Here is a 48311-nt window from a genome sequence, read left to right on the forward strand (position 1 = left end):
GACTTGCATGTGTTAGGCCTGCCGCCAGCGTTCAATCTGAGCCATGATCAAACTCTTCAATTTAAAAGTTTGATGCTCAATGAATTAAACTTCGTAATGAATTACGTATGTTCACTCGTTGAGACTTGGTATTCATTTAGTGTCCGAGGACATTAAGAATCCATGTCACTTTGAGTGCCCACACAGATTGTCTGATAAATTGTTAAAGAGCAGTGCCGCTACGTTTTCGCTGCGGCGCGGGGTGTGCATATTACGCTTTCCCGCTTCAGAGTCAAGCGTTTATTTTGCTTTTCTCTGCTGACCCGGCGGCTTGCGTGCCGTTGTTCCGTGTCAGTGGAGGCGCATTATAGGGAGTTCTTCTGAAGTGACAAGCACTAAATACAAAAAACTTTTCGTTCGCTCACTTTTCAAACTCAACGCTTATTTAACCCGCGAATCGTCCGTTAAACGTGCAATTTCACGGGCAAAACTGGCCACTTGATCCCAGTCGGTATAAACCACTTCTTTACGCGTATCCGTTTCCCCGCCCGTCATCTTCATGATCAGGCGGATCATAAAGCGGTCATACCAGCGGTAACGCGGGTAACGCAGCGCGCCCGCAAAGACAGAACAGATATCTGGCTGCCATGGCGAGCTCAGCAAAAACTTACGCGTATAGCTGTTAGTCTGCGGTGTACGCTTCTCTGCTTTACGGGCAACCAGGTTGACCGAGTAAAACGCGCCGGGCAGCTTAGCGAGCTCCGCCGTATGCTTTTTCACAAAGCGATCCAGCGCCGGATGGAAATGACCGTAACGAATTGAAGCGCCAATGACCACACGGTCGTAATCCTGCCAGGCAATCTGTTCAGTGCGATTCAGGTTCACCACATCAGAATAAATGCCCAGCTCTTTGAGTTCAGAAGCCAGATATGAAGCAATCTCACGCGTTTGCCCATCACGCGTTGAGAAAAGAATTAACGTTTTCACCAATGTCTCCTTACTCACGCCAGAATGTTGGGGTAAACAGCACCAGCAGCGTAAAGACCTCAAGACGACCAAACAGCATATTGGCGATTAAGATCCACTTTGCCACCGGGTTCATACTGGCGAAATTATCCGCCACGACACCCAGCCCCGGCCCCAGGTTGTTTAACGTTGCCACCACAGAGGCGAAGGCAGAGAAATCATCCACGCCCGTGGCGATAATCGCCAGCATACTGACAATAAAGACCAGCGCATAAGCGGAGAAGAATCCCCACACCGCTTCGAGGATACGCTCCGGCAGTGCACGATTGCCCAGCTTGATGCTGTAAACCGCATTCGGGTGGACGAGACGTTTAAGTTCACGGTTCCCCTGCTTGAACAGCAGCAGAATACGGATCACCTTCAGGCCGCCGCCCGTCGACCCGGCACAGCCGCCGATAAACGCAGAGCACAACAGCAGCACCGGCAGGAACAGCGGCCAACGCGCAATACTGTCCGTGGTGAAACCGGCGGTTGTCGCCATCGATACCACCTGGAAGAAGGCCTGGTTCAGGGTCGTGACCGCCGAGTTATAGACATCGTGGAACCATAGTACCAGGGTACAGATGATCACCAGGGTCAACTGGACGCCAATAAACATCCGGAATTCCGGGTCGCGCCAGTACACCTTCAGGCTCCGGCCGCTAAGCAACGAGAAGTGTAGACCGTAGTTACAGCCTGAGATCAGCAAAAAGATGGCAATGATGGTATTGATCGTCGGGCTGTCGAAGTACCCAACGCTGGCATCGTGGGTGGAGAACCCGCCGATAGCGATAGTGGCAAAGCTGTGCCCGATGGCATCAAACGCAGGCATCCCGGCAAACCACAGCGCCAGCGCGCAGGCCACCGTCAGCAGGACATAAATAAGCCAAAGGGTTTTCGCCGTCTCCGCAATACGCGGGCGCATCTTGTTATCTTTCAACGGGCCAGGCATTTCAGCCCGGTAAAGCTGCATCCCCCCGACGCCCAGAATCGGCAGGATAGCCACCGCCAGCACGATGATCCCCATACCGCCGAACCACTGGAGCATCTGCCGGTAAAAGAGAATTGCATGCGGGAGTGAATCCAGCCCCACAAGCGTGGTGGCCCCGGTGGTCGTTAATCCGGAGAACGATTCAAAAAACGCATCCGTGACGGTGAGATTCGGTTGTTCAGAGAAGATAAACGGCAGCGCACCCACGCTTCCCAGTACCGTCCAGAACAGGACCACGATCAGAAAACCCTCCCGGGATTTCAGTTCACCTTTCTCACGGCGGTTTGGCCACCACAGCAGGGAGCCAATCGTCAGCGCGACAAAAAAGGTTTGCGTAAATGCACGCCCCGCGCCGTCCCGGTAGATGAGCGCCACCAGTCCGGGAATGATCATTGTCCCGGAGAAAAGTATGACCAGCAATCCAACGATTCGGGTAATGGCACGAAAATGCATCTCTGCCGCTTCCTTAGGTATTCAAAATTGTGAGGTGGGGATTATTCTTCAATCGGCAGTAATTGCAATGAACCGCGACTAAAATCAGCGAGTTTTGCTGAAAAAGCAGCCAGTTCCGCCTGAGGAAGCGCCACGCGTAATTGCACCATTGCCTGATAATCACTGTGTGCGATGACGCCGTTAAACTGTTTAAGCAGTGCTTCGATACCCGATAGCTGGGCGTAATCGCATAACAAAGTATATTCCGTAAGTGGCGTTTTGCGGGTTGTTATCAGCAGATTAAGCGCCTGCTGGACACCCCCTCCGTAGGCCTTAACCAGCCCTCCGGTGCCTAACAAAATGCCCCCGTAGTAGCGGACCACGACGGCGGTGATTTCACCCACGCCGCTGCCCATCAACTGGGATAGCATCGGTTTTCCGGCCGTACCCGCCGGTTCACCGTCGTCAGAAAACCCGAGCTGCTGTGAGTCGTCTGGCGGCCCTGCGACCCACGCCACACAGTGATGGCGGGCATCGGGGTGCTGCGCGCGGACGGACTCGACGAACGCCTTCGCCGCCTCCACGCCGTCAGTATGCGCCAACAGCGTGATAAAGCGGCTTTTCTTGATTTCCTCAACAAAGGTGACCGGCTCGGCCGGTATCAGCCAGCTTTCCATCAGGCCAGCTTCAGATCTCGCGTCATGTTCTCGATGCTGTTCTCGTGAATAACCACGTTATCTTCGATACGAATGCCGCCATACGGCTTCAGCGCTTCAATTTTCTCCCAGTTGAAGTGCTTGCTGAACTGCCCTTCGCGCCACGGCGCCAGCAGGGATTCAATAAAGTAGATGCCCGGCTCAATGGTCAATACCATACGCGGCGCCAGAACGCGGGTGCAGCGCAGATAAGGATATTTAGACGGTGCCGCCAGGTGCGTACCGGTATCATCCTGCATAAAGCCAGCGACGTCATGAACCTGTAAACCCAGCGGGTGGCCGATACCGTGCGGCATAAATGGCCCGGTCAGATCGTTCTCAACCATCGCCTCTTCGCTCATGTCTTTGACAATCTGATGCTTACGCAGCAGTTTAGCGATGCGCTGATGGAACTGGATGTGATAATCCACGTAGCTGGTTCCGGCCTTCATGGTGCCAATCAGCGCCAGCTGTTCGTCGTTCACGTCTTTGATCAATTGCGCAAAATCAGTATCCGCATTCGCCGCCCAGGTACGGGTCAGGTCTGCCGCATAGCCATTGTACTCAGCCCCCGCGTCCAGCAGGAAGCTGCGCATCTCAGCCGGAACCTGATGATCCAGTTTGGTGTAGTGCAGAACCGAGGCATGTTCATTCAGCGCCACGATGTTGCTGTACGGCACGTCGGTATCGCGGTGGCCGGTCGCCGTCAGGTAGGCCTGATTGATATCGAACTCGCTCATACCGGACTGGAACGCTTCGTGCGCCGCACGGTGGCCATTCACCGCCGTTTTTTGCGCTTCACGCATGCAGTAAAGTTCGTAGTCGGTCTTGTAGGCGCGATAGTAGTGCAGATAATCCAGCACGCCTTTCGGGTTGAGTTTATCTGCCGGAATATCCAGACCCAGCGCACGCTCAGGAACCGGACCAATGTAGCCGATGTTCCCACGCGCCGCTGGCAACTGGCTGCCAATGCCGTCTGCTTTTGGCAGCGCAATCACGTCAATTTCTTCGGTCCAGAATGAGGTCGGCAGCGGCTCCACGTTGTGCCAGTAATCGACCGGCAGGTAGAACCACAGTTTCGGCTTGTTCACGCCATCCACCAGCAGCCAGCAATTTGGAACCTGCGTGACAGGCACCCAGGCTTTAAACTGCGGGTTAACCTTGAAGGGATAAGCGTGGTCATCAAGAAAAGTATTCATCAGCTCGCCGGAGTGGATCAGCAGGGCATCCAGCTTGAAGCGGGCCAGTACATCGCGGGTACGTTCCTGTAGGGTAACGATATGATTTTTATAAAGCGAAGCCAGTGAGTCCATCATTCTTCCTTTCGTTTTTTTGACCTCAAGTCATCGCATCTTAGCACACCTCACTCCGGCTGCGTGATTTCCACCGACCGTGATCAGCGCAGCAATTTCTTAATGACTAATTTGCATTTTATTAACATAAATTCCACACTCCGTTTCATCTGGTATGACCAGATCCAATTGCTGGATTCAGGAGACCGACATGCTCTACAAAGGCGACACCCTGTACGTAGACTGGCTGGAAGATGGCATTGCCGAACTGGTGTTCGATGCCCCCGGCTCAGTGAACAAGCTTGATACCGCGACGGTGGCCAGTCTTGGCCAGGCGCTGGATGTACTTGAAAAGCAATCAGATTTGAAAGGGCTGCTGCTGCGCTCCAACAAAGCGGCCTTTATCGTTGGCGCGGATATCACCGAATTCCTGTCGCTGTTCCTGGTGCCCAAAGAACAGCTGAGCCAATGGCTGCACTTTGCGAACAGCGTCTTTAATCGTCTGGAAGATCTGCCTGTCCCGACCCTTTCTGCCGTTAACGGTTACGCGCTGGGCGGCGGCTGCGAATGCGTGTTAGCCACTGATTACCGTCTGGCGACCCCAGACCTGCGCATCGGCCTGCCGGAAACCAAACTGGGCATTATGCCGGGCTTTGGTGGCTCGGTGCGTATGCCGCGCATGTTGGGTGCCGACAGCGCGCTGGAAATCATTGCCGCAGGTAAAGATGTCGGCGCGGAACAGGCGCAGAAAATCGGTCTGGTGGACGGCGTGGTTAAGCCTGAAAAACTGATTGAAGGCGCTGTAGCCATTCTGCGTCAGGCGATTAACGGCGATCTCGACTGGAAAGCCAAACGTCAGCCAAAGCTGGAGCCGTTGAAGCTCAGCAAAATTGAAGCCACCATGAGCTTCACCATCGCCAAGGGCATGGTGATGCAGACGGCGGGTAAACACTACCCGGCGCCGATCACGGCGGTGAAAACCATTGAAGCGGCAGCCCGTCTGGGCCGTGATGAAGCCCTGAAGCTGGAAAACCAGAGCTTTGTCCCGCTGGCGCACACCAACGAAGCCCGCGCGCTGGTTGGTATCTTCCTTAACGATCAGTTCGTGAAGGGCAAAGCCAAACAACTCACCAAAAACGTTGAAACGCCAAAACACGCGGCGGTACTCGGCGCGGGCATTATGGGTGGCGGCATCGCCTACCAGTCTGCATGGAAAGGCGTGCCGGTAGTGATGAAAGACATCAACGAGAAATCCCTGACGCTGGGCATGACCGAAGCGGCCAAGCTGCTGAATAAACAGCTTGAGCGCGGCAAAATTGACGGTCTGAAGCTTGCAGGCGTGATCTCCACCATCCAGCCAACGCTGGAATACAGCGGCTTTGAGCGCGTGGACGTGGTGGTTGAAGCGGTCGTTGAGAATCCGAAAGTCAAAAAAGCAGTGCTGGCCGAAACGGAAGAGAAGGTGCGTCCTGAGACCGTACTGGCCTCCAACACCTCCACTATTCCTATCAGCGAGCTGGCAAGCGTGCTGAAGCGTCCGGAAAACTTCTGCGGGATGCACTTCTTTAACCCGGTGCATCGCATGCCGCTGGTCGAAGTGATCCGTGGGGTAAAAACCTCCGACGAAACCATCGCCAAAGTGGTGGCGTGGGCGAGCAAGATGGGCAAAACGCCAATCGTCGTTAACGACTGCCCGGGCTTCTTCGTTAACCGCGTGCTGTTCCCGTACTTCGCCGGTTTCAGCCAGCTGCTGCGCGACGGCGCAGACTTCCGCAAAATCGACAAAGTGATGGAAAAACAGTTCGGCTGGCCGATGGGCCCGGCGTACCTGCTGGACGTTGTCGGCATCGACACTGCCCATCACGCGCAGGCGGTGATGGCGGCGGGCTTCCCGCAGCGCATGCAGAAAGATTATCGCGACGCCATTGACGCCCTGTTCGACGCCAACCGCTTTGGGCAGAAAAACGGTCTGGGCTTCTGGCGCTATAAAGAAGACAGCAAAGGCAAACCGAAGAAAGAAGAAGATCCGGCGGTGGATGGCCTGCTGGCCGACGTCAGTCAGCCAAAACGCGACTTCACTGACGATGAGATCATCGCCCGGATGATGATCCCGATGATCAACGAAGTGGTGCGTTGCCTCGAAGAAGGCATTATCGCCAGCCCGGCAGAAGCGGATATGGCGCTGGTGTACGGCCTCGGCTTCCCTCCGTTCCACGGCGGCGCGTTCCGTTGGCTGGATACGCTCGGCAGCGCTCGCTATCTCGATATGGCTCAGCAATATCAGCACCTCGGTCCGCTTTATGAGGTGCCGGAAGGTCTGCGTAACAAAGCGCGCCATAACGAACCCTACTATCCAGCAGTTGAGCCAGCCCGTCCGGTTGGCACGCCGAAAACGGCTTAAGGAGTCACAATGGAAAAGGTTGTCATTGTTGATGCGATTCGCACCCCGATGGGCCGTTCAAAAGGCGGTGCATTCCGTAATGTGCGTGCGGAAGATCTCTCGGCGCACCTGATGCGTAGCCTGCTGGCGCGTAACCCGGCGCTGGACCCTGCTGCGCTGGACGATATTTACTGGGGCTGCGTCCAGCAGACGCTGGAGCAGGGTTTCAACATCGCCCGTAACGCGTCTCTGCTGGCGGAGATCCCGCATTCGGTTCCGGCGGTCACCGTCAACCGTCTTTGCGGTTCGTCGATGCAGGCGCTGCACGACGCGGCACGGATGATCATGACCGGCGATGCGCAGGCCTGTCTGGTGGGCGGCGTGGAGCACATGGGCCACGTGCCGATGAGCCACGGGGTCGATTTCCATCCAGGCATGAGCCGTAACGTGGCGAAAGCCGCCGGTATGATGGGCCTGACCGCCGAGATGCTCTCCCGTCTGCACGGCATCAGCCGTGAAATGCAGGATGCCTTTGCCGCGCGCTCGCATGCCCGCGCCTGGGCCGCCACGCAGTCTGGTGCCTTTAAGAATGAGATCATCCCAACGGGCGGTCACGACGCAGACGGCGTACTGAAGCAGTTCAGCTACGACGAAGTTATCCGTCCTGAAACCACTGTTGAAGCGCTTTCTACCCTGCGTCCGGCGTTTGATCCGGTCACCGGTACGGTCACGGCGGGCACCTCGTCTGCCCTGTCCGACGGTGCCGCCGCCATGTTAGTGATGAGCGAAAGCCGCGCCCGCGAATTAGGCCTGACGCCACGCGCCCGCGTGCGTTCGATGGCAGTCGTGGGCTGCGATCCTTCCATCATGGGTTACGGTCCGGTCCCGGCGTCAAAACTGGCGCTGAAAAAAGCGGGGCTGAGCGCAAGTGATATCGACCTCTTTGAGATGAACGAAGCGTTCGCCGCGCAGATCCTGCCGTGCATTAAAGATCTGGGGCTGATGGATCAGATCGACGAGAAGATTAACCTCAATGGCGGCGCGATCGCCCTCGGTCACCCGCTGGGCTGCTCCGGGGCGCGTATCAGCACCACGCTGATCAACCTGATGGAACGCAAAGATGCCCAGTTCGGACTGGCGACGATGTGTATCGGCTTGGGTCAGGGGATCGCGACGGTGTTTGAGAGAGTGTAAATGTAAATAAGGAAAAGTATCTTAAAGCCAATGACGTCAGAACAAGGCGGCAAGCGAGCGAATCCCGATGAGCTTACATTAGTAAGTGATTCGGGTGAACGAGCGCAGCCAACGCAGTTATGGCGCCATTGGCGAAGAGAGACAGTTTAGTTGCCGTTCTTCCCGCCTGTCAGGGGCGGGTTTTTTACATTATTGCAGCAGCGAAATATCCGCCACGCGCAGGAACAGCTCACGCAGTTTCTCAAGCATCGAGAGACGGTTAATACGCAGCTCTTTATCTTCCACGTTCACCATCACCTTCTCGAAGAAGGCATCGATGACGTCACGTAGCTCCGCCAGCTCCACCAGTGCTTCCTGGTAGCGACCTTCCGCGAAATACGGCTCCAGCTTGTCGCGCAGCACCACAACCTGCATCGCCAGAGAAATCTCTTCCGGCTCTTTCAGGGTTGCAGCGTTTACGCGTTCGTTCAGCGTCTCGTCGGATTTCGCGAGGATGTTGGATACACGCTTGTTGGCCGCGGCCAGCGCAGACGCCGCTTCCAGCGTACGGAAGTGGGATACCGCCTTCATACGCGCATCGAAATCTGCCGGACGGGTCGGACGACGCGCCAGCACCGCCTGAATGGTATCAACGGAGTAACCTTCGTCCTGATACCACGCACGGAAACGACCGAGCATAAAGTCGATAACATCATCCACAACCTTCGCGTTGGTCAGCTTATCGCCGTACAGACGGACCGCTTCTTCGGTCAGCGTTTGCAGATCGAGATTGAGGTTCTTCTCTACGATGATGCGCAGCACGCCCAGCGCAGCACGACGCAGCGCAAACGGGTCTTTGTCGCCTTTCGGATGCTGACCGATACCGAAGATACCCGCCAGGGTGTCCATCTTATCGGCAATCGCCACGGCGCAGGCAACCGGGTTAGACGGCAGATCGTCACCGGCAAAGCGCGGCTGATACTGCTCGTTCAGGGCCACAGCCACGTCTTCCGCTTCGCCGTCATGACGCGCGTAGTGCATGCCCATCACGCCCTGGGTGTCGGTAAATTCGAACACCATGTTGGTCATCAGGTCGCACTTGGAGAGCAGGCCCGCGCGGGTAGCGTGGTTAACGTCGGCGCCAATTTCACGGGCAATCCAGCCGGACAGCTCCGCGATACGGTCAGTCTTGTCGCGCAGCGTACCCAGCTGCTGCTGGAACAGTACGGTTTGCAGACGCGGCAGGTTATCTTCCAGACGTTTTTTACGGTCGGTGTTGAAGAAGAACTCGGCGTCTGCCAGACGTGGACGCACCACTTTCTCGTTACCGGAGATAATCTGGCTCGGATCTTTCGATTCGATGTTCGCGACGAAGATGAAGTTTGGCAGCAGCTGGCCGTCGTTGGCGTAAACCGGGAAGTACTTTTGGTCACCCTTCATGGTGTACACCAGCGCTTCAGCCGGAACGGCCAGGAATTTCTCTTCGAATTTCGCGGTCAGCACAACCGGCCATTCGACCAGAGAGGTCACTTCTTCCAGCAGGCTATCGCTCAGATCGGCATTACCGCCAATTTTGCGCGCCGCTTCTTCGGCGTCAGCTTTGATTTTGGCTTTACGCTGTTCGTAGTCAGCAATGACCTTACCGCGCTCCAGCAGGATCTGCGGGTACTGATCAGCATTGTCGATGGTGAACTCCGGCTCGCCCATAAAGCGGTGGCCGCGGATCACGCGATCGGACGCCACGCCCAGAATGGTCGCCGGAATAACGGTATCGCCCAGCAGCAGGGTCACGGTGTGAACCGGACGCACAAAGTGAACGTCAGACGCGCCCCAGCGCATCAGCTTAGGAATCGGCAGCTTAGCCAGCGAGGTCGCAATCATATCTGGCAGCAGCGCTTCCGCGCTTTCGCCTTTCACATGGGCACGATACAGCAGCCATTCACCTTTGTCGGTGGTCAGACGTTCGGCCTGATCGACGGTGATACCGCAGCCGCGCGCCCAGCCTTCAGCCGCTTTGCTCGGCTTGCCTTCCGCGTCGAACGCCTGGGCAATGGCCGGGCCACGTTTTTCAACTTCGCGATCCGGCTGAGACGCCGCCAGATTTGCCACTTTCAGCGCCAGACGACGCGGTGCAGCAAACCACTCAATTTTACCGTGCGCCAGGCCAGCGTTATCCAGCTCAGCAGTGACGTTCGCAGCGAAAGATTCAGCCAGGCTGCGCAGGGCTTTTGGTGGCAGCTCTTCAGTGCCGATTTCCACCAGGAAAGTTTTCTCAGACATGGCCGCCTCTTATTTGTTTCGGTTGCACATCGGGAAGCCAAGGGCTTCACGGGACGCGTAGTAAGCTTCAGCAACGGCTTTGGTCAGGGTACGAATACGCAGAATGTAGCGCTGACGTTCAGTCACGGAGATCGCTTTGCGGGCATCCAGCAGGTTGAAGCTGTGGGCAGCCTTCAGAATACGCTCGTAGGCAGGCAGAGGCAGCGGAGTCTCCAGCGCCAGCAGCTGCTGGGCTTCTTTCTCGTACTGCTCAAAGCAGGTGAACAGGAAGTCCACGTCCGCGTATTCGAAGTTATAGGTGGATTGCTCCACTTCGTTCTGATGGAACACGTCGCCGTAGGTGGTTTTACCCAGCGGGCCGTCACTCCAGACCAGGTCGTAAACGCTGTCTACGCCCTGAATGTACATGGCCAGACGTTCCAGACCATAGGTGATTTCGCCGGTGATCGGTTTACATTCCAGACCGCCAACCTGCTGGAAGTAGGTGAACTGGGTCACTTCCATGCCGTTCAGCCACACTTCCCAACCCAGACCCCAGGCACCCAGCGTTGGGTTTTCCCAGTTATCTTCCACGAAACGAATGTCGTGAATGGTCGGATCCATACCCAGCTCTTTCAGTGACCCGAGGTACAGTTCCTGAATGTTGTCGGGTGATGGCTTAATCACCACCTGGAACTGATAGTAGTGCTGCAAACGGTTCGGGTTTTCGCCGTAACGGCCATCGGTCGGACGACGGGATGGCTGCACATAGGCGGTCGCCATTGGCTCTGGCCCTAACGCGCGCAGGCTGGTCATCGGGTGTGAGGTGCCTGCGCCAACTTCCATGTCCAAAGGTTGAACAATGGTGCAGCCCTGACGAGCCCAGTAATCCTGTAAGGTCAGGATCAGGCCCTGGAAGGTCTTGGTATCAAACTTTTGCATAGTATTTCGTGCTGGATACGTGTGGTTTTAAATGGAAGGGATCAGTATACCCGCTGGCTGCAAGATATACAGTACGAAACGGGGTTGTTTAGGGAAAATTGGGGAATAAGCCCTACAGCCAGAACCTGCGAAGGCTCTGGTTGCTGCTTATACGAGCAATTTAGCGCATTGAGAGATGTAAAAACTGGCCGTCTGCATCAAAAGAGCAGACAAAGCCCTCTTTACGCGCCGTATAGCCTTTCAGTTCATAGCTGCCCTGAAAGCGCTCGAAGCCGTTAATATGAATTTTCTGTGCTTCGGAATTATAGCGGTGAGCCGCCTGATCCCTGCACAGCTGTTCCATATTCAGGGAACGCTCCGGGCTCATTTTCCCCTGCTGCGCTTTTTGGACTGGAGCCTCCTGAGAAGCACTGCACCCAGCTAATAAAAGCAGCAGAAAGAGTGACGCCCCACGCTTCATCATCATTTTTATTACCGCCCTGGTCAGTGGCTGTTATTTTTAGTAGCAACACGTTTATAGATTAATGTTCAACATTCTGCGAATCTCGCCAGCTCCCGACAAGACAGCCTGGCTAAACTCAGAATTTTCCAAGGGAAAAGTTTTACGCAATCGCAGTCACACTTTCTTTATCAGGAATACAGAGGAACTGATGCAGTCAAAAATTAACTGGATTGATAACCTGCGGGGAATAGCCTGTCTGATGGTGGTGATGATCCACACTACGACCTGGTATGTCACGAACGCGCACAGTATCAGCCCTGTTAACTGGGATGTCGCCAATATTCTGAACTCAGCCTCACGCGTGAGCGTCCCGCTGTTCTTTATGATTTCCGGTTTTCTCTTTTTTGGCGAGCGTAGCGCGCAGCCGAGACATTTCATCCGTATTGTCTCCTGTTTGCTGTTTTACAGCGCCATTTCGCTGCTCTATATCATCCTGTTCACTTCAATTAATGCTGAACGTTCCCTGCTCAATTTGTTGCAAAAACCGGTGTTCTATCATCTGTGGTTTTTCTTCGCGATAATGGTTATCTATCTGGTTTCGCCGTTAATTCAGGTAAAAAACGTTAGCGGTAAAATGCTGCTGGCCTTGATGGTAATAATCGGGATCGTGGCAAACCCGAATACCGTCTCACAGAAAATTGATGGCTTTGAATGGCTGCCCGTTAACCTCTATATCAACGGCGATACGTTTTATTACGTGCTGTACGGCATGCTGGGGCGCGCCATCGGCATGATGGAGACGCAAAAGAGAGGAATAAACTGGCTTTGCGCGGCAGCATTTATCGCCGGTGTGTTTATTATCTCTCGAGGGACGCTGCACGAGCTGCAATGGCGCGGAAACTTTGCCGATACCTGGTATCTCTACTGCGGGCCGATGGTCTTTATCTGCGCGGTTTCGCTGCTGACCCTGTTTAAAAACACCCTGAATGCCCGCCCGCTTCCGGTGCTGGGGTTTATCTCTCGCCACTCGCTGGGCATTTACGGTTTTCACGCGCTGGTGATCCACGCCCTGCGCACCCGCGGCGTTGAGCTTAAAAGCTGGCCGGTGCTGGATATTGTCTGGATATTTACCGTTACGCTGGTTGTCAGCCTGCTGCTCTCAATGCTGCTGCAACGCATCGATACACGCAGGTTTGTGAGCTAACCCGGTTGAAGGCTGGCAGGCCGGGTAAGCGTTAGCGCCACCCGGCTCCTGTTTATGACATTAGCGGTAAAAGCTGCTGATAGATTTTGCGGAAAACGTCTCGTCTTTCAGCGTAGCGAGCATGATTTTTCGCATCAGGACGATGCTGCTGTTCAAGCGGCAGTTGGGGCAAAAGCTGGGGCAGTGGTTTATCCCGGTTCAGCGCAATTTGCGCCAGCCGTGCCGCACCGAGCGCCGGACCAACATCTCCCCCAGTACGATAGTCCAGCTGCAACCCGCTGATATCGGAAAGCATCTGCCGCCAGTAGCTGCTTCGTGCCCCGCCGCCAATTAACGTAATGCTGGATGGCGTCAGGCCACAGTCATGCACGACATCCATGCCGTCCGCCAACGCATAACCGACCCCTTCAAGCACCGCGCGCGCCAGCTCTGCCGGGCCGTGCTGATGGGTAAGGCCGAAGAAGACCCCTTTCGCTTCCGGGTTGTTATGCGGCGTCCGCTCGCCGGAAAGGTACGGTAAAAACCAGACCGCACCGGCAGTATCATCCGCCTGCTGTGCCGCTGTGATAAGCGCCGGGACGTCCGCCATTCCGGTCAGCTTTGCCGCCCAGTCGAGGCAGGATGCCGCGCTCAGCATCACCGACATCAAATGCCATTTACCCGGCAACGCGTGGCAGAAGCTGTGTACGGCGCTTTCAGGGTTACTACGATAGCCGTCACTGACCGCAAAATAGACACCGGAAGTGCCGAGCGAGAGCATGGCCTGTCCTGTCTCCACCATCCCCACGCCGACCGCACCCGCCGCATTATCGCCGCCGCCGGCAACGACAGGTACGGCTGGCATATTCCAGCGTTCAGCAACAGAAGGCTGCAAAGCGCCCGTGATAACACTGCCTTCAAACAGCGCAGGCATATGATCGCGCGTCAGCTGGCAGGCATCCAGCATCGCTTCGCTCCAGTCCCGTTTCGCCACGTCGAGCCACATCGTGCCCGCGGCGTCAGACATGTCGCTGGCAAAATCCCCCGTCATGCGAAAACGCAGGTAGTCTTTCGGCAACAGAACCTTCGCCACCTGACGAAAAATCTCAGGCTCATGGCGCTGCACCCACAGGAGTTTTGGCGCGGTAAAACCGGGCATCATCAGGTTGCCCGTAATCTCGCGGGACGCAGGCACACGCTCCTCAAGGATCGCGCACTCTTCCGCACAGCGGCCATCGTTCCAGAGAATAGCCGGGCGCAGAACGCGATGCTGGCTATCCAGCAGCGTGGCGCCATGCATTTGCCCGGCAATGCCCAGCGCTTTCACGTCGCGCAGGCTGTGCTGCTCACCTAAGGCTTTCATCGCGCGGTCCGTCGCCTGCCACCACTGCTCCGGATCTTGTTCCGACCAAAGTGGCTGCGGGCGTGAAACCTGCAACTTTTCAGTCTGCGTGGCTAACACATCGCCCTGCTCGCTTAACAGGATGGCTTTCACCCCCGACGTGCCAAGATCGATCCCGATATACATGTGGTGACTCCTTTGACAGAAATGCCCGGCGGCGCTGCGCTTACCGGGCCTGGATGCTGTTATTTATCGAACAGGTAGTGATTGACCAGGTTTTCCAGCAGTTCCTGATGGCCGCTCTGATGCTGCGGTGCCAACTGATGCTGTTCAGCGTACTTCGCGATCTCCGCAAGCGATAACTGACCTTTCAAAATTTGCTGGCCCAGCTCACTGTTCCAGCCGCTGTAGCGCTTCGCCACGCGCTTATCCAGCTCACCGTCTTCAATCATACGGGCCGCCACCTTCAGCGCCAGCGCCATGGTGTCCATCGCGCCAATATGCCCGTAGAACAGATCGTATTTGTCGGTGCTCTGGCGACGCACTTTGGCGTCGAAGTTCAGGCCGCCGGTGGTGAAACCGCCCGCTTTGATGATTTCGTACATCACCAGCGCATTCTCTTCGACGCTGTTCGGGAACTGGTCGGTATCCCAGCCCAGCTGTGGATCGCCGCGGTTCGCATCCACCGATCCGAAGATGCCCAGCGCAATCGCAGAGGCGATTTCGTGATGGAACGAGTGGCCCGCCAGCGTGGCGTGGTTAGCCTCAATGTTCACTTTGATCTCTTTTTCCAGACCAAACTGCTTCAGGAAGCCATACACGGTGGCGACATCGTAGTCGTACTGATGCTTGGTTGGCTCCTGTGGTTTTGGCTCAATCAGCAGCGTACCGCGGAAGCCGATTTTGTGCTTGTGGTCCACCACCATCTGCATAAAGCGGCCAATCTGCTCGCGCTCCTGGCGCAGGTCAGTATTCAGCAGCGTTTCATAGCCTTCACGACCGCCCCAGAGAACGTAGTTCTCACCGCCCAGCTGATGCGTGGCGTTCATCGCAGTCACGACCTGGGTTGCCGCCCAGCTGAAGACTTCCGGGTCCGGGTTGGTTGCCGCGCCCGCGCCATAGCGAGGGTTGGTAAAGCAGTTAGCCGTACCCCAGAGCAGCTTCACGCCGCTTTGCTGCTGTTTTTCAGCCAGCACGTCGACCATCTGCGCAAAATTGTTCAGATACTCTTTCAGCGACGCCCCTTCCGGCGACACGTCCACATCGTGGAAACAGTAGTACGGCACGTTCAGCTTATGGAAGAACTCGAACGCGACGTCGGCTTTACGCTTCGCCAGCTCAATGGCCTCGCCCGGCTGTTGCCATGGACGGTCAAAAGAGCCCACGCCGAACATATCGGCACCGTTCCAGCAGAAGGTGTGCCAGTAGCAGGCGGCAAAGCGCAAGTGATCTTCCATGCGCTTACCCAGCACCAGCTCATCCGGGTTGTAGTGACGAAATGCTAAAGGATTGGTCGTTTTCGTGCCTTCGAAACGAACGCGATCGAGTTGGTCGAAATAAGCTTGCATATTGAGCTCCATAATCAGGGTATGCGGCGTGGTCTTGCTTCTGGAGTAATAGTGAATAGACATTGGAGGTTGCTCAATTACGTTATTTCACACTGCTATTGAGAGAATGCGCAATTGTGCGCTGGCTCGCAAAATAATGTGCAGACAAACTATTTTTCGGCACGCATTCCAGAATCAAATGTAATTAATAGGTTACGCTTTTTAAAATCCGATCGCGGTCATAAATTCAGAAATAAACCAAATATCGTAATGAGAAGATAAAAATCTGTAATTGCCAGCAGGCCTTTCCACGTTAAAAATTTGCTGCGTCTCAGCAGTGAATGTTTCTTTTATCTCAGCTACACATACCCCTACAAAAAGGCCTAATAATTATGAAGATAAAGAACCTGACCCTAACGCTCTGCACTACTCTCCTGCTTGCAAGCTTTGCCGGCCACGCCAAAGAGGTCAAAATCGGCATGGCGATTGATGACTTACGCCTGGAGCGCTGGCAAAAAGATCGCGATATCTTTGTTAAAAAAGCGGAATCTCTCGGTGCGGAGGTGTTCGTTCAGTCCGCTAACGGCAACGAAGAGACGCAAATGTCGCAAATTGAGAATATGATCAACCGTGGCGTCGATGTGCTGGTCATTATCCCGTATAACGGCCAGGTATTAAGCAACGTGGTGAAAGAAGCAAAACAGGAAGGCATAAAAGTCCTGGCTTATGACCGCATGATTAATAATGCGGATATTGATTATTATATTTCGTTCGACAATGAAAAGGTGGGTGAATTACAGGCTAAAAGCTTGATCGCAAAAGTGCCTCAAGGGAATTATTTCCTGATGGGCGGCTCGCCTGTGGATAACAACGCCAAACTGTTCCGTCAGGGACAAATGAAAGTGCTGAAGCCGTATATCGACGAGGGCAAAATTAAAGTCGTCGGCGACCAGTGGGCTGACGGCTGGTTACCGGAAAACGCGCTGAAAATTATGGAAAACGCGTTGACCGCAAATAACAACAAAATCGATGCAGTGGTGGCCTCTAACGACGCCACTGCGGGGGGCGCCATTCAGGCGCTGAGCGCGCAGGGTCTGGCCGGGAAAGTCGCTATTTCCGGACAGGACGCCGACCTTGCGGGTGTAAAACGCATTATCGCGGGTACCCAGACTATGACGGTCTATAAGCCCATTACCGAGCTTGCCAATACGGCCGCCGAAATTGCCGTTGAGCTGGGCAATGGCCAGCAACCTAAAGTAGACGCGACGTTAAATAACGGCCTGAAAGACGTGCCAGCTCGCCTGCTTACCCCTATCGAAGTCAACAAAGAGAATATTGACGCCACGGTGGTGAAAGACGGTTTCCATAAGAAGAGTGAACTGTAATCCAGCGCAGCCCCTGCCCGGCGGGGGCGCATCGACCTGCCCTGTTCATCTGTCGGGCTATGCGGAGCAGTTATGTCTTATTTACTTGAAATGAAAAGCATCACCAAAGCCTTCGGGGCGGTGAAAGCGGTCGACAACGTAAGCCTGCGGCTGAACCCCGGCGAAGTGATGTCGCTGTGCGGCGAAAACGGCTCGGGGAAATCCACGCTGATGAAGGTGCTGTGCGGGATCTATCCGCACGGCAGCTACGAGGGCGAAATCGTCTTTGCCGGTGAGGTGCTTCAGGCCACGCACATTCGTGATACCGAACGTAAAGGCATCGCTATCATTCACCAGGAGCTGGCACTGGTGAAGCACCTTACCGTGCTGGAAAATATCTTTCTTGGGGCCGAACTCTCGCGCCACGGCGTACTGGATTACGACACCATGACGCTGCGCTGCGAAAAACTGCTGGCCCAGGTGAGTCTCGCTATCTCACCGGATACGCGCGTGGGCGACTTAGGTTTGGGCCAGCAGCAGCTGGTGGAGATCGCCAAGGCGCTAAATAAACAGGTACGCCTGCTGATCCTCGACGAGCCAACCGCCTCGCTCACCGAACAGGAAACCGCCGTTCTGCTCAATATCATCCGCGATCTGCAAAACCACGGTATCGCCTGCATCTATATTTCGCACAAGCTCAATGAGGTGAAAGCTATTTCCGACACCATCTGCGTCATCCGCGACGGGCAGCACATTGGCACGCGTGAAGCAGAAGGCATGAGCGAAGATGACATCATCACCATGATGGTGGGTCGCGAACTCACCGCACTGTATCCCAACGAACCACACACCATAGGCGAAGAACTCCTGCGCGTGGAAAACCTGACGGCGTGGCATCCCGTTAACCGCCACATCAAGCGCGTGGATAACCTCTCCTTCTCGCTGCACCGCGGCGAAATTCTCGGTATTGCGGGTTTAGTGGGTGCCGGAAGAACCGAGGCCGTGCAGTGTCTGTTTGGCGTCTGGCCGGGGCGCTGGGAAGGCAAAATTTATATCGACGGTCAGCCGGTAAAAATTGACAACTGCCAGCAGGCCATTGCCAAAGGTATTGCCATGGTGCCCGAAGACCGCAAAAAAGACGGCATCGTGCCGGTCATGGCGGTGGGAAAAAATATCACGCTGGCGGCGCTCAGCCAGTTTTCCGGCGCGCTGAGCAGCCTGGATGATGCCGCAGAACAGCAGTGTATTCTTCAGTCACTTGCCAGGCTCAAGGTGAAAACCTCCTCGCCGGAACTGGCGATAGGTCGCCTGAGCGGCGGCAACCAGCAGAAAGCGATTCTGGCGCGCTGCCTGTTGCTTAATCCGCGCATTTTAATTCTGGACGAACCCACGCGCGGGATCGATATCGGCGCGAAGTATGAAATCTACAAGCTGATCAACCAGCTTGTGCAGCAAGGGATTGCCGTCATTGTTATCTCGTCCGAATTGCCTGAAGTGCTGGGGCTGAGCGACCGCGTGCTGGTCATGCATGAAGGGAAACTCAAAGCCAACCTGAACAACCAGAACCTGACGCAAGAGCAGGTGATGGAAGCTGCCTTAAGGAGCGAACGCCATGTCGAAAAGCAACCCGTCTGATATCAAAGTCGCTGTTCGGACGCCCGGTGCGTTCGCAGGACTTAAATCGCTGAATCTGCAAGTTTTTGTAATGATTGCCGCCATTATCGTCATCATGTTGTTCTTTACCTGGATGACCGATGGCTCCTATTTGAGCGCACGTAACGTCTCTAACCTGCTGCGTCAGACCGCCATCACCGGGATCCTGGCGGTGGGGATGGTCTTTGTGATTATCTCAGCGGAAATTGACCTGTCGGTAGGGTCGATGATGGGTCTGCTCGGCGGCGTGGCGGCAATTTTTGACGTCTGGCTCGGCTGGCCGCTGCCGCTGACGATTGCGGTCACGCTGGTACTGGGTCTGCTGCTGGGTGCGTGGAACGGCTGGTGGGTGGCCTACCGTAAAGTCCCGTCGTTTATTGTCACCTTAGCAGGGATGCTGGCCTTCCGCGGTATTCTGATTGGGATCACCAACGGCACTACCGTATCCCCGACCAGCGCCTCGATGTCCCAGATTGGCCAAAGCTACCTCTCTGATGGCGTCGGTTTTACGATCGGCGTGGTTGGGCTGATGGCGTTTGTCGCGTGGCAATGGCGCGGACGCATGCGTCGCCAGGCGCTGGGGCTGGCCTCGCCTGCCTCAACCTCGGTTGTCGGCCGTCAGGCGCTTACTGCGGTGATTGTGCTGGGGGCCATCTGGCTGCTAAACGATTATCGCGGTGTCCCAACGCCCGTTCTGCTGCTGGCGCTGTTGCTGTTAGGTGGGATGTTTATGGCCACACGTACCGCATTCGGTCGCCGTATTTATGCTATCGGCGGCAATCTTGAAGCCGCGCGTTTATCTGGTATCAACGTCGAGCGCACCAAACTCGCCGTCTTTGCCATCAACGGCCTGATGGTAGCCATCGCGGGGCTGATCCTCAGCTCGCGACTGGGTGCGGGTTCCCCGTCTGCCGGTAATATTGCCGAGCTGGACGCCATCGCCGCCTGCGTGATTGGCGGGACCAGCCTCGCCGGAGGCATTGGCAGCGTGGCGGGTGCGGTGATGGGCGCATTTATTATGGCTTCGCTGGATAACGGGATGAGTATGATGGACGTGCCGACGTTTTGGCAGTATATCGTCAAAGGGGCCATTCTTTTGCTGGCAGTCTGGATGGACTCTGCCACCAAGCGGCGCGCCTGAGAACCGTATCGTGACTAATTTGGGAAAGTGAGCCATGTTTGAAAAGCGTCACCGCATTACGTTGTTATTCAATGCCAACAAAGCCTATGACCGTCAGGTGGTTGAGGGGGTTGGTGAATATTTGCAGGCGTCGCAATCCGAATGGGATATTTTCATCGAAGAAGATTTCCGTACCCGTCTGGAGAACATCAAAGACTGGCTGGGAGACGGGGTTATCGCTGACTTTGACGACCCCGTGATTGAACAGTTGCTGAGTGGCGTCGACGTACCTATCGTGGGCGTTGGCGGCTCTTACCATTCAGCGGAACATTACCCCCCCGTTCACTACATCGCCACGGATAACCATGCCCTGGTTGAGACCGCCTTCCTCCATTTAAAGGAGAAAGGCGTCCATCGTTTTGCGTTTTACGGATTGCCCGCCACCAGCGGAAAGCGCTGGGCGATGGAGCGTGAGTATGCCTTCTGCCAGCTGGTTGCCCAGGAGAAGTATCGCGGCGTCGTTTATCAGGGGCTGGAAACCGCGCCAGAAAACTGGCAGCACGCACAGAATCGCCTGGCTGACTGGCTGCAAACGCTGCCGCCCCAGACAGGGATTATCGCCGTGACGGACGCCCGCGCCCGCCACGTATTACAGGTGTGCGAACATTTGCATATTCCTGTGCCTGAAAAGCTGTGCGTGATTGGTATTGATAACGAAGAGCTTACGCGCTATCTGTCGCGCGTGGCGCTCTCATCCGTGGCGCAGGGTACCCGTCAGATGGGCTATCAGGCCGCAAAGCTGCTGCACCGACTGTTAGACAACGAATCCCTGCCGCTCCAGCGTCTGCTGGTTCCGCCAGTTCGCGTGGTCGAGCGTCGCTCAACTGACTACCGTTCCTTAAACGATCCGGCCGTGATTCAGGCGATGCACTACATTCGCAATCATGCCTGCAAAGGGATTAAGGTCGATCAGGTGCTGGATTCGGTCGGCATTTCACGTTCGAATCTGGAGAAGCGGTTTAAAGAGGAAGTCGGTGAGACGATCCACGCCGTGATCCATGCGGAAAAGCTGGAGAAAGCGCGCAGTCTGCTGATCTCCACCTCGCTGTCGATCAACGAGATTTCACAGATGTGCGGCTACCCGTCGCTTCAGTATTTCTATTCGGTGTTCAGGAAAGAGTATGACACCACGCCGAAGGAGTACCGGGAACGGTACAGTGAAGTCCTGCTCTAGAAAAAAGAACGCCTTCCAGTGGAAGGCGTTTTTTATTACATATGTGCGGCAATCAGACGCTGATTATCCTGGTACATGGAGAACAGGTAGTTGTTGTAGCGCTGTCCCTGGGTGGAATAACCTTTCAGCTTATGGATCATCGCCGTGGCCGTCACTTCCTGATCCGCCTTACGCAGCTGCGCGCGTGACTTACGGAACGAAGAGTAGGCCGGGTGGGTGTTCAGATTCACCACATAGGCATTCACGGAATCTTTCACCGATTCAAACTGTGAATAGCCCTTCACCTTGCCGGGTGCATTAGTACAACGACCTTTTGCGCATTTCATGCCAAACAGATTGTTGTTGTTGCGCGCCAGCTTCGAGGTGCCCCAACCGCTTTCGGCGGCGGCCATTGTCGCGACCATACTGCCTGGAATAATGTCCACACGCTCTAACAGAGTGTTCCACGGCACACGACGCGTGTTCCCGCTCCACTTCACTTTATAGCGTTTGGCGATGTCTTTCAGGCGAGTGCGCTCAGACGGCGACCAGCGGCTATCGTACTGTTTGGCGATCAGCCAGTTACGATCCGCAGTAATCGCGGCATTTTGACTTTTAATGTAAGGCATTACCGTCCGGAGAAACGCTTTTTTCCTTGGTGTCCCGGAAGGGTATTTTCGCAAATCAGGAAGTGAACTACTCTTTGCACTATTGCGAGAATACTCTTGTTTACTGCTAACCTTACTGCTTGTCGTCTTTATTACGTGGGCTTTCTTACTCGTTGTATCCGTGTGCGTCTTTGCAAGCACCTCACCTGAAAATGCCATGGTGAGTAACATGAGTATCGCGGCCCCATATCGTCGAATGGGAGTCGATATCATTAGGTCTCCTGGTCGGATATAAGCATTCCAACACCTTATTTTCTTCAAAATTTGAGAGCGGAATCTCAAATCGTACCAAAAATAGTCTTCAAGAGCACGTCTATAAATAGTCCAATTCCGAAACTATGTCATCCGGAACATGCTCATTAAAGCACCAACACTGGAAAAATGTGCGCGATATCGCAGATAACTGCCTAATTTTGCGCGGGATCACTCATCCCTACGCGTCCTCCTGGCAGAAAGCCTCAGAGGAGGAGTTTTTCCCCTGAGCCGAATGGCACACTGGTCAAAAATGCCGCGACAGGAAAATGGAATGAAACGCACTGCATTAGCTGTTCTGATGTTACCCGCATTCGCGCATGCCGACTGGTCATCGCCGGGATTTGACGCATTCAACGCTGAAGGTACCGGCGTCTTTACCAGCCAGGCAACGCTTGCGAAGGGTACCCGTCCACTGACGTTGAGTCTTGACAACGCGTGCTGGCAGCCGACAAAGGCCATTAAGCTCAACGAGATGCTGTCGCTCAAACCGTGCGAAGGCACGCCACCGCAGTGGCGATTATTCCGTGACGGCGTTTATCAGATGCGTATTGATACGCGCTCTGGAACGCCGACGCTGATGCTGACGGTACAAAGTGCGGCGCCACAGCCTGTCGCAAACGTTACCCGCCAGTGCCCGAAGTGGGACGGCAAACCGCTCACGATCGACGTCGTTAACACGTTCCCGGAAGGCACGGTGGTGCGTGATTTTTACAGCAAACAGACCGCGACCGTTCAAAATGGCAAAGTGACTCTTCAGCCAGCCGCCAACAGCAATGGCCTGCTGCTGCTTGAGCGCGCCGAAACGGACAAACCCGCGCCGTTCAGCTGGCAAAACGCCACCGTCTATTTCGTGCTGACCGATCGCTTCGTGAATGGCGACCCCACCAACGACAACAGCTATGGCCGCCATAAAGATGGTATGCAGGAGATAGGTACTTTCCACGGCGGCGATCTGAAAGGGCTTACCAGCAAACTGGATTACCTTCAGCAACTGGGCGTGAATGCGCTCTGGATAAGCTCCCCGCTGGAGCAGATCCACGGCTGGGTTGGCGGCGGCACCAAAGGGGATTTCCCCCACTACGCGTATCACGGTTATTACACCCAGGACTGGACGAAACTCGACGCCAACATGGGCAACGAAGATGATTTACGCCAGCTTGTCGACGACGCGCACAGGCGCGGTATCCGCGTCCTGTTTGACGTTGTCATGAACCACGCGGGCTATGCGACGCTTGCAGATATGCAGGAATATCAGTTTGGCGCACTCTATTTACAGGGAGATGAGCTGAAAAAAACGCTCGGCGAACGCTGGACTGACTGGAAGCCAGGCGCGGGTCAAAGCTGGCACAGCTTCAACGATTACATCAACTTCAGTGACAAAGCCGCATGGGAAAAATGGTGGGGCAAAAAATGGATCCGTACCGATATCGGTGATTACGACAACCCGGGCTTTGACGACTTGACCATGTCCCTGGCCTTCCTGCCGGATCTGAAAACTGAATCAAAAACCCCGTCAGGTTTGCCGAACTTTTATCAACACAAGCCCGACACCAACGCGAAAGTGATGACGAATTTCACGCCGCGAGATTACCTGACCCACTGGCTTAGCCAGTGGGTACGTGACTACGGCATCGACGGTTTCCGGGTCGATACCGCTAAGCACGTTGAGCCTGAAGCCTGGCAGCAACTGAAAAAACAGGCCAGCCAGGCGCTGGCCGCGTGGAAAGCCGCCAACCCGGACAAAAAACTCGACTATGCGCCGTTCTGGATGACCGGTGAATCCTGGGGCCACGGCGTGATGCAGAGCGATTATTACCGCCACGGCTTCGATGCGATGATCAACTTTGACTATCAGGAGCAGGCGGCGAAAGCAGTGGACTGTCTGGCAGATATGGATTTGACCTGGCAGCAAATGGCAGAAAAGCTGCAAAGTTTTAATGTGCTGAGCTATCTCTCCTCCCACGATACGCGTCTGTTCCGTGAAGGGGGCCAGCGCGCCGCTGAGTTACTGCTGCTGGCGCCGGGAAGCGTGCAGATCTATTACGGCGATGAATCAGAGCGTCCATTTGGCCCGACAGGCTCCGATCCGCTACAGGGAACCCGTTCGGATATGAACTGGCAGGACGTCACAGGTAAACAGGCGTTAACTGTCGCCCACTGGCAGCTTCTGGGGCAGTTCCGCGCCCGTCATCCGGCTGTGGGTGAAGGCAAGCAAACAACGCTGTCAATGAAAGAAGGCTACGGCTTTGTGCGCGAGCACAAGGGCGATAAGGTGATGGTGGTGTGGGCGGGTAATCAGTAGAACAGCCCCCTCACCCTAACCCTCTCCCCAAGGGGCAAGGGGATTGCACGGTGCGGTCTTTCACCCTCGCCCCTTTGGGGAGAGGGCCGGGGTGAGGGGACATTCATCAGAACGATTCACTGCAATAATCCCTCTCCACCATACAAAACAACAAATCCGACCACATCCGCCGATTTGCACCAACACGGTGCTGGCGTTATGGTTACTGCCTTTCATATTAAGCCCGACAGATCACCTGCTATGACGTTTTCACAATTCGGCGACAAATTTACCCGCCATTCAGGCATTACCCGCCTGATGGAGGACCTCAACGACGGGCTGCGCACCCCAGGCGCTATCATGCTTGGCGGCGGAAACCCGGCTCAAATTCCGGAGATGAACACCTACTTCCAGACGCTGCTGGCAGACATGCTGGAAAACGGTAAAGCAACCGATGCGCTATGTAATTACGACGGCCCTCAGGGTAAAACAGAACTACTGACGCTTCTGGCGACAATGCTGCGGGAAGCGCTGGGTTGGGATATCGAACCACAGAACATTGCACTGACAAACGGCAGTCAGAGCGCGTTTTTCTACTTATTCAATCTGTTCGCCGGACGCCGCGCCGACGGCACCACGAAAAAAGTGCTGTTCCCGCTGGCACCGGAGTATATCGGCTATGCCGATGCCGGCCTCGAAGAAGACCTGTTTGTTTCCGCACGTCCGAATATCGAGTTGTTGCCAGAGGGCCAGTTCAAATATCACGTCGATTTTGAACATCTTCATATCGGTGAAGAGACGGGCATGATCTGCGTATCTCGTCCCACCAACCCGACGGGGAACGTGATCACCGACGACGAGCTGATGAAGCTGGATGCGCTGGCGAATCAGCACGGCATCCCGCTGGTGATCGATAACGCCTATGGCGTACCGTTCCCGGGGATCATCTTCAGCGAAGCGCGTCCGCTGTGGAACCCGAACATCATCCTCTGCATGAGCCTCTCCAAGCTGGGCCTGCCGGGCAGCCGCTGCGGCATTATCATTGCTAACGAGAAAATCATCACCGCCATTACCAACATGAACGGCATTATCAGCCTTTCCCCTGGCGGCATCGGCCCGGCGATGATGTGCGAGATGATCAGGCGTAACGACCTGCTGCGCCTGTCAAATGAGGTGATCAAGCCGTTTTACTCTCAGCGCGTTCAGGAAACTATCGCCATCCTTCGCCGCTACTTACCGGAGGAACGCTGCCTGATCCATAAACCGGAAGGGGCAATTTTCCTGTGGCTGTGGTTTAAGGATCTGCCCATTACGACAGAGCTGCTTTATCAGCGTCTGAAAAAGCGTGGCGTGCTGATGGTGCCGGGGGATTACTTCTTCCCGGGACTGGATAAACCGTGGCCGCATACGCACCAGTGCATGCGCATGAACTACGTCCCGGACCCGGAAAAAATCGAAGCGGGTGTGAAAATTCTCGCCGAAGAGATTGAGAACGCCTGGCGCGAGGCCGGTTAATAAAACCTCAGGCCAGATTACGCAGCCGTTCCGCGCGTAGTCTGGCGGGGTCTATGCAGCGCAGCGCGTGGGTGGGACAGGCTTCGACGCAGGCGGGACCGCCCTCGCGATGCATGCACAAATCACATTTCAGCGCCTGAACGCGATCTCCCACAACCCGAACCTGCATTGCCCCGAACGGGCACGCCACCATACAGCTTTTGCAGCCGATACAGCGAGCCTGCTCAACGAGCCAGGCTCCCGCAGCACGGTGAATGGCCCCCGTCGGGCAGACATTCGCGCAGGGCGCATCTTCACACTGGTGGCAGCCCACGGCTGTGGTGAAGGTTCCCCCCTTAACCACGCGGATACGTGACGTAATCGCTTCTGGCGTGGCGCTGCTTTGATGCGACATCATGCACGCCGCCTCACAGGTGCGGCACCCGATACATTTTTCAGGATCCGTCAGAATAAATCGGTTCATCAGTTACGCCTCGCGCACGTTAAACCCCAGTTCTTTCGAGATAGCTTCCGCCGTGTCACGCAGCGGTTTTAACAAGTTTTTCTCGCCCACCTGCTTCATGCGCGACGTCGACAGCGAAATGGAGATGGCATAGGGCACGCGCCCGTGAATATCAAAGACCGGCACGGCGATACATGACACACCCAGCTCGTTCTCTTCTTTATCCATCGCCATACTGTGATCGCGAATTTCCGCCAGCTCATCATACATCGCGCTCAGTTCGGTGATGGTGTTGCGAGTCAAAGGTTGGATCTGTTCCTGGTGGCTTTCCCAGTAGCTCGCCACGTAATCCTGATGACCAAACGCCATATAGATTTTGCCCATCGCAGAACAATAGAGCGGCATATGCTGGCCGATATATGCGCGCGTGCGCAGCATACCGGTTGTCGGCTCAAGCTTATAAATCAGGATCGCGTGATCATCTTCACGGCTGGAGAAGTTGACCGTTTCGCCGGTGGCAATGTTCAGCGCCTCGAGGTGCGGCGCCGCCACGTGAATAATATTGAGCGATGAAAGCGCCTTTTGCCCGACGGCGATAAATTTGGTGGTCAGACGATAGCTCCCTGCCGCCGGCGCCGGCGTCACGTACCCGCACGACTGCAACCCCTGCAATAACCGGTGCACGGTGCTTTTATTCAGCCCCGCCAGTTCTGATAAATGCGCAAGCGGACACCCGTTCGGATAGTTACTGAGGATTTCAATCAGCATCAGGCCGCGAAACAAGCTCTGGCTACCTGCTGGCCTCTCTTTTTCTTGCGTCATTTCGCTCTCTTTTATGCTCATCAAATGGCTCCTGTTTATCGCGCCCTGATGGTAGCGCAAAGTGTGGTTTAGTTCACGATCTCAACAGAAAAAACACAACCATTTGATTTTAATCGATTTTGAAAAGCGTGAATGTCGTTGATCTGACAAAATTTGATCGTTATATTTGAAATCAGATTTCGCATAGTGAAATTTAGCGATAAAAAAGCACTCGCACTTGCCCCTAAAAAAACAGGAGAACAGGGATGAAAGTGACCTTCGAAGAGTTGAAAGCGGCGTTCAATCGGGTTCTGCTCGATCGCGGTGTAAAAGCGGATACCGCAGACGCCTGCGCCGAGATGTTCGCCCGCACCACGGAGTCCGGCGTTTATTCACACGGCGTCAACCGCTTCCCGCGATTTATTCAGCAGCTTGACGCAGGCGACATCATCCCTGACGCCCAGCCGAAACGCGTAACGACATTAGGCGCCATCGAACAGTGGGATGCCCAGCGTTCCATCGGCAACCTGACGGCGAAGAAGATGATGGACCGTGCTACCGAGCTGGCGTCCGATCACGGGATCGGCCTGGTGGCGCTGCGTAACGCTAACCACTGGATGCGCGGCGGCAGCTACGGCTGGCAGGCGGCGGAGAAAGGCTATATCGGCATCTGCTGGACCAACTCTATTGCCGTGATGCCCGCGTGGGGATCAAAAGAATGCTGCATCGGCACAAACCCGCTGATCGTCGCTATCCCGTCGAATCCAATCACCATGGTCGATATGTCGATGTCGATGTTCTCCTACGGCATGCTGGAGGTGAATCGCCTGGCCGGACGCGAATTACCGGTCGACGGCGGCTTTGACGATGAAGGCAATCTGACCAGAGAGCCGGGCGTGATTGAGAAAAACCGTCGCATTCTGCCCATGGGCTACTGGAAAGGTTCCGGCTTGTCGATTGTGCTCGACATGATCGCCACCCTGCTCTCTGACGGCGCGTCCGTCGCGGAAGTGACCCAGGACAACAGCGATGAATACGGCGTATCGCAGATCTTTATCGCCATCGAAGTGGATCGCCTGATCGACGGTCCAACCCGCGATGCCAAACTACAGCGCATCATGGACTTCATCACCACCGCAGAACGCGCTGATGAAAATGTCGCCGTCCGTCTGCCAGGCCATGAGTTCACACGCCTGCTGGAGGAGAATCGCCGCCACGGCATCACGGTTGACGACAGCGTGTGGGCGAAAATCCAGTCTCTGTAAGGAGTGGGTCATGATATTCGGACATATTACACAGCCAAATCCATGTCGCCTGCCGCTGGCGATTGAAAAGGCGCTTAATTTTCTGCGTACCACGGATTTCACCACCCTGGCGCCGGGCGTGATCGAAATTGAAGGCCGCAACATTTTTGCCCAGGTTCTCGACCTCACCACAAAGGAACAGCACGAGAACCGCCCTGAAGTCCATCGCCGCTATCTGGATATCCAGTTTTTGGCCTGGGGCGAAGAAAAAATCGGTATTGCTATTGATACCGGAAATAACAAAATCAGCGAATCATTGCTGGAGCAACGGGATATTATTTTTTATCACGACAGCGAACACGAGTCGCTTATCGAAATGATACCTGGCAGTTACGCCATATTTTTCCCGCAGGATGTTCACCGTCCTGCCTGTATTAAAAACAAGGGATCCGCAATTCGTAAAATTGTGGTGAAAGTGGCCATCAGCGAATTAGATTAATTTTCTGATAAATACAGGAATGCGAAATGACCAACACCGGTTTTATTATTGGTGCGTACCCCTGCGCACCCTCGTTTCACCAGAAAGGGGAGCAGGAAGAACACGCCTTCTGGCGGGAACTTTCCGACACGCCAAATATTCGCGGGCTGGAACAACCTTGCCTTGAAAATCTCCATCCGTTTGGTGATGAATGGCTGTTTCGTCATACGCCGGGCAACTGGCAGATCGTTGTCACAGCCGTTATGGAAACCATGCGCCGCCGCGGCAGCAACGGCGCGTTTGGCCTGGCGTCCGCGGACGAAGAACAACGTAAAGCGTGCATTGAATATTACCGCCATCTGCATCAAAAGATTGATGCCGTTAACACCCGCTTTCCCGGGAAAGTGGTCGCTCTGGAAATGCAGGCCGCACCACAGGCGGGTAATGATTCTGTCGAGCAAGCGACAGAAGCATTCTCCCGCTCGGTAAGGGAAATCGCGAGCTGGGACTGGGGCTGCGATCTGGTGCTGGAACACTGTGATGCGATGAATAGCCCGGCGCCGCGTAAAGGGTTCTTGCCCTTAGAGCAGGTGCTGGAGGTAGTGAGAGAGACCGATATCAGCGTCTGTATCAACTGGGCACGTTCGGCCATCGAAGGTCGCAACACCGCCCTTCCGCTGGAACATGTTCAGGCGGCACTCGCTGCCGGGAAACTGGGGGCGCTGATGTTTTCGGGCACGACCCCTCGCGGTGAGTACGGAGAATGGCAGGATCTGCACGCGCCGTTTTCTTCGTTCTGCGCCGACAGTCTCATGTCCACTGAACATGTAAAAACGCTGTTTACTGCGGCGAGCGCCGCAACATTGAAATTCTCCGGTATTAAATTACTGGAAATAAATGCTAATGCTGACGTCAGCCATCGCATCGCTATTTTGCGCGACGGCATTAGCGCTATGAATAAAGCATCACAATAAAAATAAAGAATACATTTTCCGGTTACCTTCACTGAGATATTAACTATGAATATTTCTTCTAATGCTCTACACGCGGACATTCCGCGCCAGCGCTGGCTAAGGATCATTCCCCCTATTCTTATCGCCTGCATTATTTCCTATATGGACCGCGTAAATATAGCTTTTGCGATGCCCGGCGGTATGGACGAAGAGCTGGGCATTTCCGCCACGATGGCGGGCCTGGCGGGGGGGATCTTTTTTATTGGCTATTTGTTCCTGCAAGTTCCCGGCGGCAAAATTGCCGTGCACGGCAGCGGTAAGAAGTTTATCGGCTGGTCGCTGGTTGCCTGGGCGGTGATCTCGGTTCTGACCGGGCTTGTAACCAACCAGTATCAGCTGCTGGTGCTGCGCTTCTTACTCGGCGTGGCGGAAGGCGGGATGCTGCCCGTTGTGCTCACGATGATCAGTAACTGGTTTCCGGATGCCGAGCGCGGCCGCGCCAACGCGATTGTGATCATGTTCGTGCCCATCGCCGGGATCATCACCGCCCCACTGTCGGGCTGGATTATCACCGCTCTCGACTGGCGCTGGCTGTTCATTATTGAAGGTCTGATGTCCGTTGTTGTGCTGGTGCTGTGGGCGTTCACCGTCTACGACCGGCCGCAGGAAGCGCGCTGGATCTCTGAGGCCGAGAAAAACTACCTGGTACAAACACTGGCGGCAGAGCAGCAGGCCATTGCGGGTAAAGAGGTGAAAAACGCCTCGCTCAGCGCAGTGCTGTCTGACAAAACCATGTGGCAGCTGATCGCCCTCAACTTCTTCTACCAGACCGGCATTTACGGTTACACCCTCTGGCTGCCCACCATTCTGAAAGAACTGACGCACACCAGCATCGGCCAGGTGGGAATGCTCGCCATTCTGCCTTACATCGGCGCCATTGCCGGCATGTTCCTGTTCTCTACGCTCTCTGACCGCACCGGCAAGCGCAAGCTGTTTGTTTCCCTGCCATTGATTGGCTTTGCGCTCTGCATGTTCCTCTCCGTGGCGCTGAAAGAGCACACCTGGCTGGCCTATGCCGCTCTGGTGGGCTGTGGCTTCTTCCTGCAATCCGCAGCGGGCGTGTTCTGGACCATCCCGGCGCGTCTGTTCAGCGCTGAGATGGCGGGTGGCGCTCGCGGCGTGATTAATGCCCTGGGCAACCTCGGCGGGTTCTGCGGTCCTTATGCGGTAGGCGTACTGATCACCCTGTACAGCAAAGACGCAGGCGTTTACTGCCTGGCGGTTTCGCTGGCGCTGGCATCGCTGCTGGCCCTGATGTTACCGGCGAAATGCGATGCCGGAGCAGAGCCCAACCCCACGGTGAACTCGCATAAGCGTGCGGCCTGAGGCCCTCACCTGATTCACTAAACCAAACCGTAGGCCGGGTAAGCGAAGCGCCACCCGGCAATTAAGCGAGAAGAAGATGAGTGAAAAAGAGCCCTTCTGGCTGGGTATCGATTGTGGCGGTACTTATCTGAAAGCCGGTTTATACAACAGCCAGGGCAAAGAAGTCTGTATTGAACGCCGCTCAGTGGCCACGCTCAGCCCACGCGCTGGCTACGCCGAGCGGGATATGCACCAGCTCTGGCAGCACTGCCACAAAACCGTCGCCCTGCTGCTTAAAAATTCAGGCGCTGACGGCGGTCAGATTAAAGGCGTTGGCATTTCAGCCCAGGGCAAGGGGCTGTTTTTGCTCGATAAACAGGATCGCCCCCTGGGTAACGCCATACTCTCCTCCGATCGCCGTGCGCTGGAGATCGTGCAACGCTGGCAGCAGGACGGTATACCCGAAAAGCTCTATCCGCATACTCGCCAGACGCTGTGGACGGGGCATCCGGCCTCACTCCTGCGCTGGGTTAAAGAGAACGAGCCGCAGCGGTATCAGCAAATCGGCAGCGTGATGATGGCGCACGATTACCTGCGCTGGTGTCTGACCGGAGTCAAAGGCTGCGAAGAGAGCAACATCTCGGAATCCAATCTCTACAACATGAATACCGGGCAGTACGATCCGCAGCTCACGCGCTGGCTCGGCATCAGCGACATTGACGGTGCCCTGCCGCCTATTATCGGTTCAGCAGAAATTTGCGGGGAAATCACCGCTCAGGCAGCCGCACTGACCGGTCTCACGGCGGGTACTCCCGTCGTTGGTGGACTGTTTGATGTGGTTTCCACCGCGATCTGCGCCGGGCTGCATGACGAAAATACGCTGAATGCCGTAATGGGGACCTGGGCCGTGACCAGTGGGATTGCCCACGGCATCCGCGACAACGAGCCGTTCCCCTACGTCTATGGCCGCTATGTCCATCCGCAGCAGTTCATCGTTCACGAAGCCAGCCCCACCTCGTCCGGCAACCTGGAATGGCTGACGGCCCAATGGGGCGAAATGTCATTCGATGAGATTAACCACGCCGTGGCCAGCCTGCCAAAAGCTGAAAGCGATGTGTTCTTCCTGCCTTTCATCTACGGCAGCAACGCCGGACTGGAGATGACCAGCGGCTTCTATGGTTTGCAGGCGCTGCATACCCGCGCGCACCTTCTCCAGGCGGTTTATGAAGGGGTGGTATTCAGCCACATGACCCACCTCAACCGTATGCTCGAACGCTTTCCCCACGTGCAGACCCTGCGCGTGACGGGCGGCCCCACCCATTCGGACGTGTGGATGCAGATGCTCGCGGACGTCAGCGGCCTGGCGATTGAACTCCCGCAGGTGGAAGAGACCGGCTGTTCCGGTGCGGCGCTGGCCGCGCTCGTCGGTACAGGTCTCTATCCCGATTTTTACGCCGCTCAGCGCGCCCTCAGGCATGACATCCGGATGATTGAACCTGACATGCGTGCCCATGCCGCCTACCAGCGCAAATATCACCGTTACCAGCTACTGATTTCAGCATTACAGGGCTATCACGCCCGTGTTAAGGAGTACGACCTATGAGCCGACCATTATTGCAGCTGGCGCTCGACCACACCTCACTTCAGGCCGCGCAGCGGGATGTCGCGACGCTTTCCGATCACGTCGACATCGTCGAAGCCGGCACCATTCTGTGCCTGACCGAAGGGCTAAACGCCGTTCGCGCCCTGCGCGCTCAGTGTCCGGATAAAATTATCGTGGCGGACTGGAAAGTCGCCGATGCCGGAGAAACGCTGGCTGAGCAGGCGTTTGGCGCAGGCGCAAACTGGATGACCATCATCTGTGCCGCCCCGCTGGCCACCGTTGAACGTGGCCACGAGGTCGCACTGCGCGGCGGCGGCGAGATCCAGATGGAGCTGTTTGGCAACTGGACGCTGGACGACGCGCGCGCGTGGCACCGCATCGGGGTGAAGCAGGCGATATACCACCGCGGGCGCGACGCACAGGCCAGCGGCCAGCAGTGGGGCGAGGCGGATCTCAGCAAAATGAAGGCGTTGTCCGATATCGGGCTACAGCTTTCCATCACTGGCGGTATCACCCCCGCTGACCTGCCGCTGTTTAAGCAGATCAACGTCAAAGCCTTCATTGCCGGGCGCGCGCTGGCAGGCGCCGCCAATCCGCCGCAGGTGGCACAAGCATTCCATTCGCAAATTCGCGACATCTGGGGAGAGTAACCATGCGTCAGCATCCGTTAGGCATTTACGAAAAAGCGCTGCCAAAAGATCTCTCCTGGCCGGAGCGCCTGGTTCTGGCAAAAAGCTGCGGCTTCGATTTTGTGGAGATGTCGGTGGATGAGACCGACGAGCGTTTATCGCGCCTTGAATGGAGTACCACGCAGCGCGCCTCTCTGGTGGAAGCGATGCTGGAGACCGGCGTGGCCATCCCGTCGATGTGCTTGTCTGCCCATCGTCGCTTCCCGTTTGGCAGCCGCGATGACACCGTGCGCGAACGCGCCCGCGAGATCATGTCCAAAGCCATCCGGCTGGCCCGTGATTTGGGTATTCGCACCATCCAGCTTGCGGGTTATGACGTGTACTACGAGGAGCATGACGAGGGCACGCAACAGCGCTTTGCCGAAGGGCTGGCGTGGGCCGTAGAGCAGGCCGCTTCCGCGCAGGTAATGCTGGCGGTAGAGATCATGGACACCGCGTTTATGAACTCCATCAGCAAGTGGAAAAAGTGGGACGACATGCTCGCCTCGCCGTGGTTCAGCGTTTACCCGGACGTCGGCAACCTGAGCGCGTGGGGCAACGACGTCACCGCCGAGCTGACGTTGGGCATTGACCGCATCGCCGCTATCCATCTGAAAGATACCCGGCCCGTAACCGAAAAAAGCCCCGGCCAGTTCCGCGATGTGCCGTTTGGCGAGGGCTGCGTCGATTTCGTTGGCGTGTTTAACACGCTAAATCAACTTAACTATCGCGGCGCATTTCTGATTGAAATGTGGACCGAGAAAGCCAAAGAGCCGGTACTGGAGATCATCCAGGCGCGCCGCTGGATTGAAGCCCGAATGCAGGAAGGAGGCATGACATGTTAGAACAACTCAAAGCCGAGGTGCTGGCGGCAAATCTCGCCCTGCCCGCCCACCAGCTGGTGACGTTCACCTGGGGCAACGTCAGCGCGGTTGACCGTGACAGCGGCATGATGGTGATCAAACCATCCGGCGTGGAGTACGACGTGATGACCGCAGAAGATATGGTGGTGGTAAATATCGCCACGGGTAAAGTGGTCGAGGGGAGTAAAAAACCCTCCTCCGACACCCCGACCCATCTCGCGCTGTATCGTCGTTACCTGGAAATTGGCGGCATTGTGCATACCCATTCCCGCCACGCCACCATCTGGTCGCAGGCGGGGCAGGATTTACCCGCATGGGGCACGACGCACGCGGACTATTTCTACGGTGCGATCCCCTGCACGCGGCTGATGACCACGGCTGAAATCGCGGGTGAATATGAATACCAGACGGGGGAAGTCATTATCAAAACCTTCGAGGAGCGCGACATAAGCCCGATGCAGGTCCCGGCGGTGCTGGTTCATTCTCACGGCCCGTTTGCCTGGGGCAAAGACGCTGCCGATGCGGTACACAATGCCGTGGTGCTGGAAGAGTGCGCCTATATGGGGCTTTTCTCGCGCCAGCTTGCACCTCAGCTTCCGGTTATGCAGCAAGAATTGCTGGATAAGCATTACCTGCGCAAGCATGGCGCAAATGCCTATTACGGCCAGTGATCATCCGGAATTAATATGCTCTTTACAGTACCGCCGTTTCCAGACGGCGGGCGTTAACCCGGTATGTTTCGAGAATATTTGCCGGAAATAACCCACGTCATTAAAACCGCACCGGGTGGCCACTTCAGTTAATGAGGCCGCATCGTTCAGCAACAATTTTTCAGCGGCCCTGACGCGCTGGCGGTGTATTGCCTCCGTCAGGGTTAAATGAAACGTCCGGCGAAATACTCGCCCCAGGTAATCTGCGTTGCAGTGCAGCTCTTTCGCCAGCTGTGAAGTGGATATGGGCAAATGAAAGTGAGTGCGGATAAGCTGTTTGGCCTTCCACGCCATTGCTGCGCCCGCATCATCCGCTTTATCTTCATATCCCGGCGAGAGCGATATCTGCTGCAAAATTAACAGCAAAATTATCTCCAGCGCCTGGCTACGCTGTAATTTTTCCTGCTCGCTTAAAAACTGACGGAATAACGCAATAACATATTGCGGATCCCGCACGCTACAGTGTTGCTCAATCGACAGTGGCGTCGCACCTGGCAACGCAGGCAAGCCTTCATCCACCTCAAAATGCAGCCAGTAAAATTTGAGATCGCCCGGAAAATCTTCCACGCCGACATGCCGCCGCTTCGGCCAAAGTAATAAACTCTCGCCGGCGTTTACCTCAAACAGCGTATTTTCCTCCTGGATCGTTAATGTCCCTTTTTCGACAAAGATTATCTCCCACGAAGATAATTTTCGTGCGGGATGACGACCCACGCCCCGGGAGATAAATAACCCGCCATTTTGAACCTTAATCGGAAGTGCTATGGATAATTCAAGCATGGATATTCAATTTCCCGCTTTTATGGTGGCTAATATTGCGTTTATTGTTTGATTATTAATAAATATCAGCAGAACAGCTCGATCAAACTCACAGTTTTACCATCAGGTCGGAATCGTCACCTTTTTATACTTTTCCCTTCCCTTGTTGGTCTGCCCGTTGAATGCAGAATAAATGGGGTACCTTGCACAAATACGATAAAAAATCGTTTATCGAGGAGTTACCCCATGACTTCCACACCGATTACAGACGCAGAAGTTGCAAAACAGGCAGCCGATGACCGGCTGTCAGTCCGCGAGAAAATTGGCTACGGCCTGGGCGACGCGGGCGGCACGGTAATTACCTGCCTGATCATGAACTTCCTGACCTTTTTCTATACCGATGTATTTGGCCTGACGCCCGCGCTGGTGGGCACGCTGTTTATTGCTCTTCGGGTATTTGACGCGATTTCCGATCCAGTGATGGGCGTGATTGCCGACCGCACGCAGAGCCGCTGGGGGCGTTTTCGTCCGTGGCAGCTGTGGGTCGCGCTTCCCATCGGGATCGTCGGCGTGCTGACCTTCACCGTCCCGGACGCCAGCATGGGCGTGAAAATCGCCTGGGCGTTCGGCACCTATCTGTTGCTTTCAGTGGGCTATACCGCCATCAACGTGCCATATTGCGCACTGATCAACACCATGACCACCCGCCACAACGAGGTAATATCCTGCCAGTCCTGGCGCTTCGTACTGTGCGGCGTGGCGGGCTTTCTGGTCTCCGTTGGCCTGCCGTGGCTGGTGTCAGAGCTGGGACAGGGCAATACCGCCCGGGGTTATCAGCTGGGCGTCGGCGTACTGTGCGCCATCGCTGTGGTGATGTTCTTGTGCTGCTTCTTCTGGGTGCGCGAGCGCGTCCCGCTTGCGCTGATGGGGAAATTCACCCTGCGCGAGCACCTGGCGGGCCTGCGTAAAAACGATCAGCTGCTGCTGATGCTGGTGATGTCGTTTCTGCTGATCAACGTCTTCAACATTCGCGGCGGCGGGTACATGTACTTCATCACCTACGTGCTTCAGGGCAGCACGGCGTACACCTCGCTGTTTTTCACCATGGTGACCTTTGCCGCCATTCTGGGCGCGGTGATCGTCAACCCGCTGTCGCGGCGGATTGATACCGTCAAACTCTACTACTACACCAACCTGGTACTCGCTGCGCTTGCTATGGGAATGTGGTTCCTGCCAGGTGGCCCGGCGCACCAGACGCTCTGGCTTATCGTGATTTTAAGTAACGGCGTGATCCTGGGCTTCACCCTGCCGCTTCACTTCTCGCTAATGGCCTTTGCCGATGACTACGGCGAATGGAAAACCGGCGTGCGCTCCTCCGGGATGAATTTCGCCTTCAATCTATTTTTCATCAAGCTCGCGTGGGCATCCAGCGCCGGGATCATCAGCCTGGTGTTTATTGCCGTGGCCTATCAGCCAGGCGCGGGCAACCAGACACCCGCCTCATTGCAGGGCATCACCGCCATGGAGACGCTGCTCCCTGCCCTTTTCCACCTGCTGCTGGCGGTCGCTATCCGCTGGTGCAGGCTTAACAATCCCGTGATGTCGCGCATTGCCACCGATTTGCGCCAGCGTCATGTACAGTCCTGAGGAGAACGATATGACCATAATGGAAGCCGACCTGCATCAGCTGAAAATCAACGACCCGTTTCTTGGTCAGTACCAACGGCTGGTCCGCGATGTGGTAATCCCCTACCAGTGGGATGCGCTTAACGATCGCGTGGCGGAGGCTGAACCCAGCCACGCCATCGCCAACTTCCGCATCGCGGCCGGTCTGGAACAGGGGGCGTTTTACGGGATGGTCTTTCAGGACAGCGACGTGGCGAAATGGCTCGAAGCCGTGGCGTGGTCGCTGTGCCAGAAGCCGGATGCCGAACTGGAAAAAACCGCCGACGAGGTGATCGAGCTGGTCGCAGCGGCGCAGTGTGAAGATGGCTATCTCAATACCTATTTCACGGTGAAAGCACCGGCCGAGCGCTGGACCAATCTGGCCGAGTGCCACGAACTGTACTGCGCCGGGCATATGATTGAAGCGGGTGTGGCGTATTTCCAGGGAACCGGAAAGCGCCGCCTGCTGGACGTGGTGTGCAGGCTGGCGGATCATATCGACAGCGTGTTTGGCCCGGGCGAAAACCAGCTGCACGGCTATCCGGGCCACCCGGAAATCGAGCTGGCGCTGATGCGGCTGTACGACGTCACGCAGGAGCCACGCTATCTCAATCTGGTGAAATACTTTATTGAGGAACGCGGCACACAGCCTCACTTCTACGATATCGAATATGAGAAGCGCGGCAGAACGTCATACTGGAACACCTATGGCCCGGCGTGGATGGTCAAGGACAAAGCCTACAGCCAGGCGCATCAGCCCCTTGCCGAACAACAAACGGCCATCGGCCACGCCGTGCGTTTTGTCTATCTGATGGCGGGCATGGCGCATCTGGCGCGCCTGAGCAACGACGAAGGGAAACGTCAGGATTGCCTGCGGCTGTGGAACAACATGGCACAGCGCCAGCTGTACATCACCGGCGGGATTGGCTCGCAAAGCAGCGGCGAGGCATTCAGCAGCGATTACGATCTGCCCAACGATACGGTCTATGCCGAAAGCTGCGCCTCCATCGGCCTGATGATGTTTGCCCGCCGGATGCTGGAGATGGAGGCGGACGGCCACTACGCCGACGTGATGGAGCGCGCACTATACAACACGGTGCTGGGTGGCATGGCGCTGGACGGTAAGCATTTCTTTTATGTGAATCCGCTGGAAGTGCACCCGAAAACACTGGCCTTTAACCATATCTATGACCACGTGAAACCGGTGCGCCAGCGCTGGTTCGGCTGCGCCTGTTGCCCGCCGAATATTGCGCGCGTGCTGACCTCGCTGGGGCACTATATTTATACCGTTCGCCCGGACGCGCTGTTGATCAACCTGTACGTGGGAAACGATGTCGCCATTCCGGTGGGGGAAAACACCCTCCAGCTGCGTATTAGCGGAAACTATCCGTGGCATGAGCAGGTGAAAATCGAGATAACCTCACCAGTTCCGGTAACTCACACGCTGGCCCTGAGGCTGCCGGACTGGTGTGCGGAACCGGCTGTTTCGCTCAATGGTCAAGCCATTACAGGCGAGGTCTCCCGTGGATACTTATACCTAAACCGCCGCTGGCAGGAAGGCGACACGCTGACGCTGACGTTACCGATGCCGGTCCGCCGCGTGTACGGCAACCCGCAGGTGCGCCAGCAGGCGGGGAAAGTCGCATTGCAGCGTGGGCCGCTGGTTTACTGCCTGGAAGAAGCCGATAACGGCGCAAATCTGCATAACCTTTATTTGCCGCAAGACAGCGCGTTTCGGGTATTTGAAGGCAAAGGCATTTTCGCGCACAAGATGCTGATACAGGCGGAAGGGATCGGGTGTCAGGCGAAGGACACTGATGCCTTGTGGCAGTACGACCACTCGCCGGTAGAACGTCAGCCCCAGACGCTGACCTTTATTCCGTGGTTCAGCTGGGCAAACCGGGGAGAAGGGGAAATGCGGATATGGGTGGATGAAGGCTGAATAACTGCGGCCTGTTGCCCTCACCCCAGCCCTCTCCCACGGGAGAGGGAGTAAAAAGTAGGCCGGGTAAGGCGAAGCCGCCACCCGGCTTTAACCCGGCTCAGGCCGCCCGGGACGGCCTGAGCCGGGAGATTAAAACAGCCCCAGCGGTTTATCGGAGTAGCTGACTAACAGACATTTCGTTTGCTGGTAGTGCTCCAGCATCATCTTATGGGTTTCGCGCCCGATGCCCGACTGTTTGTAGCCGCCAAACGCCGCATGAGCCGGATAGGCGTGATAGCAGTTTGTCCATACGCGTCCGGCCTGAATGCCGCGGCCCATTTTATAGGCAAGGTTACCGTTACGGCTCCAGACGCCCGCCCCCAGGCCATACTGCGTGTCGTTAGCGAGCTCCAGCGCCTCGTCCATGGTTTTAAACGTGGTGACGGCCAGCACCGGTCCAAAAATTTCCTCCTGAAAAACGCGCATGTTGTTCTTACCGAACAGGATAGTCGGCTCAAGGTAGTAGCCCTCCTGCAAATCGCCGCCCAGCACCTTACGACGACCGCCGGTCAACACATCGGCCCCCTCTTTTTTACCGATATCAATATAGTTGAGGATGGTTTCCAGCTGGCCATGCGATACCTGCGCCCCCATCTGGGTAACGTTATCCAGCGGATTACCGCTGCGAATCGACTCCACGCGCCGGATCGCCCGCTCCATAAAGCGCTCATAAATGGATTCCTGCACCAGCGCGCGGCTCGGACAGGTGCAGACTTCGCCCTGGTTAAACGCAAACAGCGCAAACCCTTCCAGCGCTTTGTCGAAGAAGGCGTCCTCTTCATCCATCACGTCGGCAAAGAAGATGTTCGGCGATTTCCCGCCCAGCTCCAGGGTGACCGGAATGATGTTCTGGGTCGCGTACTGCATAATCTGCTGACCCACTTCCGTTGAGCCGGTAAACGCCACTTTGGCGATACGCTTTGAAGTAGCCAGATATTCGCCGATCTCTCCCCCGGCCCCGTTGACCACGTTAATGACCCCCGGCGGCAACAGGTCGCCAATTACCTCCATCAGCAGCAGTACCGAAAGCGGCGTTAAGCGTGCAGGTTTCAGCACAACGCAGTTACCCGCCGCCAGCGCGGGCGCCATTTTCCAGCTCGCCATCAGCAGCGGGAAGTTCCACGGAATAATTTGCCCCACCACGCCGAGCGGCTCGTGGAAGTGATACGCCACGGTATCTTTGTCAACTTCACTTATTCCCCCCTCCTGGGCACGGATGCAGGACGCAAAATAGCGGAAATGGTCGATCGCCAGCGGCACGTCCGCCGCCATGGTTTCGCGGATCGGCTTGCCGTTGTCCCACGTTTCTGCGGTCGCCAGCAGCTCCAGATTCTGCTCCATCCGATCGGCGATTTTGAACAACATGGCCGCTCTGTCCTGAACGGACATTTGCCCCCACTTATCTTTCGCCTTATGCGCCGCATCCAGCGCTAAATCGATATCCCGCTTGCCCGAACTGGCAATTTCACACAGCGGCTGGCCGGTAACGGGCGTCAGGTTGGAATAGTATTCACCGTCGACGGGCGCCACCCAGTCGCCGCCGATAAAGTTGTCATAGCGGGGCTTCAGCCTAAGGGGAAAACCATACTCGCCAGGCTGGATACGCGATGAGGGAGGATTGTTTGTCATGACCGTCTCCTTGCTGTTGTTGTACAACAAGGGTAGTTCCGGCTGGTGATTTTCTCGCCAGCGGGTAGCGGGTTTACGAGCCGCATCACGGATTACCGTACTTTACGTTTCGTTTCTGTCGCCGCAGCCATACTTAATAGCTCAAGGGCTCATGAGGAATGATGCAATGCAGCTATTTATCGGCTTTGACGTGGGTGGAACCCACATCAAACACGGCGTAATTAATGAAAACGGCGAAGAACTGACATCCGATGAATATGATACGCCGGACGATGAAAGCACCTTCAAAGAGAAGTGGAAAGCGGTAGTGGATAAATACTGCCAGGAGCACGAGATCGCCAGTATTGGCGTGAGTTTTCCAGGACATATCAATCACCATACTGGCGAAGCGGCCAAAGCCGGGGCGCTGGACTATCTTGACGGCGAAAACCTGTGCGAACTGTTCGCACAGCTGACCGATCTCCCCGTGACAATCGAAAACGATGCCAATTGCGCGGCGCTGGGCGAGCGCTGGCAGGGCGCGGGCAAGGACTATGAGCATTTCGTCTGCATCACCATCGGCACCGGCATCGGCGGCGGTATCGTCATGGAGGGCGATCTCTACCGCGGGTCGCACTACCGGGCGGGTGAGTTTGGCGTGCTGCCCGTAGGCAATGAGGGCGAGCCGATGCATGAAGTGGCGTCCGCCAGTGGCCTGATGAAAGCCTGCCGCCGCGCGCTGGCCGTGTCGGAAGATGAGATGCCTGATGGTGAGGAGCTGTTTAAACGCATGGACAGCGACGTGCATCTGCGCGAAGCCATTGAAGCGTGGGCGCATTGTCTGTCGCGCGGTATTTACAGCGTGATCTCTATGTTTGATCCGCAGGCGGTGCTGATTGGCGGCGGCATTAGTGAGCAGGAGAAAATCTATCTCCTGCTGGATAAATATTTACAGCGATTCGAGGAGTGGGAAGCGCTCCGGGTGCCCATCCTTCCCTGCGAGCTGGGTAACCAGGCGGGAAGGCTGGGCGCGGTCTGGCTGGCTAAGCAGAAGCAGGCGCGCAGCGCTTAACACTTACGGAAATAACTGCGCGTCGCGTAGCACATGGTCATTGCCACGACGACGCGTAAACCCGATGCGGTTGAAATACTCCAGGATCTGAATCGCCAGTTTGCGTCCAACATTCAGCCGATCGCGGAAGTCTGCGGCGCAGGTTGATCCGCGCGCCTGATCCAGCTCCCGGATCAGGTTCGCAAACGCAACGATCCGATCGTTGCGGTAATAACGATCTTTCACGATCGCCACAATCATGCCCTGCTGCGCCGCATGCCGCAGTACCTGACGCATCAGCTGCTCATCGGTATTGGTTTCACGCGCCAGATCGCGCACCCACCAGGGTTCATCGCCAAACAGCGCCGCCACTTTTTGCCAGACCGCGTCCTGCTCAGCGGTAAAACCGGCCTTGTGTTCCGGCAGGTGCAGCCAGCCGTGATGACTTGCAATCACGCCGCTTTCACGCATGTTTTCAATCAGCAACAGCACCAGCGCGTCGTCTTCCATGGGCAACGCCATGCGCCGCAGACGTTCACGGCCCGGGCCAGGCTCATCCTGATGCTGTTCATGATAGGTCGCCAGCGTGCTCAACACTTTACGCTGCCAGCGCGCCGCCACCGGCGCGTTCAGCAGGCTGTTGCCAGCCTGAATAAAACCCGGCTCCTGCGTCAGAAGACGCAATCCTTCACCGCTGAGCTGGCGCGCCCAGGCGAACGCAGCCAGATCCACCGCACCACGCTCAAGGTGGATATCTAACGCAGACTTGTCGTCACGGGCCTGGGCCAGCGAGGCCAGCCACGCTAAATACTCGGGCTTACGCTTGCCGCGACGGGGCGGATTCAGCATCACCACGCGGGCGCCCGCCAGGGTTTCGCGCGCGGAGATGTCGCGCAGAACCAGGCGGTCGTTATCCGCCAGCCAGAGCGGGGAGTCGAACACCAGTTCGGCGAGATCGTTTTCCAGCAGCGACACGCGTCCGGTGATGTGGCTGGCCGCGTGATGGATATGCAGCGGCTGCCACTGGGTCAGCGGCGTGTGGGTCTGTAGAGAAACGATAATCCGTTCAGAAGGCTCCGGCGGCGCGTCGGCCAGCAGCCAGTCGCCGCGGTTAAGCTGGTCTTTTTCGGCATCACCAGCAATATTCAGGGCGATACGCTGCCCGGCGTGGGCCTGTTCCACCGGCTGGTTTTGCGCGTGAAGCCCGCGCACGCGCATGGGTTTGTTCACGCCCGTCAGCCACAGGGTATCGCCCACGTTAACTTCGCCACTCAGCGCGGTACCGGTCACCACCAGCCCAGCCCCTTTCACGGTAAACGCCCTGTCGATCGCCAGACGGAAGCGGTGATGGCTGGCATGCTCACGAGACGGGATCTGCTGCAAATGGTCGCGAAGAGCGTCGATACCGCGGCCTTCTGTCGCCACGGTGACAAACAGAGCGGCATCCTTAAAACCATATTCACTCAGCGCCGCCAGTACCTCTTCACGCACCTCGTTGATACGCGCCTCATCCACACGGTCCGCTTTGGTAAGGGCGACGGTCAACTGCGGGTTTCCCGTCAGTTGCAGGATCGCCAGATGCTCGCGCGTTTGCGCCATCACCCCGTCATCGCACGCGACAACCAGCAGAGAGTGATCGATCCCGCCCACGCCCGCGAGCATATTGGAAAGAAACTTCTCGTGGCCGGGCACATCGATAAAGCCCAGCACGCGACCGTCGGGCTGTGGCCAGTAGGCGTAACCCAGGTCAATGGTCATGCCGCGCTTTTTCTCTTCCGGCAGGCGATCGGCATTCACGCCCGTAATGGCCTGCAATAACGTGGTTTTGCCGTGGTCAACGTGACCGGCGGTGGCAATAATCATTTCAACATCATCTCCAGAAACCGCCCTTCATCTTCCAGGCAGCGTAAATCCAGCCACATACGACCATCACCGATCCGGCCAATCACTGGCGTCGGTAATACACGCCAGCGCGCCGACAGCGCCTCAAGCTGGCTTCCGCGTCCGTCGCGCGGGGTGAACGTCAGCGCTTCGCTCGGTAACCTGTCCACCGGCAGCGAGCCGCTGCCAATTTGCGACAGGCAAGGCTCGATACGAACGTCAAACTCAGGGTAATGAGGAGCGACCTGCGGCAGTAGCGCTTCCGCCTGCGCGCGAATGGAGGCCGCATCACGGCTCAGCAAACGCAACGTGGGCAGGCGGTCAGCCAGTTTCTCCGGGTGGAGATAGAGCCGCAGCGTGGCTTCCAGCGCGGCCAGCGTCATTTTATCGGCACGCAGGGCGCGCTTCAGTGGGTGCTGCTGTAGCTGCGCAATCAGTTCGCGCTTGCCGACGATAATCCCCGCCTGCGGCCCGCCCAGCAGTTTATCGCCGGAGAAACTGACCAGGCTTACGCCCGCAGCAACCATTTCCTGCACCATTGGCTCTTTCGGCAGACCGTACTGGCGCATATCCACCAGCGACCCGCTGCCGAGATCGGCAATCACCGGCACGTTTAGCTCGCGCCCGATGGCGGCCAGTTCGGCCTCTTCCACCGTTTTGGTGAACCCCTCAATGTGGTAATTGCTGGTATGCACTTTCATCAGCAGGGCGGTGTTTTCATTCACCGCCGCGCGATAATCTTTTGCATGGGTACGGTTGGTTGTGCCCACTTCATGCAGCGTGCAGCCCGCCTGGCGCATGACATCCGGAATACGAAACGCCCCGCCGATCTCCACCAGCTCGCCGCGAGAGACGACAACCTCTTTTCCGCTCGCGGTGGCCGCCAGCATTAACAGCACCGCCGCCGCGTTGTTATTCACAATGCAGGCATCTTCCGCGCCGGTGATCTGGCAGAGAAGATCCGCCAGTGCGCGATCGCGATGCCCGCGCCCGGCGCCGTCCAGATCGTACTCCAGCGTCACCGGCGAGCGCATGGCCCGGGTGACGGCCTCTATTGCTTCTTCTGCCTGCTGTGCCCGGCCCAGATTGGTGTGCAGAACCGTGCCCGTCAGGTTAATAACCGGGCGCAACGCGCTTTGCGCGTGCTTGCTCAGCCTGCGTTCAACTTCCTGCGCCCATGCCTCGCACCAGCCGGGTAGCGCGTTCTCAGCCTGAATATGGCGACGCGCATCGTCCTGAAGCTGGCGTAGCATGTCGACCGTTGCAGTATGGCCAAACTGCTCCAGCACCGCAGTGATGCGCGGATCACGAAGCAGACGATCGGTAGCGGGGATCTGGCTGTAGAGGGAATGATGAGTAGTCATGAATGCGCCTGGCGAGTAAATATCTTCCCCCCTCCCGACGGGAGAGGGAGTTAACATGTGGGGGGATTGTACCGCCTCCCGCCAGGAAGTGTTATAACCCGCATCAAGCCTTTGGTGGTTCAGTCCGGGCGAAACTTTCGCGCTGGAAGAGCGTCTCCGCCAGTTTGACCAGCAGCGGACGATCCACGCACCAGCCCGGCGAGACGCGGCGGAAATTAAGGTAGCCAATGGCGCAGGCGATGGCGATCGTCGCCAGATTCAGGCTATCGCTCTGAATTTTCCCCTCGCGGATCAGCTGTTCGCACATATCCAGGCTGCGGCTGATTTTTTCGCGCTGGCGCAGCAGCTCATTTTCTGACTGCTGGGCGGCGGGCCTTGCCTGCTCGCGTACGGACGTTAATGCCGCATCCATAATGCCATCCGCCAGGGCTTCAATTTGCTTCATCGCCAGCGCTGCTTTTGGATCCGCCGGCAGCATGGCTGGCGCAACGCCAAGCAGCTCGATGTACTCCGCAATGATCGGGGAATCAAACCAGTAGTCGCCCTCGTCCGTTACCAGCGCCGGGACTTTCCCCAGCGGGTTGTACTGCGCAACGCCGTTCTCTGCGTTGTACGGTTGTTCATTTACGAATTCAAATTCAATCCCTTTCTCCAGCAGGAGAATCGAAATCTTACGCACGAAAGGACTGGTATAACTGCCGATGAGTTTCATTGCTTATCCTTAATGCCCATAAAGAGGTCAGTATGGATCAAGCCGTGAAAAAAGGCAGGTGTACGTATCGCATTCCTGCCGTGAGGGGATACGGGAGAAATCTGCATAAAAATATTTTGTGAATCAAATCACAATCTGGAAACAAACAACCAACTTAACATTGTGATATTAATCACAAAATAGCCCTCATTTTGGCGTAATTCTGAGCAATGTATTTTTTTTACACACCCATTATGTGATCGCGATCACTTCATTAATATCCTCACCCCCTACATTCATGTGATTCAGATCACACAAAATTCCGCTGTCTGGACAGTTGAACGATTCAGTGCCAGATTTCATAGCATCAGAACAGGGTCCGGCTACCTCTGCCGCCGCACATTAACGATAAACCTCGGGCCACAAGCCTAAGCGTAAACATAAGAAGGGGTGTTTTATGTCATCCGATTTCAAGATCAAAGTGCAAAGCTTTGGTCGTTTCCTCAGCAACATGGTGATGCCAAATATCGGCGCGTTTATCGCGTGGGGTATTATCACCGCATTATTTATTCCGACAGGGTGGTTGCCTAACGAAACGCTGGCGAAACTTGTTGGCCCAATGATTACGTACCTGCTGCCGCTGCTCATCGGTTATACCGGTGGTCGTCTGGTGGGCGGTGACCGTGGTGGTGTCGTGGGTGCCATCACAACCATGGGGGTGATTGTCGGTGCGGATATGCCGATGTTCCTCGGTGCGATGATTGCCGGTCCTCTGGGCGGCTGGGCGATCAAGAAATTTGACGTCTGGGTTGATGGCAAGATCAAATCCGGCTTCGAAATGCTGGTGAACAACTTCTCCGCGGGCATCATCGGGATGATCCTCGCGATTCTGGCGTTCCTCGGCATTGGCCCGGCGGTTGAAGTGCTGTCCAAGCTGCTGGCGGCGGGCGTTAACTTCATGGTGGCGCACGACATGCTGCCACTGGCGTCTATCTTTGTTGAACCGGCGAAAATCCTGTTCCTGAACAACGCCATCAACCACGGTATCTTCTCACCGCTGGGTATTCAGCAGTCACACGATCTCGGCAAGTCCATCTTCTTCCTGATTGAAGCGAACCCGGGTCCGGGTATGGGCGTTCTGCTGGCGTACATGTTCTTTGGTCGCGGCAGCGCGAAACAGTCTGCTGGCGGCGCGGCGATCATTCACTTCCTGGGCGGTATTCACGAAATTTACTTCCCGTATGTGCTGATGAACCCACGTCTGATCCTGGCCGTTATCCTTGGCGGTATGACCGGCGTGTTCACCCTGAGCGTACTGGGCGGTGGTCTGGTGTCTCCTGCTTCTCCAGGCTCTATTCTGGCGGTGCTGGCGATGACCCCGAAAGGCGCCTACTTCGCGAACATCGCGGCGATATGTGCGGCCATGGCCGTCTCCTTCGTGGTCTCCGCTATCCTGCTGAAAACCAGCAAGGTGAAAGAAGACGACGATATCGAAGCGGCAACCCGTCGTATGCATGACATGAAAGCCGAATCCAAAGGCGCAACGCCGCTGGCGGCGGGTGATGTCTCTAACGACCTGAGCCACGTGCGTAAAATTATCGTGGCCTGTGATGCCGGTATGGGTTCCAGCGCAATGGGTGCGGGCGTGCTGCGTAAGAAAGTGCAGGATGCGGGTCTGACCAACATCTCCGTGACCAACAGCGCGATTAACAACCTGCCGCCGGACGTTGACCTGGTGATCACGCACCGCGATCTGACCGAGCGCGCCATGCGTCAGGTGCCGCAGGCGCAGCACATTTCCCTGACCAACTTCCTCGACAGCGGCCTGTACACCAGCCTGACTGAACGTCTGGTTGCGGCCCAGCGCCATGAAGATAACGAAGTGAAAGTGCGCACCAGCCTGCAAGACAGCTTCGACGAGAGCAACGCGCATCTGTTCAAACTGGGCGCAGAAAATATCTTCCTTGGCCGCACGGCGACCAATAAAGAAGAGGCCATTCGCTTCGCCGGTGAGCAGCTTGTGAAAGGCGGCTACGTTCAGCCTGAGTACGTTGAGGCGATGCTGGAGCGTGAAAAGCTGACCCCAACCTACCTGGGTGAATCCATCGCGGTTCCGCACGGTACGGTGGAAGCCAAAGACCGCGTGCTGAAAACCGGCGTGGTGTTCTGTCAGTATCCTGACGGCGTGCGCTTCGGTGAAGAAGAGGAAGACATCGCCCGTCTGGTGATTGGTATCGCCGCTCGCAATAACGAGCATATCCAGGTGATTACCAGCCTGACCAACGCGCTGGATGACGAAACGGTTATTGAGCGTCTGGCCAATACCACCAGCGTTGAAGAAGTTCTGGCTCTGCTTAACAAGTAACAGCGCCTCTTCCCTCTCCCCCCCGGGGAGAGGGCTAGGGTGAGGGGAAAACGTTCCTCACCCCAGCCCTCTCGGGTAAAAACAT

38 protein-coding genes and 1 rRNA gene are annotated in these 48311 nt (G+C 56.2%); 21 read left to right on the forward strand and 18 right to left on the reverse strand.

Features of this window, described 5'->3' with window-relative positions; translation table 11 throughout:
- From ACOTX2_RS22805 to pepQ, 5 genes are all read right to left on the reverse strand, one after another.
- Positions 1–63, reverse strand: a 16S ribosomal RNA gene (locus tag ACOTX2_RS22805); the annotation flags it as partial.
- A 357-nt stretch (positions 64–420) separates the two neighbouring features.
- Complete coding sequence (gene hemG / locus ACOTX2_RS22810) at positions 421–966, reverse strand: menaquinone-dependent protoporphyrinogen IX dehydrogenase (protein ID WP_022649736.1); 546 nt, start codon at positions 964–966, stop codon at positions 421–423.
- Positions 967–976: 10 nt separating this feature from the next.
- Positions 977–2428 (reverse strand): Trk system potassium transporter TrkH, encoded by a 1452-nt coding sequence (gene trkH / locus ACOTX2_RS22815; protein ID WP_022649737.1) that lies wholly within the window; start codon positions 2426–2428, stop codon positions 977–979.
- 41 nt (positions 2429–2469) lie between these two features.
- Entirely contained in the window at positions 2470–3084 is a 615-nt protein-coding gene (locus ACOTX2_RS22820; RefSeq protein WP_015572737.1) for an IMPACT family protein, read from the reverse strand.
- Positions 3084–4415 (reverse strand): Xaa-Pro dipeptidase, encoded by a 1332-nt coding sequence (gene pepQ, locus ACOTX2_RS22825; protein ID WP_017382602.1) that lies wholly within the window; start codon positions 4413–4415, stop codon positions 3084–3086. Before pepQ ends, ACOTX2_RS22820 begins: the two co-directional genes overlap by 1 nt.
- Positions 4416–4605: 190 nt before the next feature.
- Here pepQ and fadB point away from each other — a divergent pair, with 190 nt between their 5' ends.
- The gene (fadB, locus tag ACOTX2_RS22830; protein WP_063148436.1) at positions 4606–6795 is read left to right on the forward strand and encodes a fatty acid oxidation complex subunit alpha FadB; all 2190 of its coding nucleotides are present in this window, start codon (positions 4606–4608) and stop codon (positions 6793–6795) included.
- 9 nt (positions 6796–6804) lie between these two features.
- The gene (gene fadA, locus ACOTX2_RS22835; RefSeq protein WP_000416981.1) at positions 6805–7968 is read left to right on the forward strand and encodes an acetyl-CoA C-acyltransferase FadA; all 1164 of its coding nucleotides are present in this window, start codon (positions 6805–6807) and stop codon (positions 7966–7968) included.
- Between the two features lie 189 nt (positions 7969–8157).
- Here fadA and glyS read toward each other — a convergent pair whose 3' ends face one another.
- The 3 genes from glyS to ACOTX2_RS22850 all read right to left on the reverse strand — a co-directional run bounded on the left by glyS (position 8158) and on the right by ACOTX2_RS22850 (position 11614).
- Positions 8158–10227 carry a glycine--tRNA ligase subunit beta gene (glyS, locus tag ACOTX2_RS22840; RefSeq protein ID WP_022649741.1) on the reverse strand — a complete coding sequence of 690 codons (2070 nt, stop codon included), beginning with the start codon at positions 10225–10227 and terminating at the stop codon, positions 8158–8160.
- Positions 10228–10236: 9 nt separating this feature from the next.
- Positions 10237–11148, reverse strand: coding sequence for a glycine--tRNA ligase subunit alpha (glyQ, locus tag ACOTX2_RS22845; RefSeq protein WP_003860141.1), 912 nt, complete (start codon positions 11146–11148; stop codon positions 10237–10239).
- A 160-nt stretch (positions 11149–11308) separates the two neighbouring features.
- Positions 11309–11614, reverse strand: a complete 306-nt coding sequence (locus ACOTX2_RS22850) for a YsaB family lipoprotein (RefSeq protein WP_022649742.1) — start codon at positions 11612–11614, stop codon at positions 11309–11311.
- Positions 11615–11798: 184 nt separating this feature from the next.
- On the opposite strand from ACOTX2_RS22850, the gene ACOTX2_RS22855 reads away from it, so the two are divergent.
- Positions 11799–12794, forward strand: coding sequence for an acyltransferase (locus ACOTX2_RS22855; RefSeq protein WP_022649743.1), 996 nt, complete (start codon positions 11799–11801; stop codon positions 12792–12794).
- A gap of 52 nt (positions 12795–12846) precedes the next feature.
- On the opposite strand, the gene xylB is transcribed toward ACOTX2_RS22855, so the two are convergent.
- Both xylB and xylA read right to left on the reverse strand, forming a co-directional pair.
- The gene (gene xylB / locus ACOTX2_RS22860; RefSeq protein WP_063843934.1) at positions 12847–14301 is read right to left on the reverse strand and encodes a xylulokinase; all 1455 of its coding nucleotides are present in this window, start codon (positions 14299–14301) and stop codon (positions 12847–12849) included.
- Between the two features lie 59 nt (positions 14302–14360).
- Positions 14361–15683 (reverse strand): xylose isomerase, encoded by a 1323-nt coding sequence (gene xylA, locus ACOTX2_RS22865; protein WP_026080557.1) that lies wholly within the window; start codon positions 15681–15683, stop codon positions 14361–14363.
- 371 nt (positions 15684–16054) lie between these two features.
- Between xylA and xylF the strand changes: the two genes are divergently transcribed.
- The 4 genes from xylF to xylR all read left to right on the forward strand — a co-directional run bounded on the left by xylF (position 16055) and on the right by xylR (position 21033).
- Positions 16055–17047 (forward strand): D-xylose ABC transporter substrate-binding protein, encoded by a 993-nt coding sequence (xylF, locus tag ACOTX2_RS22870; RefSeq protein ID WP_063148434.1) that lies wholly within the window; start codon positions 16055–16057, stop codon positions 17045–17047.
- Positions 17048–17119: 72 nt separating this feature from the next.
- A complete protein-coding gene (locus ACOTX2_RS22875; RefSeq protein WP_015572746.1) occupies positions 17120–18661 on the forward strand; it encodes a xylose ABC transporter ATP-binding protein in 1542 nt (513 codons plus the stop codon).
- Entirely contained in the window at positions 18639–19820 is a 1182-nt protein-coding gene (gene xylH / locus ACOTX2_RS22880) for a xylose ABC transporter permease XylH (protein WP_063148433.1), read from the forward strand. Before ACOTX2_RS22875 ends, xylH begins: the two co-directional genes overlap by 23 nt.
- Before the next feature lie 34 nt (positions 19821–19854).
- Positions 19855–21033, forward strand: a complete 1179-nt coding sequence (gene xylR, locus ACOTX2_RS22885; protein WP_038416899.1) for a D-xylose utilization transcriptional activator XylR — start codon at positions 19855–19857, stop codon at positions 21031–21033.
- A gap of 35 nt (positions 21034–21068) precedes the next feature.
- Here xylR and ACOTX2_RS22890 read toward each other — a convergent pair whose 3' ends face one another.
- Complete coding sequence (locus ACOTX2_RS22890; protein ID WP_022649749.1) at positions 21069–21893, reverse strand: protein bax; 825 nt, start codon at positions 21891–21893, stop codon at positions 21069–21071.
- Between the two features lie 313 nt (positions 21894–22206).
- Here ACOTX2_RS22890 and ACOTX2_RS22895 point away from each other — a divergent pair, with 313 nt between their 5' ends.
- Together ACOTX2_RS22895 and avtA are read left to right on the forward strand one after the other, a co-directional pair.
- The gene (locus ACOTX2_RS22895; protein ID WP_058677325.1) at positions 22207–24237 is read left to right on the forward strand and encodes an alpha-amylase; all 2031 of its coding nucleotides are present in this window, start codon (positions 22207–22209) and stop codon (positions 24235–24237) included.
- Positions 24238–24477: 240 nt separating this feature from the next.
- Positions 24478–25731, forward strand: coding sequence for a valine--pyruvate transaminase (avtA, locus tag ACOTX2_RS22900; protein ID WP_022649751.1), 1254 nt, complete (start codon positions 24478–24480; stop codon positions 25729–25731).
- 7 nt (positions 25732–25738) lie between these two features.
- On the opposite strand, the gene ACOTX2_RS22905 is transcribed toward avtA, so the two are convergent.
- A complete protein-coding gene (locus tag ACOTX2_RS22905; protein WP_038416902.1) occupies positions 25739–26194 on the reverse strand; it encodes a 4Fe-4S dicluster domain-containing protein in 456 nt (151 codons plus the stop codon).
- 3 nt (positions 26195–26197) lie between these two features.
- Entirely contained in the window at positions 26198–27016 is an 819-nt protein-coding gene (gene yiaJ, locus ACOTX2_RS22910) for an IclR family transcriptional regulator YiaJ (RefSeq protein WP_015572751.1), read from the reverse strand.
- A 224-nt stretch (positions 27017–27240) separates the two neighbouring features.
- Here yiaJ and yiaK point away from each other — a divergent pair, with 224 nt between their 5' ends.
- The 8 genes from yiaK (at position 27241) to araD (ending at position 34819) form a co-directional block, all read left to right on the forward strand.
- Positions 27241–28239 carry a 3-dehydro-L-gulonate 2-dehydrogenase gene (yiaK, locus tag ACOTX2_RS22915; RefSeq protein ID WP_038416903.1) on the forward strand — a complete coding sequence of 333 codons (999 nt, stop codon included), beginning with the start codon at positions 27241–27243 and terminating at the stop codon, positions 28237–28239.
- Between the two features lie 10 nt (positions 28240–28249).
- Entirely contained in the window at positions 28250–28717 is a 468-nt protein-coding gene (locus ACOTX2_RS22920; protein ID WP_038416904.1) for a YhcH/YjgK/YiaL family protein, read from the forward strand.
- 26 nt (positions 28718–28743) lie between these two features.
- Positions 28744–29670, forward strand: coding sequence for a DUF4862 family protein (locus ACOTX2_RS22925; RefSeq protein WP_023298859.1), 927 nt, complete (start codon positions 28744–28746; stop codon positions 29668–29670).
- 45 nt (positions 29671–29715) lie between these two features.
- Positions 29716–31035, forward strand: a complete 1320-nt coding sequence (locus ACOTX2_RS22930; RefSeq protein ID WP_038416906.1) for an MFS transporter — start codon at positions 29716–29718, stop codon at positions 31033–31035.
- A gap of 76 nt (positions 31036–31111) precedes the next feature.
- Positions 31112–32617, forward strand: coding sequence for an FGGY-family carbohydrate kinase (locus tag ACOTX2_RS22935; RefSeq protein ID WP_038416907.1), 1506 nt, complete (start codon positions 31112–31114; stop codon positions 32615–32617).
- Complete coding sequence (ulaD, locus tag ACOTX2_RS22940; RefSeq protein WP_023298862.1) at positions 32614–33267, forward strand: 3-keto-L-gulonate-6-phosphate decarboxylase UlaD; 654 nt, start codon at positions 32614–32616, stop codon at positions 33265–33267. The genes ACOTX2_RS22935 and ulaD overlap by 4 nt, the downstream gene beginning before the upstream one ends.
- Positions 33268–33269: 2 nt before the next feature.
- A complete protein-coding gene (locus ACOTX2_RS22945) occupies positions 33270–34130 on the forward strand; it encodes an L-ribulose-5-phosphate 3-epimerase (RefSeq protein ID WP_063148432.1) in 861 nt (286 codons plus the stop codon).
- Positions 34124–34819 (forward strand): L-ribulose-5-phosphate 4-epimerase, encoded by a 696-nt coding sequence (gene araD, locus ACOTX2_RS22950; RefSeq protein WP_023298864.1) that lies wholly within the window; start codon positions 34124–34126, stop codon positions 34817–34819. The genes ACOTX2_RS22945 and araD overlap by 7 nt, the downstream gene beginning before the upstream one ends.
- Here the strand turns inward: araD and ACOTX2_RS22955 are convergent, their stop codons facing one another.
- On the reverse strand, positions 34820–35638 hold the full coding sequence (locus ACOTX2_RS22955; RefSeq protein WP_022649753.1) for an AraC family transcriptional regulator: 819 nt from the start codon (positions 35636–35638) through the stop codon (positions 34820–34822). It abuts the gene before it with no gap.
- Positions 35639–35863: 225 nt separating this feature from the next.
- On the opposite strand from ACOTX2_RS22955, the gene ACOTX2_RS22960 reads away from it, so the two are divergent.
- Positions 35864–37264 (forward strand): MFS transporter, encoded by a 1401-nt coding sequence (locus tag ACOTX2_RS22960; RefSeq protein ID WP_022649754.1) that lies wholly within the window; start codon positions 35864–35866, stop codon positions 37262–37264.
- A gap of 10 nt (positions 37265–37274) precedes the next feature.
- The gene (locus ACOTX2_RS22965) at positions 37275–39224 is read left to right on the forward strand and encodes a glycoside hydrolase family 127 protein (protein ID WP_063148431.1); all 1950 of its coding nucleotides are present in this window, start codon (positions 37275–37277) and stop codon (positions 39222–39224) included.
- 132 nt (positions 39225–39356) lie between these two features.
- Here the strand turns inward: ACOTX2_RS22965 and aldB are convergent, their stop codons facing one another.
- On the reverse strand, positions 39357–40895 hold the full coding sequence (gene aldB, locus ACOTX2_RS22970) for an aldehyde dehydrogenase AldB (RefSeq protein ID WP_063148430.1): 1539 nt from the start codon (positions 40893–40895) through the stop codon (positions 39357–39359).
- Positions 40896–41061: 166 nt separating this feature from the next.
- Between aldB and ACOTX2_RS22975 the strand changes: the two genes are divergently transcribed.
- A complete protein-coding gene (locus ACOTX2_RS22975) occupies positions 41062–41946 on the forward strand; it encodes an ROK family protein (RefSeq protein ID WP_023298868.1) in 885 nt (294 codons plus the stop codon).
- Between the two features lie 3 nt (positions 41947–41949).
- On the opposite strand, the gene selB is transcribed toward ACOTX2_RS22975, so the two are convergent.
- The 3 genes from selB to ACOTX2_RS22990 form a co-directional block, all read right to left on the reverse strand.
- Positions 41950–43788: a selenocysteine-specific translation elongation factor gene (gene selB / locus ACOTX2_RS22980; RefSeq protein ID WP_063148429.1), complete on the reverse strand. Its 1839-nt coding sequence runs from the start codon at positions 43786–43788 to the stop codon at positions 41950–41952.
- The gene (gene selA / locus ACOTX2_RS22985; RefSeq protein WP_063148428.1) at positions 43785–45170 is read right to left on the reverse strand and encodes an L-seryl-tRNA(Sec) selenium transferase; all 1386 of its coding nucleotides are present in this window, start codon (positions 45168–45170) and stop codon (positions 43785–43787) included. The genes selB and selA overlap by 4 nt, the downstream gene beginning before the upstream one ends.
- A 103-nt stretch (positions 45171–45273) precedes the next feature.
- Complete coding sequence (locus ACOTX2_RS22990) at positions 45274–45882, reverse strand: glutathione S-transferase (RefSeq protein ID WP_063148427.1); 609 nt, start codon at positions 45880–45882, stop codon at positions 45274–45276.
- 436 nt (positions 45883–46318) lie between these two features.
- On the opposite strand from ACOTX2_RS22990, the gene ACOTX2_RS22995 reads away from it, so the two are divergent.
- On the forward strand, positions 46319–48226 hold the full coding sequence (locus tag ACOTX2_RS22995; protein WP_063148426.1) for a PTS mannitol transporter subunit IICBA: 1908 nt from the start codon (positions 46319–46321) through the stop codon (positions 48224–48226).
- Positions 48227–48311: the final 85 nt, after the last annotated feature.

The organism is Enterobacter cloacae complex sp. IR5412, assembly GCF_049237385.1.
GTDB classification, from domain to species: Bacteria; Pseudomonadota; Gammaproteobacteria; order Enterobacterales; family Enterobacteriaceae; genus Enterobacter; species Enterobacter intestinihominis.

Coding starts and splice junctions, on each gene's coding strand:
- fadA (WP_000416981.1), top strand. CDS start 6,805: ATGGAAAAGGTTGTCATTGTTGATGCGATTCGCACCCCGATGGGCCGT.
- ACOTX2_RS22850 (WP_022649742.1), bottom strand. CDS start 11,614: ATGATGATGAAGCGTGGGGCGTCACTCTTTCTGCTGCTTTTATTAGCT.
- ACOTX2_RS22925 (WP_023298859.1), top strand. CDS start 28,744: ATGACCAACACCGGTTTTATTATTGGTGCGTACCCCTGCGCACCCTCG.
- yiaJ (WP_015572751.1), bottom strand. CDS start 27,016: ATGAGCATAAAAGAGAGCGAAATGACGCAAGAAAAAGAGAGGCCAGCA.
- ACOTX2_RS22920 (WP_038416904.1), top strand. CDS start 28,250: ATGATATTCGGACATATTACACAGCCAAATCCATGTCGCCTGCCGCTG.
- ACOTX2_RS22930 (WP_038416906.1), top strand. CDS start 29,716: ATGAATATTTCTTCTAATGCTCTACACGCGGACATTCCGCGCCAGCGC.
- fadB (WP_063148436.1), top strand. CDS start 4,606: ATGCTCTACAAAGGCGACACCCTGTACGTAGACTGGCTGGAAGATGGC.
- xylR (WP_038416899.1), top strand. CDS start 19,855: ATGTTTGAAAAGCGTCACCGCATTACGTTGTTATTCAATGCCAACAAA.
- selA (WP_063148428.1), bottom strand. CDS start 45,170: ATGACTACTCATCATTCCCTCTACAGCCAGATCCCCGCTACCGATCGT.
- ACOTX2_RS22890 (WP_022649749.1), bottom strand. CDS start 21,893: ATGATATCGACTCCCATTCGACGATATGGGGCCGCGATACTCATGTTA.
- ACOTX2_RS22995 (WP_063148426.1), top strand. CDS start 46,319: ATGTCATCCGATTTCAAGATCAAAGTGCAAAGCTTTGGTCGTTTCCTC.
- ACOTX2_RS22960 (WP_022649754.1), top strand. CDS start 35,864: ATGACTTCCACACCGATTACAGACGCAGAAGTTGCAAAACAGGCAGCC.
- trkH (WP_022649737.1), bottom strand. CDS start 2,428: ATGCATTTTCGTGCCATTACCCGAATCGTTGGATTGCTGGTCATACTT.
- yiaK (WP_038416903.1), top strand. CDS start 27,241: ATGAAAGTGACCTTCGAAGAGTTGAAAGCGGCGTTCAATCGGGTTCTG.
- glyS (WP_022649741.1), bottom strand. CDS start 10,227: ATGTCTGAGAAAACTTTCCTGGTGGAAATCGGCACTGAAGAGCTGCCA.
- ACOTX2_RS22820 (WP_015572737.1), bottom strand. CDS start 3,084: ATGGAAAGCTGGCTGATACCGGCCGAGCCGGTCACCTTTGTTGAGGAA.
- ACOTX2_RS22945 (WP_063148432.1), top strand. CDS start 33,270: ATGCGTCAGCATCCGTTAGGCATTTACGAAAAAGCGCTGCCAAAAGAT.
- ACOTX2_RS22895 (WP_058677325.1), top strand. CDS start 22,207: ATGAAACGCACTGCATTAGCTGTTCTGATGTTACCCGCATTCGCGCAT.
- xylA (WP_026080557.1), bottom strand. CDS start 15,683: ATGCAAGCTTATTTCGACCAACTCGATCGCGTTCGTTTCGAAGGCACG.
- ACOTX2_RS22905 (WP_038416902.1), bottom strand. CDS start 26,194: ATGAACCGATTTATTCTGACGGATCCTGAAAAATGTATCGGGTGCCGC.
- ACOTX2_RS22855 (WP_022649743.1), top strand. CDS start 11,799: ATGCAGTCAAAAATTAACTGGATTGATAACCTGCGGGGAATAGCCTGT.
- araD (WP_023298864.1), top strand. CDS start 34,124: ATGTTAGAACAACTCAAAGCCGAGGTGCTGGCGGCAAATCTCGCCCTG.
- aldB (WP_063148430.1), bottom strand. CDS start 40,895: ATGACAAACAATCCTCCCTCATCGCGTATCCAGCCTGGCGAGTATGGT.
- ACOTX2_RS22875 (WP_015572746.1), top strand. CDS start 17,120: ATGTCTTATTTACTTGAAATGAAAAGCATCACCAAAGCCTTCGGGGCG.
- xylF (WP_063148434.1), top strand. CDS start 16,055: ATGAAGATAAAGAACCTGACCCTAACGCTCTGCACTACTCTCCTGCTT.
- ACOTX2_RS22990 (WP_063148427.1), bottom strand. CDS start 45,882: ATGAAACTCATCGGCAGTTATACCAGTCCTTTCGTGCGTAAGATTTCG.
- xylB (WP_063843934.1), bottom strand. CDS start 14,301: ATGTATATCGGGATCGATCTTGGCACGTCGGGGGTGAAAGCCATCCTG.
- ulaD (WP_023298862.1), top strand. CDS start 32,614: ATGAGCCGACCATTATTGCAGCTGGCGCTCGACCACACCTCACTTCAG.
- avtA (WP_022649751.1), top strand. CDS start 24,478: ATGACGTTTTCACAATTCGGCGACAAATTTACCCGCCATTCAGGCATT.
- ACOTX2_RS22935 (WP_038416907.1), top strand. CDS start 31,112: ATGAGTGAAAAAGAGCCCTTCTGGCTGGGTATCGATTGTGGCGGTACT.
- selB (WP_063148429.1), bottom strand. CDS start 43,788: ATGATTATTGCCACCGCCGGTCACGTTGACCACGGCAAAACCACGTTA.
- xylH (WP_063148433.1), top strand. CDS start 18,639: ATGTCGAAAAGCAACCCGTCTGATATCAAAGTCGCTGTTCGGACGCCC.
- pepQ (WP_017382602.1), bottom strand. CDS start 4,415: ATGGACTCACTGGCTTCGCTTTATAAAAATCATATCGTTACCCTACAG.
- ACOTX2_RS22975 (WP_023298868.1), top strand. CDS start 41,062: ATGCAGCTATTTATCGGCTTTGACGTGGGTGGAACCCACATCAAACAC.
- ACOTX2_RS22955 (WP_022649753.1), bottom strand. CDS start 35,638: ATGCTTGAATTATCCATAGCACTTCCGATTAAGGTTCAAAATGGCGGG.
- ACOTX2_RS22965 (WP_063148431.1), top strand. CDS start 37,275: ATGACCATAATGGAAGCCGACCTGCATCAGCTGAAAATCAACGACCCG.
- glyQ (WP_003860141.1), bottom strand. CDS start 11,148: ATGCAAAAGTTTGATACCAAGACCTTCCAGGGCCTGATCCTGACCTTA.